We start from the raw sequence: 44062 nt of genomic DNA, 5'->3' as shown, positions 1-44062 counted from the left end.
GCCGCCGAAGCGATCCCCGCCGCCGCCGCCGTAGCCGCCGCCACCACCGCCGCCGAAGCGATCCCCGCCGCCGCCGCCGTAGCCGCCGCCACCACCGCCGCCGAAGCGATCCCCGCCGCCGTAGCCGCCGCCTCCGCCATGGGGCCGGTCACCCCGGTCCCCGAACGGGGGGCGGTCGGAGGGCCCGCGGTCGCCGCGGTCGCCAAACGGAGGTCGCTCGGGATGGCTCATGAGGGCGCGGACCTTATCCGACGGCGGTTTGGCCTGCAAGGTCCCGACGGTGCAGGGGATCAGGCCGCGCGCAGGAGCGGGAGCACCGCCGCGCCGAAGCGCGCGAGCGCCTCGCGCAGCTCTGGCTCGGGAAGGCCTCCCCGATCGAAGCGCACGAGCTGCACCTCGAGCCCGAGCCGCTCGCGGGCCGCCAGGATCGCCGCCGCGGCCTCGGCCGGGCTCCCGCCCGGGGCGGGGCCGGCGGCGCCGACCCGCGCCCGGTGCCCCGCGCGCGCGGCCCGGTCGCGATAGCGGCCGGCGAGCGGCTCCCAGTCGTCGGAAGGCTCGTGCAGCAGCAGCGGAAGCCCGAGCTCGCCCGCCAGGTCGGCCGCCTCCGCCGCAGCCCCGCCCCCGATCCAGAGCGGCGGGTGCGGCTGCTGCACCGGCCGCGGCTCCACGGTCACCCCTGCGAGCGCTGCGCGGAAGCGCCCCGACCAGGTGACCTCCGTCTCGCTCCACAGGCGGCGCAGCAGCGCGACCGACTCGCGGAGGCGCTCGCCGCTCTCGCCGTCGCTGCGCCCCGTGGCGATCCCGAGCTCGACGCGTCCGGCCGAGATCCCGTCGAGCGTCGCGAAGTCCTCGGCGACGCGGAGCGGGTCGAGGCCCTCGCCGAGGCAGAGCTCGGCGCCGAGGCGCAGCCGCGTCGTGCGCGCCGCGATCGCGGCCAGCACCACGGCCGGCGCCGACGCCGGGCCGTGCGGGCCGGCGAGCCAGAGCGAGTCGAAGCCGAGCTGCTCCGCGAGCGCCGCGCACCCGACGATCGCGCGCTGCCGCTCGCCCGCGCCCACGCGACCGCTGCCGCCAGGACCCGCAAGCGGATCGGCGGCCACGAGCATGCCGACCTCGAAGCCCACGACGGCTACGAGGCCGGCCCGCGAGGCGGCCGGCGCGCAGCGCGGCGGAGCCGAGCGGAGGTCATCGGCTAGTCGCGCTTCGGCCGGATCGCCTTCACGGTGTACATCCCGCCCCGGTACTCGAGGTCGAACTCGACGGTCTGCCCGGGCTCGATGCCCTCGAGGAGCTTCGGGTCGGCGACCGGGAAGCTCATCTTCATGGCCCCCATCAGGCCCGGGATCTCGCCGTGGTCGAGCGTGATCTCGCCGGCCGCCGCGTCGACGGCGACCACCGAGCCCTGGCCGGTGCCCGACTGGACGTCGGCGGCGCTGCAGGCGGCTGCCCCCAGCAGGCTCAGGACGAGCAGGACGGACGAGGCAACGGATCCGATCTTCATGCGGGTTCCCTCCGGGTGGCCTCTCGAGCCGGAAGCGAACGCCGCTTCCAGATCGCGAAGAGCGCAGGATAGACGAGCAGCTCGAGCGCGAACGAGGTGGTGAGGCCGCCTACCATGGGCGCCGCGATGCGCTTCATCACGTCCGCGCCCGTGCCGCTGCTCCAGAGCAGGGGCAGCAGGCCCGCCATCGTCGCGATCACGGTCATCGCCTTCGGGCGTAGCCGGCGCGCCGCCCCCTCGACGATCGACTCCTCGAGGTCGGCCATGTGGCGCATGCGCCCCGCCGCCTCGTGGTCGCGATGGGCGAGGGTCAGGTAGAGGAGCATCACGACGCCGGTCTCCGCGTCGAGGCCGGCCAGCGCGATGAGCCCCACCCAGACCGCGATCGAGAGGTTGTAGCCGAGCGCCCAGAGCAGCCAGATGGCGCCCACCAGCGAGAAGGGCACCGCCAGGAGCACCATGGCGGTCTCGACCGCCGAGCCCGTGTTCCCGTAGAGCAGCAGCGCGACCAGCAGGAGCGTGAGCGGCACCACGACGTAGAGCCGGTCGCGCGCGCGCTCCCAGGCCCGGAACTGGCCGGCCCACTCGAGGCGCACGCCGGGCGGGAGCTGCACCTGCTCGGCCACCGCACGCCGGGCGTCGGCAACGTAGTCCACGATCGGGCGCTCGCCGACGCTCACCTGCACGAGCCCTTCGAGCTGGCCCGCCTCGCTGCGCACCATGTCGGGGCCCGTGCGCACGGTGATGCCGGCGAGCTGGCCGAGCGGGACCTGCGCGCCGCCGGGGGTCGCGACCAGCACCCGCTCGAGCGCGGCCGGGTCCTCGCGGAAGGCGCGCGCGTAGCGCACCTGCACCGGGTAGCGCTCGCGACCCTCGATCGTGTAGGTGACGTTGGTGCCGCCGATCGCCACCTCGACGGCCTCGTTCACGTCACGCACGCGCAGCCCGACCCGCGCGATCGCGTCGCGGTCTGGCTCGACGTCGAGGTAGAAGCCGCCCGTGAGCCGCTCGGCGTAGGCGCTGCGCGTGCCCGGCACGCCGGCCAGGGCCTTCTCGACCGCGATGGAAGCCTCCTCGATCGTCGCGAGGTCCGGGCCGTAGACCTTGACCCCGAGCTGCGTGCGCACGCCGGTCGCGAGCATCTCGTTGCGGGTCTGGATCGGCATCCACCAGGTGTTGGGCATGCCGGGGTAGCGGAGCTTCGCGTCCATCTCCTGGACCAGCCGCTCGTAGGTCATGCCCGGCCGCCACTCCGACTCGGGCCGCAGCGTGACCACGGTCTCGACCATCGAGAGCGGGGCCGGGTCGGTCGGCGTGTCGGCGCGGCCGATCTTGCCGAAGACGCGCTCGACCTCGGGGAAGGTGCGCAGCTCGCGGTCCTGCATCTGGAGCACGCGCTGGGCCTCGGTGAGCGACATGCCCGGCGGCGCGGTCGGCATGTAGAGGATCGTGCCCTCGTTGAGCGGCGGCATGAACTCGGTGCCGAGCGCGAGGAAGACCGGCACGGTGGCGGCCACCAGCAGCGCCGCGCCCGCCACCACGAGCCCGCGCCGGCGCACGACCCAGCGCACCACCGGGACGTAGGCGTGCACCATCGCGCGGCTCAGCGGGTTCTCGTCCTCGCGGCGGATGCGGCCGCGGATCGCGAGCGCCGCGAGCGCCGGCGTGAGCGTCACCGAGAGCGCCGCGGCGAAGCCCATCGCATAGGTCTTGGTGAAGGCGAGCGGCTTGAAGAGCCGCCCGGCGGTGTCGGTGAGCGCGAAGATCGGCAGGAAGGAGACGGTGATCACGAGCAGCGCGAAGAAGACGCTCGGCCCCACCTCCTGCATCGCGCGCACGATCACCTCGCGGCGCGGCGGGCGGCTGGCTGCGGGCTCGTGCTCCCAGGCCTCGAGCCGCTTGTGCGCGTTCTCGACGAGGATGATCGAGGCGTCCACCATCGCCCCGATCGCCACCGCGATCCCGCCGAGCGACATGATGTTCGCGGTCATGCCCTGCTGCCGGATCGCCACGAAGGAGATCGCGACGCCGACCGGGATGGTCAGGATCGGCACCAGCGCGCTGCGCGCGTGGAGCAGGAACAGGAAGACCACCGCCGAGACGATCAGGAGCTCCTCGACGAGGGCCCGGCGCAGGGTGTCGACCGAGGCCAGGATCAGCTCGGAGCGGTCGTAGACGGGCACGACCTCGACGCCCTCGGGCAGGGTCTCGGCGAGCTCGGCGAGGCGCTCCTTCACGGCGGCGATCACCGCCAGCGCGTCGCCGCCGTAGCGCATCACGACGATCCCGCCGACGACCTCGCCCTCGCCGTCGAGGTCCGCGACGCCGCGGCGCATGTCGGGTCCGAGCGCCACCGTGGCGACGTCGTCCACCGTGATCGGCGTCCCCTCGCCCGCCCGCAGCACGGCGCGGCGCAGGTCGCCGGCGTCGCGCAGGTAGCCGCGCCCGCGCACCACGTACTCGTGGCCGGCCAGCTCGAGGACGCGCCCGCCCGCGTCCTCGTTCGAGGCCTGCACCGCCTCGACCACCTCGGCGAGCGTCACCCCGAGCGCCGCCAGCCGGTTCGGGTCGACGTCCACCTGGTACTGGCGCACCCAGCCGCCGAGCGAGGCCACCTCGGCGACGCCCGGGACGCTCGCCAGCGCGTAGCGGAGCGTCCAGTCCTGGAGCGAGCGCAGCGCCGCGAGATCGTGGCGGCCGCTGCGGTCCACGAGCGCGTACTCGAAGACCCAGCCGACCCCCGTGGCGTCGGGGCCGATCACGGGGGTCACGCCGTCGGGGAGGCGGTCCTCGACGCCGGCCATGTACTCGAGCACCCGGCTGCGCGCCCAGTAGAGGTCGGTGCCGTCGTCGAAGATCGCATGGACGAAGGAGAGGCCGAAGAAGGACTGCCCGCGCACCGCGCGCACGCCGGGGGCCGCCAGGAGCTGCGACGAGATCGGGTAGGTGAGCTGGTCCTCGACGAGCTGGGCGCTGCGGCCCGGCCACTCCGTGTAGACGATCACCTGCACGTCGGAGAGGTCCGGGATCGCGTCGAGGGGGATCTGGCGCAGCGACCAGATGCCAGAGGCGGCGCTGGCCGCGACGAGCAGGGCCGTGAGCCCCGGATGGCGGGCGCAGGCGGCGATCAGCCACGCGATCGGGCCGCGCGGCGCGGGGGCGGCGGGCGCGTCCATCACCACGCCTCCAGCGCCGCGCGCAGCCGGCTCTCGCCGGCGACCAGGAAGGTGCCCGCGGTGACGACGCGGGCGCCCTCTGCGAGCCCGGAGAGGATCTCGATGCGACCCTCGCTCGCGACCCCGATCTCCACCGGCTGCGGGCGCAGCCGCCCCTCGCCGAGGTCGAGGAACACGAAGCTGCGCTCGCCGGTGCGCAGCACCGCCGTGTCGGGCACGGTGAGGCGCGCGCCGAGGGGCCGCCGCAGGAACACGTCGGCGTACATCTCCGGCCGCAGCACCAGGTCCGGGTTGGCCAGCTCGACGCGCACCCGCGCCGTGCGCCGCTCCTCCTGGAGGCGCGGGTAGACGTAGGCGACGGTCGCCCCGAAGCGACGCCCGGGCGCGTAGGGCAGCTCGACCTCGGCGGGCTGGCCGGGCGCCACGAGCCCGAGCTCGGCCTCGTAGATCTCGGCGTCGATCCAGATCCGGTCGAGCGGCGCGATGCGGTAGACGCGCTGGCCCGCCTCGACGGGGCTCCCGGCCACGATCGCCTTCTCGACCACGTAGCCCGCGATCGGCGCGCGCACGGGCAGGTACTCCTGCGGCGTCCCGCGCCGGGCGATCGCCTCCACCTCCTCCGGGGCGAAGCCCCAGAGCTCGAGCCGGCGCGCCCCGGCGCGCGCCAGCGCGTCGGCGCGCGCGGGTGCGCTGCTCCCGTGTGCCGCGCGCTGGCTGCGCAGCGCGGCCAGGTACTCGCGCTGGGCGGCGTAGGCCTCGGGCGCGTAGAAGGTGAAGAGCACCTGGCCCCGCTCGACGCGGGCGCCGAGCGCGTCGGCCTCCACCTCGCCGACGAAGCCGCCGACCCGCACCGTGACGTCCCGCAGCGTCGTCTCGTCGAGCACGACGCGGCCGAAGGCGCGCACCGACACGCTGAGCTCCTCGCGGCGGGCGGGCTCGCTCGCGATGCCGAGCTGGCGGAGGCGGGATGCGTCGAAGCGGAACTCGCCGGGGGCGCCCTCGGACGCCCCGCTCGGCCGGGGTGCCGCGCCGTGGACGTGACCGGCGCCCGCCGCGGCCGCGCCGGGCGGTGCGGAGGAGCCGGGCGGTGCCGCCGGCGCCGCCCCGGTCGCGGCGAGCCGCACCCCGGGCGTGCCGACCGTCAGCGAGCCCTCCGCGGCGAGCGCGTCGCCGTCCGGGCGCGTCGCGCGCACCTCGACCAGCCAGGTGCCGCCCATCTCGAGCGCGAAGCGGGCGCGCCAGCGCCCCGGGCCGGTGTCCTCCACGCGCGCGGCGCCGCCCATCGCGGGCATCGCGCCCATCGCGTGCATGTGGACCTTCACCGACACCGTGGCGTCGTCGGCGGGGCGGCCCCCGGCGTCGCGCAGGACGAGCTCCATCTCGTTCTCCCCGACGCGCAGGGAGGCCGGCGTGACCGAGGCCTCGAGGCGCAGCCCCCCGCCTGCGACGACCGCGGGCTCCGAGCCCCGGCCGCCGCAGGCCGCGAGCAGGATCACGAAGCTGGTGACGAGCCGGCGTCGCGTGGCGTCACTCATGATGGCTGCCTCCCTCGTGCGGGGTCTCTCCTCCCGGCTCCTCGCCCGGAGTCCGGCCGAGCGCCGCGGCCAGCTCGGCCGCGCGGCGGCTCGTCTCGGCCAGCGCCTCGTCGCTCGCGAGCGTGCCCTTGCGCAGCGCGCGCTCCGCCTCGATCACGTCCGCGAAGTCGACGCGCCCCGCCTCGTAGCCGGCGCGCGCGGCGCCGAGCTGGTCGCGCGCGGCCGGGAGCATGCGGTCGCGCACGAGCTCGAGCAGGTGGCGGGCCTCGGCGAGCCGCTCTCGGGCGGTCGCGACCTCGGTCGCGATCTCGTCCTGCATCCGCTCCCGCTCGCTGCGGGCCGCGCCGAGCTCCGCCCGTGCCTGCTCGAGCGCCGCGCGCCGGCGGGCGAGCTGGAAGGGCAGGTTCAGCTCGAAGCCGACCATCGGCTGCATGTCACCGGCCTCCCAGAAGCGGTCGTAGACCGCCAGGACCCGGACGTCCGGGAAGTAGGCGAGCTGCGCGAGGTCTGCGCCGGCCTCGCGGGCGCGGACGCGGGCGTCCGCCGCCTGCAGCTCGGGGCGCTCGGCCGGCGCGGGCCCGGTCCCGGCGCCCGGGTCCGCCACGGTCACCGGCACGAGCTCGTCGGGCGGCGGCGGGAGCGGGCTCCCGCCCGGCGCGTGGAGCAGGAGCGCGAGCTGCTGCTCGGTGATCCGGCGCGCCGAGGCGAGCGACACCTCCTGGTGCAGGAGCTCGGTCTCCTCGACCTCGGCGCGCAGGGGATCCTGCTGCTCGGCGCTGCCGCTCTCGTAGCGCGCGGTCGCGACCTCGCGCAGCTCGTGCACGAGCGCGAGGTGCTCGCCGTTGATCCGCGCGGCCTGGGTGACCAGCCAGTAGTCGTCGTAGAGCGCGGAGGCCATCGCGGCCAGGCGCAGGCGCACGGCCTGGTAGTCGCGGGCGGCGGCCTCGGCCTCGGCGAGCGCGGCCGTGCCGCGCAGCGCGCGCTTGCCGGGGAAGGGGAAGGCCTGCGAGAGCTCGAAGCGCTGGCCGACCTGGGGCGCCTCGTCCGAGGTGAAGGTCCTGGGCCCGAGCCCGTAGGAGAACATCGGGTCCTCGAGCGCCGTCTCCTGCGGGTAGCGCGCGAGCGCGGCACGCCAGGCGTAGCGCGCGGCGGCGATCGTCGGGTTGCGGCGCAGCACCTCCTCCACGAGGGCACTGCGCTCGAGGACGGCGGCCCCCTCGAAGGGAGCCTCAGCCGGAGGCGGGACGGCCTCGAGCGCATCGAGCTCGCGGTCGAGCCGGTGGACGGCGGCGCCGCCGGCGCCGAAGCAGCCGGGCAGCGCCGCGAGCGCCAGGACGGCGCAGCGGAATGTCGAGAGCATCGGACTCCTCGCTCGTCGGGCGGCGCGAAGGGCCGGCGTGCCAGCGCCGGGGCGCACCGCGGGATCCGTCGATCCGGACGCGAGCGGGGATCAGAGGTGCAGGACGACCGAGAGCTCGAGTGGCGAGACGCGCGGCTTCGGATCACAGCCCGGGCAGGGCGGGCGCGCGGAGCCCGGGCCGGGGCCGCTGGCGAGCGCCGGCCCCGGGAGGAGGGCGCCGAGGTCGGAGGCGTGATGGCTCGTGGCCGGGACCGTGGTGGCGTCGCAGCAGGCCAGAGGGAGGAGCGACGGGCAGGAGGGCGGGGGCGCCTCGGCGCGATCCTGCGCGGCCCCGCAGCAGGCGTGATCGCGGGCCGCCGCCTGCGCCGCCGCCACGCCTCCGAGGAGGCTCGCGAGCCCGACCGCCAGCAGCCACGCCACCGCGATGCGGCGCAGGCGCTGGCCTCTCGGGTCGGCTCGGGTCATGGCGTCCCCATCATCGGCGGGCGGCCGTCCCTGGTCAAGCGGCTCGGATCCGCACCCGCTGCAGCCGCAACGCGTTTGCGATCACCGAGACCGAGGAGAGGCTCATCGCGGCGGCGGCCAGCATCGGGGAGAGCAGCAGGCCGGTGAAGGGGTAGAGGACGCCGGCGGCGATCGGGACGCCGAGCGCGTTGTAGGCGAAGGCGAAGAACAGGTTCTGGCGGACGTTCCGCATCGTCGCGCGGGAGAGCGCGCGGGCGCGGGCGATCCCGCGCAGGTCGCCCCTGACGAGCGTGACGCCGGCGCTCTCCATCGCGACGTCGGTGCCGGTCCCCATGGCGATCCCGACGTCGGCCTGGGCGAGCGCCGGGGCGTCGTTCACCCCGTCGCCCGCCATCGCGACGACCCGGCCCTGCGCCTGGAGGCGCTGGACCGCGGCCGCCTTCCGGTCGGGGAGCACGCCGGCCTCGACCTCGTCGAGGCCGAGCCGGCGGGCCACGGCCTCGGCGGTCGTGCGGTTGTCGCCCGTGAGCATCACGATCCGGAGGCCTTCGCGGTGGAGCTCCTCGATCGCCTCGGGCGTGGTCTGCTTGATCGGATCGGCGACCGAGACGAGGCCCGCGGCGCGGCCGTCGAGCGCGACGAACAGGACGGTCTGGCCCCCGGCGCGCAGCGCGTCCGCGCGGGCGGCGAGGCCGCGCAAGCCCTCTGGGTCATCGCCGCGCAAGCCCTCTGGATCCTCAGGCAGCGGGCCGACGCCGATCTCGGCGAGCAGCGCCGCGTTGCCGAGCGCGACGGGCCGGCCGCCGACGCGGCCCAGCACGCCCTTGCCCGTGCGCGACTCGAACGCGTCGGCGGCGGCCGGCCGCACGCCGCGGGCCTCGGCGCCCGCCAGGATCGCGGCGGCCAGCGGGTGCTCGCTGCCCCGCTCGAGCCCGGCCGCCGCGGCGAGCAACTCGGCCTCGCCCACGCTGCCGAGGGGCTCGACGGCCACGAGCTGCGGGCGCCCCGCGGTGAGCGTGCCGGTCTTGTCCACGACCAGCGTGTCCACCTCGCGCAGCCGCTCGATCGCCTCGGCGTTGCGGAAGAGCACGCCGGCCGTCGCGCCGCGGCCCGCCGCGACCATGATCGACATCGGCGTCGCGAGCCCGAGCGCGCACGGGCAGGCGATGATCAGTACGGCCACGGCGTTCACGAGCGCGTGCGCGAGGCGCGGCTCGGGGCCGAAGAGCGCCCACACCGCGAAGGTGACGGCGGCCACCGCCACCACCGCGGGCACGAACCACGCCGCCACCTGGTCGGCCAGGCCCTGGATCGGCGCGCGGCTGCGCTGCGCCTCGGCCACCATCTGGACGATCCGGGCCAGCAGCGTCTCCGCGCCGACGCGCTCGGCGCGCAGCACGAAGCTCCCGGTCTGGTTCACGGTGCCCCCCGAGACCGGCGCCCCCGGCGCCTTCTCGACCGGGATCGGCTCGCCCGTCAGCATCGACTCGTCGACCGCGCTGTGGCCCTCCTCGACGACCCCGTCCACCGGCACCTTCTCGCCGGGCCGCACGCGCAGGCGGTCGCCCGGGTGGACGGCGTCGAGCGGGACGTCCTCCTCGCTGCCGTCGGGCCGCAGGCGGCGGGCGGTCTTCGGCGCGAGCCCGAGCAGCGCCCGAATGGCGGCGCCCGTGCGGCTGCGCGCACGCAGCTCGAGCACCTGCCCGAGCAGGACCAGCGTCACGATCACCGCCGCCGCCTCGAAGTAGAGCGGCAGCCGGCCGTGGGCGTCGCGGAACGAGGCCGGGAACCAGCCCGGCGCCAGCAGGGCCGCCACGCTGGAGGCCCAGGCGGCGCCGGTCCCGAGCGCGATGAGCGTGAACATGTTGAGGCGCGTGCGCAGCGAGGCCCAGGCGCGCGCGAAGAAGGGCGCGCCGCCCCACAGCACGACGGGGGTCGCGAGGGCGAGCTGGAGCCAGGCGAGGGCGGGGCTGGCGAGCGCGTGCGAGAGGCCCGGGATCATCTCCCCCATCGCCAGCGCGAAGACCGGCAGGGTCAGGAGGGCGCTCACGCGCAGGCGCCGGCGCAGGTCGCGCAGCTCCTCGCTGTCTCCCTCGTCCTCGAGGCTCGGCGCGAGCGGCTCGAGCGCCATCCCGCACAGGGGGCAGTCCCCGGGCGCGTCGCGCACGACCTCGGGGTGCATCGGGCAGGTGAAGCGCCGGCCCGGCGCCGGCGCCGCGGCGGGCGGGGCCTCGCTGACCGGCGCGAGCCAGCGCTCGGGGTCGGCCACGAACTTCTCGCGGCAGCGCGGGTTGCAGAAGCGGTAGACCCGGCCCGCGTGCTCGGCGCCGAGCGGGGCGTCCGCCGCCACCTCCATGCCGCACACCGGGTCGCGCACGGCTAGCGTGCCTCCAGCGCCCCGAAGCGGGCGAAGACCTCGAGCAGCTCGTCCATCTTCTTCTTGCGCTCGCGCGCGCTGCCGCCGGCGAAGGCGCCGGCCACGCAGGTCTCGACGTGGCCCGCGAGCACCAGCTTGCCCACCCCGTCGAGCGCCGCGCGCACCGCCGCCACCTGGAGGAGCACGTCCACGCAGTAGCGGTCCTCGTCCACCATGCGCTGGATGCCGGCCACCTGGCCGGCGATCCGGCGCAGGCGCTGCTCGACCTGGGTGCGGAGCGCGGGCTTCACGGCTCTCCCTCCTCGGGAGGCCCGGACGATATACCCCTACCGGGTAGTGGTCAAGGCTGGACCAGGTAGAAGGCGTTCACCGGGTGGCCGAGGTCGAGGCTCGCGAGGCGCGTGAAGCCCGCCTCGCGCACGATCCGCTCGAGCAGGCCCGCGTGCAGGCCGAGCGTGCCGAGCCCGGCGCCGCCCGGCTCCGAGAGCGCCGAGGACATGCAGCTCAGCACCGAGGTGCCGTACATCATCGCCGCCATCGGGTTCTTCTCGACGTTGCGCTCGTAGCTCTCGTGGGCCTTGATGTCGGCGATCAGCCACAGGCCGTCGTCGGCGAGCGCGCGCCGGATGCGGCGGGCCATCCCGGCCGGGTCGGTCATGTCGTGCAGGCAGTCGAAGGTGGTGAGGAAGCGGAACGAGCCGTCCTCGGGCAGCGGGTCGACGAGGGCGTCGTGGAAGCGCGCGTTGGCGAGGCCGGCGGCGCGGCGGTTCGACTCGGCGCGCCCCAGCGCGTGCTGCGAGATGTCGTAGCCGTGGAACTCCGAGCGCGGGAAGGCCCGCGCCAGCTCGAGCACGGCGACGCCGGCGCCGCAGCCCACGTCGGCGGCGCGCGCGCCCTGCTCGAGGAGGGCCTGGGCGCCGGGGACGCGCGGCAGCGCGAAGGGCACGAGCAGCGCGCGGAACCAGGGGGCCAGGCCGCGCTCGATGCCGGCGGCGCCCTCGGGCCCGAAGGCGTCGTAGGGCAGGCCGACACCGGTGCGGAACGCCTCCGGAAGGCGCTCGGCCACCGCCATCAGCGCGGGGAGCTGCGCGAAGAAGCCGATCCCGCAGGCCGGGTGCGCCTCGTTCGCGAGCACCGCCTCGCCCTCCGCCGGGAGCTCGAAGCGGCCCTCGCCGTGGTAGCGGAGGAGGCCCGCCGCCCCCTGCTGCTGGAGCCACTCGCGCAGCCAGCGCTCGTGCAGCCCCGTGCGCGCGGCGAGCGCGGAAGCGTCGAGCGCGCCGGCGCCGGCGAGCGCGCGATACAGCCCGAGGTGGTCGCCGAGGTACACCATCGCGGAGGTCATGGCGCCCTCGAGGTGGCCGAAGAGGCGCTTCGCGTAGGCCTTGAGGGCGTCGGGGTCGAGCGGTCGCGGGGTGGTCATCGGGGGCCTCCGTCGGGAGCGGCATGATCGCCTCCCGGACGGGCCGCGCACAAGGGCGCGACGCGCGCCCGCGCCGGTAGACTGCCGCCCGTGCTCGAGCCCCGGATCGCCTCCGACTCCGAGTCGCCGCCGACCGAGACGCTCTCGGCGGCCGAGCAGCGGGTCGACCGCCTGCGCCGCTCGGCGGGGCTCTTCGCGGGCCCGCTGCTCTTCGCGGCGCTGCTGCTCTTCCCGCTGCCGCTGCCGGATCCGGCGGCCGGGCGGCTCGCCGCCGTGCTCGGCCTCGTGCTCGTCTGGTGGATGACCGAGGCGGTGCCGATCCCGGTCACCTCGCTGCTCGGGCCCGCGCTCGCGGTCGTGCTCGGGATCGGGAGCGCCGCCGAGACCTTCGCGCCCTTCGGCGACCCGATCGTGTTCCTCTTCCTCGGCAGCTTCCTGCTCGCCGAGGCGATGGCCGCGAGCGGCCTCGACCGCCGGATCGCGCTCGCCGTGCTCGCGCGCCCCGCCGTCGCCGCCTCGCCGACGCGCATCCTGGTCGCCTTCGGCGTGCTCACCGCGGGCATCTCGGGCTGGCTCAACAACACGGCCACGACGGCGATCGTGTTCCCGATCGCGCTCTCGGTGCTCGCCGCCCTGGCCCGCGCGAAGGGCCCCGGCACCGATCCGCGCCGGCTGCGCTGGGGCACCGCGCTGATGCTGACCGTCGGCTATGCCGCGTCGATCGGGGGCATGGCGACCCCCGTCGGAACGGCCCCCAACATGATCACGCTGGGCCAGCTCGAGGCGCTCGCGGGCGTGCGCATCCCGTTCTTCCACTTCCTGGTGGTCGGGACGCCGGTGGCGCTCGTGATGCTGGCCCTGCTCCTCGGCTGGCTGCGCTTCGCGCTGCCGCCCGACGTCCCGCCGCCCGCCCGCACCGCCCTCCTGGAAGGGGACGCCTCCCGGGCCGGCCCGCTCTCGCGCCGCGAGCGCAACGTGCTCGCGGTCTTCGCGCTCACGGTCGCGGCCTGGGTCGCGCCGGGGCTGCTCGCGGTCGTGCTCGGGCCCGAGGCGCCGCTCGTCGCGCGGCTCGACGCGCTCCTGCCCGAGCCCGTCGTGGCGGTGCTCGGCGCGGGGCTCCTCTTCGTGCTGCCGGTGGACTGGGCGGCCCGGCGCTTCACGCTCGAGTGGCACGAGGCGGCCCGCATCGACTGGGGCACGCTGCTCCTCTTCGGCGGCGGGCTCGCGCTCGGCGGTGCGATGTTCCGGACGGGGCTCGCGGAGGCCCTCGGCGCGGGACTCGTGGCGTGGACGGGCAGCCACTCGCTGCCGGCGCTCACCTTCCTCTTCGCGTGGGTGGCGCTGCTCCTGACCGAGACCACGTCGAACACCGCGACCGCGACCATGCTCGCCCCGCTCGTGATCGCCTCGGCGCAGGCCGCCGGCGTGTCGCCGGTGCCGCCCGCGCTCGCCGTCGCGCTGATGTCGAGCATGGGCTTCATGCTGCCCGTCTCGACGCCGCCCAACGCGATCGTCTACGGCTCGGGCTGCATCCCGATCCTCGCGATGGCGCGCAACGGCCTCGTGCTCGACCTCGCGAGCGCGCTGCTCGTGCCGGCGATGGTGCTGGCCTCGTGCCGGCTGCTCGGCTTCGATTGAGGGCCCGCCGCGCGCCGCTCGCCGCGCGCCCGCCCGCCGCTCGCCGCGCGCCCGCCCGCCGCGCGCCGCCCGCCGCGCGCTAGAGGAAGCGCCCGCGAAGCTCCGGGGTCGGCACGAGGCACTCCGCGCGCCGGCCGAACCAGCGATCGCGGTGGCGCGCGACCCGGTCGTATAGGGCGTCGCGAAGCGGCCGCGGGATCCGCAGCAGGGCCGGCGCGAGCCAGCGCCAGGGCGCGCGCAGGCCGGCGGCGAGGCGCAGCACCGCCGTGCTGCGCTGGTGGGCGCCGTCGCCGTCCACGAGCACGAGGGTGTCGAGCGCGCCGGGATCGAGCCCGTGGCGCGCGAGCAGCGCGCGCCCGAGCGGGGACTCGAGCGGCGCGAAGCGCAGGCGCGCGGCGGGGTCGCGCGCGATCGCGAAGCGCACGGCGCCCGTGCACAGGTTGCAGACGCCGTCGAAGAGCACGATCGGGTGCTCGCGCAGGTCGGCGGGGAGGGCGGCCGGCGGCGCGCCCATCGCCTCAGCAGGCCTCGGGCTTGAGGGCCGAGCGCTCGCGCAGCCGCTCGATCGCCTCGCGGGTCTCGGCACGCTCGTCCGCCAGGTAGCGCGCGACGGCGTCGCGCAGGCGCCCGTCGGCGAGCCAGTGGGCGCTGCGCGTCGGCTGCGCGTCGAAGCCGCGCACCTGCTTGTAGGGGCCGCCGGCGCCGGGCTCGAAGCGCGCGAGGCCCTCGCGCAGGCAGTGCTCGATGCCCGCGTAGTAGCAGACCGCGAAGTGCAGGTGCTTCACGTAGTCGTCGGCGCCCCAGTAGCGGCCGTAGAGCGCATCGCCCTTCTGCACGTTGAAGGCGCCCGCCACCGGCACGCCGTCGCGCAGCGCCATCACGAAGCACAGCCGCTCGCGGAAGCGCTCGCGCACGAGCTCGAAGAAGCGCGGGTTCAGGTAGCGGCGCCCCCACGGGTTGGTGTCGACCGTGGCCCGGTAGAAGCGCCACATCGGGGCGAACCAGGCGTCGGGGATGGCGGCGCCGCTGCGGGTCTCGATCGTGAGCCCCGCCTCGGCGACGGCGCGCAGCTCGCGCCGGACCTCCTTGCGGCGCTTGTGGCGCAGCCCGCCGAGGTAGTCCTCGAAGCAGCTCCAGTCGCGGCGCAGCCAGTGGTACTGGAGGCCCAGGCGGGGCAGCCAGCCGGCGGCGACGAGGGCCGCGAGCTCGTCCTCGCGGCAGAAGTTCACGTGGGCGCCCGAGAGGCCGTTGCTCTCGCCGAGCTCGCGCAGCGCCGCGGCGAGCCGCGCCAGCCACGCGCCGCGATCGGCGCCCGCCGCGACGAGCAGGCGCGCGCCGCTGACCGGCGTGAACGGGACGCCCACCAGCAGCTTCGGGTAGTAGCGGATGCCCGCGCGCTCGGCGGCATCGGCCCAGCCGTGGTCGAAGACGAACTCGCCCTCGCTGTGCGCCTTCAGGTAGAGCGGGCAGGCCGCGACGAGCCGCCCGCCCGCGCGTGCCACGAGCGGGCGCGGCAGCCAGCCGGCCTCCGCCCCGACGGCGCCCGACTCCTCGAGCGAGGCCAGCCACTCCCATTCGAGGAACGGCGAATCCCCGCCGACCAGCGCGTTCCACTCCTCGCGCGCGATCGCGCGCACACCCTCGGCCAGCTCGATCTCCGCCACGCGCGGAGGCTAGCAACGCGCGGAGTAGCAAGGACGCGAAGCCACGCGCAGGGTCGGCGCCATGCAAGCGGAGCAGCCGGCCTTGCGGCTGCGGAGCGCGCAGCGAGCCGAAGGCGAGCGAAGCCATCAGGACGCCTGCGAGGCTTGGCAAGTTCATCGGATCGACGGCCTCGAAGGCCGTCGATCCGATCCCCCCGCGAACCCTTGCCTTCCCGACCAGGCCGCGCCCGCGCCCCCCGTGCCCCGCTATCCTGCTCCCATGCCCGAAGCCCCGAAGGGCCCCGCAGGGCCGGCCGACACCCCGCTCCGCGAGCGCGAGGTGGCGACGCGCACGCGGCCGAAGCTCGAGCGGCCCGCGCGCTTCAAGGTGCTGCTCTTCAACGACGACTACACGCCGATGGAGTTCGTCGTGAACCTGCTCGAGCAGGTGTTCCGCAAGAGCCCGGCGGAGGCGACCCAGCTCATGCTGACGATCCACCGCTCCGGGATGGGCGTCGCGGGGGTCTACGTGCTCGAGGTGGCCGAGACCAAGGTGGCGATGGTGCACCAGCTCGCCGAGGAGCGCGGCTTCCCGCTGCGCGCCGGGGTCGAGAAGGAGTAGCGGACCGGTGAGCGCGATGGGACGCGAGCTCCAGCTCACGCTGCAGGCGGCCTACCGCGAGGCGCTCGCGCGCCGCCACGCGGACCTCACGGTCGAGCACCTGCTCTACGCCCTGCTGCACGACACGCGCGGGGTCGAGGTGCTGCGCCACTGCGGCGCCGACGTGCCGGCCCTGAAGCGCGCCCTCCAGCGCTTCTTCGACGAGGAGCTCGAGACCCTGCCCGAGGGCGAGGAGGGCACGCGCCAGACGCTCGCCTTCCACCGCGTCCTGCAGCACGCGCTGCACCACGCCGAGAGCGCCGAGAAGGACGAGATCGAGGCCGGCGACCTGCTGGCGGCGATCTTCCAGGAGCCCGATTCCCATGCGGTGGCCCTGCTGCGCCAGCAGTCGGTCTCGCGGATCGACGTGCTCCGCTACATCTCGCACGGGATCTCGAAGCTCGGCGCCGGCGGCGGGCCCGGCTATCCGCGCGCGGAGGCGCCGGAGGGCGGGGGCGCCGCGACACCGGCGGGCCGGCCCGGCGGCAGCGGCGACGAGCTCGAGATGCCGGACGACCCGCTCGCGGCCTTCGCGACGAACCTCTCGGAGCGCGCGGCGGCGGGGCGGCTCGACCCGCTCGTGGGCCGCGAGGCGGAGCTCGAGCGCGCGATCCACGTGCTCGCGCGGCGCCGCAAGAACAACCCGATCTTCGTCGGCGAGACCGGCGTCGGGAAGACCGCGATCGCGGAGGGCCTGGCCCAGCGCATCCAGGAAGGCCAGGTGCCCGAGGACCTGCGCGGCGCCGAGGTCTTCTCGCTCGACCTCGGCGCGCTGCTCGCCGGGACGCGCTATCGCGGCGACTTCGAGGCTCGCTTCAAGGCGCTCGTGCACGCGCTCCAGCAGCGCCCGAAGCCGATCCTCTTCATCGACGAGATCCACACGATCCTCGGCGCGGGCGCCGCGTCGGGCGGGACCGTCGACGCCTCGAACCTGCTCAAGCCCCTGCTCGCGGCCGGCGAGCTGCGCTGCATGGGCTCCACCACCTACCGCGAGTACCGCCACTTCGACCGCGACCGCGCGCTCGCCCGGCGCTTCCAGCGCATCGACGTGACGGAGCCCTCGATCCCCGACGCGATCCGGATCCTCCAGGGCCTCGCGCCGCGCTACGAGGAGCACCACGGGGTGCGCTACACGGCCGGCGCCCTGCGCGCCGCCGTCGAGCTCTCGGCCCGGCATCTGAACGACCACTTCCTGCCCGACAAGGCCATCGACGTGATGGACGAGGCGGGCGCGGCGGTGCGGCTGCGCAAGCGGCCGAAGGCCGCGCGCAGCGAGCCGAAGGCGAGCGAAGTCCATCAGGACCCCGTCGCCAGGCGCACGGTCGGCGTGCGCGACGTCGAGCAGGTGATCGCGCGGATCGCCCGCATCCCGCTGGCGCGCGCGGCCGCGAGCGACCGGGCGCGGCTCGCGAATCTCGAGGCGGACCTGCGCAAGGTCGTCTTCGCCCAGGACGAGGCGGTGGCGACGGTGGCGCGCGCCGTGCGCCGCGCGCACGCGGGCCTCTCGGGCCGGACCCGCCCGATCGGCTCGTTCCTGTTCATGGGCCCGACCGGGGTCGGCAAGACGGAGCTCGCCAAGCAGCTCGCGCACACGCTCGGGGTGCCCTTCCTGCGCTTCGACATGAGCGAGTACATGGAGAAGCACGCCGTCGCGCGCCTGATCGGCGCGCCGCCCGGCTACGTCGGCTACGACGAGGGCGGCCAGCTCGTCGAGCGGATCCGCAAGCACCCCTACGCCGTGCTGCTCCTCGACGAGATCGAGAAGGCCCACCCGGACCTCTTCGACATCCTGCTCCAGGTGATGGACCACGCGACGCTCACCGACAACCACGGCCGCGAGGCCGACTTCCGCCACGTGACGCTGATCATGACCTCGAACGTGGGCGCCCGGGAGATCCAGGCGCGCGCGATCGGCTTCGGCGGCGAGAAGCGCGGCGACGGGCGCAAGGACCTCGAGCGCCTGTTCAGCCCCGAGTTCCGCAACCGCCTCGACGAGGTCGTGAGCTTCCGCGCGCTCGACCCGGCGGTGATGGTGCGCGTCGTCGACAAGTTCGTGGCCGAGCTCTCGGCGCAGCTCCTCGAGAAGAGGGTGCGCATCGAGCTCGGCGCCGACGCGCGCGCCTGGCTCGCGGAGAAGGGCTACGACCCCGACTTCGGGGCGCGCCCGATGGCGCGCGTCGTCGAGCGCGAGCTCAAGGACCCGATCGCCGAGGCGGTGCTCTTCGGGCCGCTCGCGCGCGGCGGCACGGCGCGCGTGTCGCTCGGCCCCGGCGGCGCGCTCGCCTTCGCCTTCGAGGGCCGGGGTGCGGCGCCGGCCGGCGGCGCCGACACCGACCCCGACGAGGACGAGGCGCCGGGCCCGGCGTGATCGGGCCGCCGGGCGCGGGGGCCGGGCCGCCCGCCGGCCGTGGGGCTATGCTCGCGCGCCCCTGCGGGCGAGGAGGTGTCCATGGCGGGAAGCTCCGGCGGCGGCTCGGTGGTGGCGGCGCTGGTGCTCGGCGCCGCGATCGTCGTCGGCAGCCTGGTCGTGAAGAACGGGATCGACGGGCAGACGGCCGTGTTGCTCGGCGTCCAGGACAGCCTGGCCGAGATCGAGGGCGCCCTGGCGGGCGGGCCGCTGCGGGCCGACCGCGCCGAAGCGCGCCGCGGGCCGGACCCGAGCAAGAAGGTCGAGATCGCGATCGACGGCGCCCCGGTGCGGGGCCCCGCCGAGGCCGAGGTGACGATCGTCGAGTACAGCGACTTCCAGTGTCCGTTCTGCGCGCGCGTCGTCCCGACCCTCGACCAGCTCCGCGAGACCTACGGCGACCGGGTGAAGCTGGTCTACAAGCACCTGCCGCTGCGCATCCATCCCGAGGCGCCCGGCGCCGCCGCAGCGGCCGAGGCCGCCGGCCTGCAGGGCAAGTTCTGGGAGATGCACGACAAGATCTTCGCGAACCAGCGGGAGCTGTCCGACGCGAAGTACGTCGAGTGGGCGCGCGCGCTCGGGCTCGACCTCGCGCGCTTCGAGAAGGACCGCCGCTCGGAGGCCGTGCGCGCCCGCATCGCGAAGGACGAGGCGGAGGCGAACCGCCTCGGCGTGTCGGGGACGCCCGCCTTCTTCATCAACGGCCGCTTCCTGTCGGGAGCGCAGCCGATCGACGCCTTCCAGCGGGTGATCGACGACGAGCTGAAGGGCTAGCGGGCGTGGCGCGGGCGAGGACAGGGCCGATCGGCGCCCTGCTCGCGGCCGGGCTCGTGATCGCCGGGGCCGCGGCGGCCGAGCCCGAGCTCCCGCTGGCGATCCTCCAGGAGAACCAGGGCCTCTCGGCCGTCACCACCGACGTGGCCGTGAGCCCCGACGGCCGCCACGTCTACGCGTCGGGCGCGGACTTCCTGGTCGTCCTGCGCCGCCTGCCGGACGGCAAGCTCGCGTTCGTGGAGGAGCACCTCCTCGGCCGCGAGGGCATCCGTGTCGTCGTGCCGCCCGACGGCCGGGGCGTGCTGGCGCTCGCCTCCGAGGCGGGCGAGGCCGGTGTCGTGTCGTTCCGGCGCAACGAGGCCGACGGCACGCTCACCTGGGTCGAGGTGGAGGTGGCGGAGCTCGGGGGGTCCGTCTCCGATCTGGCGACGAGCCGGGACGGCCAGCGCGTCTACGTGACGAGCCCCGGCTACGACGCGCTGGTCGTCTACGCGCGGGACGCCGAGACCGGCGCGCTCGCCTTCGCCCAGCGGATCGAGAACACCGACCCGGGCGTCTCGGGCCTCGGGATCCCCAGGCTCCTCGCCGTGAGCCCGGACGATCGGCACGTGTACGTATCGGGGCGCCGGCAGGCGCAGGACGAGCCTCCGGTCTTCCTCGACACGATCGTCCTGCTCCGCCGCGAGCCGGACGGTTCCCTCTCCTTCGTCGAGTCGCTCGACGTGGATGCCTTCCTCTCGGACCTGGCGGCGGACATGGATCTCACCCCCGACGGCGCCGAGCTGCTGGTGCTCGACGGCGGCGCGTTCCCGGGCGCGGGCGCTGCCCTGCGCCGCTACACGCGCGACCCCGGAGACGGGCGGCTCTCCTTCCTCGCGTCCCGGCCGATCGAGGAGCCCGGCTTCTTCGCGGGCACCCTCGCGTGGTTCGCGCAGCGCCCGGACGGGAGGCGGGTCTTCTTCGCCGGCATCTCGAGCGGCCCGCCCGGGCTTCCGGTGATGGCGTGGTCCCGCGACGAGGCGGGTGGGATGGCGCCGATCGCGCGGGTCGAGACCGGCCGCATCATCGCAAGCGGCGTCAGCAGCCCCGACGGGCGCTACCTCTACACCAGCACCGCGCTCGGCGTGCGGGTGCTGGTGCCGGAGCCGGGTGCTGCGCCGGGAGCGCTGGCCGCACTCGCCGCGCTCGGGCTCAGGCGGCGGGCGTCGCGGCGCCGCCCGCCGCGCGCTCGCGCCAGCGCCCGCGCGTGAAGGCGAGGCCCACCCAGGTGGCGCGCGCCACGTGATCGAAGACCAGCGCGAGCCACATCCAGAGCACCGGCAGGTCCAAGCGCACGAAGGCGTAGGCGAGCGGCACGCGCAGCGCCCAGTTGCCGATCGCCGCGGCGAGCAGGGGCGTCACGGTGTCGCCGGCGCCGCGCAGCGCGCCCGAGAGCGTGAAGTGCATCGCGAGCAGCGGCTGCGAGAGCGCGAGCGTCAGCATGAAGGGCCCGAGGGCGGCGAGGACCCCCGCGTCGTCGGTGAAGAAGCGCGCGATCGGGCCGCGTGCCAGCGCGAAGACGGCGCCGAGCCCGATCGAGACCACGAGCGCGAAGCGCACCGCCCGCCAGCCCGCGCGCGTGGCGGCCTGCGGGTCGCGCGAGCCGAGCGCGTGGCCCACCAGGGTGGCGGCGGCCGCCGAGAAGCCGACCCCGGGGATCCACGAGAACGACATCATGCGCACGCCGACCGTGTAGGCCGCGAGCGCCGACGGGCCGTAGTGGCCGAGCATCGCGAAGTAGTCCATCAGCGCGAGGTTCAGGACCACCCGCTCGAGGACCGCGGGCGCGGCGAGCCGCGTCACCTCGCCGAGGTCGGCGCGCGCGCGCGCGAGGTCGCGGACGCCGAAGCCGAGCGCGGGGCGGAGCTCGCGGCGCCGGCTCCCGGCGGCGAGCAGCGTGATCGCCACCACCTGCCCCACGACCGTCGCCACCCCGGCCCCCGCGAGGCCCCACTCCGGGAAGCCGGCCAGGCCGAAGATCAGGAGCGCGTTGAGCCCCGTCTTCACCACCGTCACGACGAGCGCGATCCCGAGCGGGGTGCGCGTGTCGCGCGCCGCCCGGAAGCCCGACTCGAGGGTGATCGAGACGGCGAAGAGCAGCGTCGAGAGCATCATCGGGCGCAGGTAGGGGAGGGCGGTCTCGATCACCTCGGGGCTCGCGTCGAGCAGGCCGAGGACCGCGCGCGGCACCGCGAGCACGATCCCCGCGATCGTCGCCGAGACGCCGAGCGCCACCGCGAGGCAGCCGACGAGGGCGGCGCGCGCGCGCGCCGGGTCGCCCGCGCCGAGCGCGCGCGCGATCAGCGCGACCCCCGCCACCCCCACCGCCATCAGCACCGCGTGCGAGAGCCAGAAGAACTGGGTCACGTAGCCGACGGCGGCGAGCGCGTTCGGCCCGAGCCGGCCGAGCATCGCGATGTCGATCAGGCTGACGGCGCTGGCCAGCACCTGCGACACGATCACGGGCCAGGCGAGGGTCCAGATCTCGCGGTCGGTCCCGCGCGTGTCGGACAGGCGCAGCGCCACGGCGTGCGCCGCGACCGCGGCCGAGGGCAGGGCGGGCGCCGCCTCGGGATCCTCGGGCCCGGAGACCTCCGCCTCCTCGCGCGCCCGCGCGCGGCCGGGCCTCGGGTCAGGCTCCGCCAGCGCGCAGCTCCGCGGGAAGCTGGAACACGACGCCCTCGTCCACCTGCGGCAGCGACGCGATCTCGGTGTCGGGCCCGGCGAGCGCGCGCAGCCGCGCCACCACCTCCTGCACGAGCACCTCGGGCGCCGAGGCGCCCGCCGTCACCGCCACGCAGCGCACGCCGGCGAGCCAGGCCGGGTCGATGTCGCGCGCCGACTGCACGAGGTAGCCGCGCGCTCCCGAGCGGTTCGCGATCTCGACCAGCCGGTTGCTGTTCGAGGACTCGGGCGCCCCCACCACCAGCACGAGCTCCGCCTCGCCGGTCAGCTGCTTCACCGCGTTCTGGCGGTTCTGGGTCGCGTAGCAGATGTCGTCCTTGCGCGGCAGGCGGATCGCCGGGAAGCGCGCCGCGAGCGCCGCCAGGATCTCGCGCGTGTCGTCGACCGAGAGCGTGGTCTGGGTGAGGCAGGCGAGGCGCGTCGGGTCGCCGACCTGGAGCCGCGCCACGTCGTCCACGCTCTCGACGAGGTGCATGCGCTCGGGCGCCTGCCCCATCGTGCCCTCGACCTCGACGTGCCCGGCGTGTCCCACGAGCACGATCTCGAAGCCCTCGCGCGCGAAGCGCTGCGCCTCGACGTGGACCTTGGTGACGAGGGGGCAGGTGGCGTCGATCACGCGCAGCCCGCGCGCCGCGGCCGCCGCGCGCACCGCCGGCGAGACCCCGTGCGCGCTGAAGACCAGCAGCGCCCCGGCCGGCGCCTCGGCCGGGTCCTCGACGAAGACGGCGCCCTTGGCGCGCAGCGTCTCGACCACGTGGCGGTTGTGGACGATCTCGTGGCGCACGTAGACGGGCGGCCCGAAGCGCTCGAGACACTGCTCGACGATCTCGATGGCGCGGTCGACCCCGGCGCAGAAGCCGCGCGGACTGGCGAGCAGGACTTTCACGGTGCGGGCAAGCTAGCGGAGGCGCGGGGATCCGCGCCCGCCCGCCGCCGCGCGCTCGCGCGCGGGGCTCGCGTGATCCCCATGGGGCGGAGAGGTCCCGTCGGCGCGACGACGGCGCGGCTCGGGCACGGCGCGACCCCGACTCGGTTAGACTCGCGCGCTCCGTCCCGGAGGTGCCATGGCCGATCCCGAGACCTTCCGCACCGAGCTCCGTGCGTGGCTCGAGCAGCACGCGCCGGCGTCGCTGGCGGGAAGCGGCGGTGGCGAGCTCGAGGGGATCTGGGGCGGGCGCAAGGCCGTCTGGTCGAACCCCGACGCGAAGCGCTGGCTCGACGCCTGCGCCGAGCGCGGCTTCACCGCGCCCGAGTGGCCGCGCCCGTACGGCGGGGGCGGGCTCTCGCGCGAGGAGGCGAAGGTGCTGCGCCAGGAGCTCGCGCAGCGGCGCATGCCCCCGCCCCTGATCGGCTTCGGCCTCACGATGATCGGGCCCGTGCTGCTCCAGTTCGGGACCGAGGCCCAGAAGCGCGAGCACCTGCCGAAGATCTGTCGCGGCGAGATCCGCTGGTGCCAGGGCTACTCGGAGCCGGGCGCGGGCAGCGACCTCGCGGGCCTCCAGACCCGCGCGGTGCTCGTGACGGGGGGGCCGGAGGGCGACCACTACCTCGTGAACGGCCAGAAGGTCTGGACCTCCTACGCGGACCAGGCCGACTGGATGTTCTGCCTCGTGCGCACCGACCCCGAGGCCCGCAAGCAGGAGGGCATCACCTTCCTCCTCTTCGACATGGAGAGCCCCGGCGTCAGCGTGAAGCCGATCGCGCTCATCTCGGGCTCCTCGCCCTTCTGCGAGACCTTCCTGAGCGACGTGCGCGTGCCGGTCGCGAACGTGGTCGGCAAGGTGAACGGCGGCTGGACGGTGGCGAAGGCGCTGCTCGCCCACGAGCGCACGATGATCGCCGACGCCTTCGGCGGCGCCTCGGGCGGCGGCCGCACGCGCGGACTCGCGGCGCGCGCGCGCGAGGCCGTTGGCGTCGCGGCCGACGGCGCGCTCGCCGACGCTTCGCTGCGCCATCGCATCGCCCAGGCCGAGATGGACACGCGCGCCTTCGTGCTCACCACCCAGCGCGCGCGCGACGCCGCGCGGGCAGGCCACGCGCCCGGCCCCGAGAGCTCGATGTTCAAGATCTACGGCACCGAGCTGAACCAGCGCCGCATGGAGCTCCAGGTCTCGATCGCGGGGCCGCAGGCGCTCGGCTGGGAGGGCCCGGGCTTCGACGAGGCCGAGCTCGACCTGACCCGCCAGTGGCTGCGCTCGCGCGGCAATACGATCGAGGGCGGCACCAGCGAGATCCAGCTCAACATCATCGCCAAGCGCGTGCTGGGCCTGCCGGACTAGCCGGCCCGGGCCGGACCAGGAGACCGCGATGTCGCTCGTGCCGACGGAGGACCAGGAGCTCCTCGCGAAGACCGCCGCCGACTTCGTGCGCGAGCACTCGCCGGTCGCGCGCGTGCGCGCGCTGCGCGACGCGCGCGACGCCACCGGCTTCTCGCGGCCGCTCTGGAAGCAGATGGCGGAGCTCGGCTGGGTCGGGATCCCCTTCCCGGAGGCGCTCGGCGGCGCGGGGCTCGGCCTTGCGGATCTCGCCGTCGTGCTCGAGGAGCTCGGCCGGCGCCTCGCGCCCGAGCCCTTCCTCGCGACCGTCCTGCTCGGAGGCCAGGCGCTGCTCCTCGGCGGCTCCGAGGCGCAGCAGCAGGCGTGGCTGCCGGGGGTCACGGCCGGCACGAAGCTCCTGACCCTCGCCTGGCAGGAGGCGCGCAGCCGCTTCGACCCCTTCCGGATCGAGACGAGCGCGCAGGCTGCGGGCGCGGGCTTCGTGCTCTCGGGCGCGAAGATCGCCGTGCCCGACGCGGCGGTGGCGGACGCGATCGTGGTGGCGGCGCGCACGAGCGGCGCCTCCGGCGACGAGGCCGGGATCACGCTCTTCCTCGTGCCGCGCGCGAGCGCCGGCCTGTCGCTCACGCCCCAGACCCGCATCGACCACCGGAGCGCGGCGCTCCTCGGGCTCGACGGCGTCCGGCTCGGGCGCGAGGCGGTCGTGGGCGCGGTGGACGGCGGCGGGGCGCTCCTGGCCCGTGTGCTCGACCGCGCCACCGCCGGCCTGTGCGCCGAGATGCTCGGCGCCATGAGCCAGGTCTTCGCGGACACGGTCCAGTACCTGAAGACGCGCGTGCAGTTCGGGGTGCCGATCGGCTCGTTCCAGGCGCTCAAGCACCGCGCGGCGCGCGTCTTCATGGAGATCGAGCTGGCCCGCTCGGCCACGCTCGCGGCGGTGCGCGCCGCCGACGCGGGCGACGCCGAGCTCCCGCGGCTCGTCTCGCTCGCGAAGGCGCGCTGCTCGGACGCCTTCCTGCTCGCCGCCAACGAGGCGGTCCAGCTCTTCGGCGGCGTCGGCATGACCGACGAGTACGACCTCGGCTTCTACCTGAAGCGCGCGCGGGTCGCGGAGATGACCTTCGGCGACGCCGCCTGGCACCGCGAGCGCTGGGCGCGCCTGGGCGGCTATTGAGCCTCACGCGCACCGAGCGGATGCTGCGCGCCTGCCGCGGCGAGCCGGTCGACCGGCCGCCGGTCTGGCTCATGCGCCAGGCCGGGCGCTACCTGCCCGAGTACCGAGCCGCGCGCGGCGCGGGCAGCTTCCTCGACGCCTGCCGCGACGTGGAGCTCGCCGTCGAGCTCTCGCTCCAGCCCCTGCGCCTCGTCGGCAGCGAGGCCGTGATCCTCTTCAGCGACATCTTCGTGCCGATCCTGGCGCTCGGCGTCGGGGTGGACTTCCGCCCCGGGCCGGTCGTCGAGCGGCCGATCCGCACCCGCGACGACGTCGCGCGCCTCGCCGCCCCCGACCTCGCGGGCTCGATCCCCTACGTCTTCGAGATCCTGCGCCGGCTGCGCGCGGCGCTCGAGCCCGAGCAGGTGCCGCTGCTCGGCTTCGCGGGGGCGCCGTTCACGCTGGCGGCCTACCTCGTGGAGGGGCAGGGCTCGCGCCACTTCGCCGGGCTCAAGCGCCTGCTCTACGCCGAGCCCGCCGTGCTGCGCGCGCTCCTCGAGCGGCTCACGGACCTGACCGTCGCCTACCTGAACGCGCAGATCGCGGCCGGCGCCCAGGTGGTCCAGCTCTTCGACACCTGGGCCGGGATCCTGCCCCGCACCGAGTACCGGGCCTGGGTGCTCCCCACGCACCAGGCCATCGCCGAGCGCGTGGAGCGCACCCGCGCGCCGCTCATCCTCTACGTGAACGACGGCGCGCACGTCCTCGACGAGATGGTGGAATCGGGCGCCGACGTGCTCTCGCTCGACTGGCGCGTGGAGCTCGCCGAGGCGGCCCGCCGCGCCGGCCGGCGCGCGAGCCTCCAGGGCAACCTCGACCCCTGCGCGCTCGCGGCGCCGCCCGAGGCGATCGCCGAGATGGTGCGCGGGCTCGCGCGGGCGGCGGCGCCGGCGCGCGGGCACGTGCTGAACCTCGGCCACGGCTGCCTGCCCGAGACGCCCGTCGCGGGCGTGCGCGCCTTCACCGGCGCCGCGCGCGCGCTCGCGCCGGCGGGCGGCTGATGGCGGCCGACGCCGACGTCGCCGTGATCGGCGCCGGCGCGGCGGGCCTCGCCGCGGCGACCGCGCTGCGCGCGGCCGGGCGCGAGGTCCTGGTGCTCGAGGCGGCGGCGCGCGCGGGCGGCGCCGCCTGGACCGAGGCGCGCGAGGGCTACCTCGTCGAGCGCGGCCCGAACGCCCTGCGGCTCGGGCCGGGCGCGCTCGCCTTCGTGCGCGCGGCGGGCCTCGAGGCGCAGCTCGTCGCGGCGTCGCCCGCGGGCCGCGAGCGCTTCCTCCTGCGCGCGGGGCGCCTCGTGCCGGTGCCGATGGGCCCGCTCGCGCTCGCGCGCTCGCCGCTCCTCTCGGCGCGCGCCAAGGCGCGCCTGCTGGCCGAGCCCTTCGTGCGCCGCGGCGACGGGCAGGGCGAGTCGGTGGCCGGGTTCTGCGCGCGCCGGCTCGGGCGCGAGGCCGTCGAGGCCCTCGTCGGGCCCTTCCTCACCGGTGTGTACGCGGGCGACGAGCACGCGCTCGGCGCCGCGGCCGTCTTCCCGAGCCTCGTCGAGGCGGAGCGGAGCCACGGCTCGATCGCGCGCGGGCTCCTGGCCGGAGCGCTCGCGCGCGGGCGCCCGCGCGGGCGGGCCGGCTCGTGGTCGGCGGCCGGGGGGCTCGGCGGCCTCGCGGAGGCGCTCGCGGGGTCCCTCGGGAGCGCGCTCCGGCGCCGTGCCCGGGCTTCGCGCATCGGCTTCGAGGCGGGGCGCTATCGCATCGAGATCGAAGCGGAATCGGGTCCTGCTGCCGTGACTTCGCGGAGCCTCCTCCTGGCCCTGCCCGGGGCGGCCTGCGCGGCGCTCCTCGAGGCGCTCGATCCGGAGGCCGCGAAGGCGGTGGCGGCCATCGCCTACGCCCCGGTCGCGAGCGTCTCCTTCGGGATCGCCCCCGGCGCGCTGCGCGAGCGGCCGCGCGGCTTCGGCTTCCTCGTGCCGCGCGGCGAGGCCGACGCGCTGCTCGGCTGCCTGTTCATGAGCGAGCTCTTCCCGGGCCGCGCGCCCGCGGGCCGCGCGCTCCTCACGCTCCTCGCGGGCGGCACGCGCCGCCCCGAGCTCCTCGATCTCCCCGACGACCGGCTCGCCGCCGCACTCCTCCGCGACCTCGACCGCGCCCTCGGCCTGCTCGGCGAGCCGACGCCGCTCGGCGTCGCGCGCTGGCCGCGCGCGGTGCCCCAGCCCGGCCGCGAGCACCCGCGCACGGTCGCGGCGGTGCGCGCGCGCCTGGCCCGCTTCCCGCGCCTGGCCCTGGCCGGCGCCTGCTTCGACGGCGTCGCCTTCGGGGACGCGCTCGCTTCGGGCGCCGCCGCGGCGGCGCGCCTGCTCGTGGAGGAGAGCCCGTGATCGAGAAGCCCGACTGCATCTTCTGCCAGATCGCCGCCGGCCGGGCGCCGGCCGCGCGGATCACCGAGAGCGCGCACGCGCTGGCCTTCATGGACCTCTTCCCCGCCGCGGAGGGCCACGTCCTGGTGATCCCGAAGACCCACTACGAGAACGTCTTCGACTCCGACGAGGAGACGCTCGCCGACGTGCACCTCCTGGCCCGCCGCGTGGCGCTCGCGATGCGCCGCGCCCTCGCGCCCGAGGGCATGATGATGTTCCAGCTCAACGGCGCCGCCGCCGGCCAGACCGTCTTCCACTACCACGCGCATCTCCTGCCGCGCCGCGCCGGTAGCGAGCTGCGCATCCACGGCCGCGCCAAGGCGGAGCTCGCACCCCTCACCGACCTGGCCGCCCGCATCACCGCTGCGCTCGAGTAGCCAATTCTCGGCGGTGTCTTCCTTCGGCCAGGAATTGCGGAACGGACGCGGATTTTCTCGTTGACTTTCGCGGTGTTCCATCGAGAATGGCAGCGGAACCGTCATGCGTCGCATCGTCCTCCTGTGCATGCTCATTCTTCTGTGTGTCGGCCCGAGCTGCGTCGAAGGCCCGGCGTGGCTCGTGAAACGCGAGCATGGCGGCATCGTCTATTTCGCCTACGGCGACGGCACGATCCGGCGCTACGACCTGGACGCGCGGGGCTGGCTTCCGCCCTTGCAGCTCTCCGACGTCCCCACGGCCTTCACCGTCGACGACGACGGCCTCTTCGTCGCCTTCGACCGGCGCGTCTCACGCCTCGACTTCGAGGCCACGACCGAGCTCCCGCTCGAGAACACGACCCAGACGATCCACGACCTTGCGACCGACGGAAACCTGCTCTTCCTCGCCGTCGGGGAGGCGCTGATCAGCGTCGACAAGTCGAGCGGCAACCGGCTCGACAGCAGGGATTCGTGGTATGGCGTGGGCCGCCTCGCGGTGAGTCGAGAAGCCAATCGGATCTTTGCGCGCAGCCAGGGTACGAGCCCCTCCGACATCCTCTCGTTCGCATACGGGGACGACGGTTCGCTCGGAGAGCAGCACGACAGCCCGTACCACGGCGACTACCCGCACGCGAGCGACGTTTGGGTGCTGGCAGGCGGCGGGCGCGTCTTGGACGATTCCGGCATCGTCTACCACGCGAGCGACCTCGCCTACGCGGCGAGCCTCGGTGGGGCTTTCGACGACGTCGACTTCCTGGTCGATCTCCCGATCGTGCTCCGTGGCGGCACGCTCTACGGCTATTCGAATGCCCTGCTCGAGGCAGGCCGGCTCGCCCTGGACACGGTGCCGCGGAGCATCGCGGTGTACGGGGACTCGGTGTTCGCCTTCACGCCCGAGGCGGCCGGGATCGGCGTCGAGGTCGTGTCCGTGGCGGAGATCGCACCGCTCGAGCCGGGCGAGCCGGTCGACCCGACGGGGCTTCCCTACGTGCCCGACCAGCTGCTGCTCGGCGACGACGGGATCGTCTACCTGCTGAGTCGCCAGCACCTGAGCATCTTTCGCTGGTCGCTGGCGGAGCAGCGCTACCTCGAGAGCATCCCGCTCGTCGAGGCGCCGCGATCGATGGCCTACTCGGGCGAGAACGACGCCCTCTATCTCGCCCAAGCGACGGGGCGGATCACGAGGATCGGGCTCGCTCCGCTCGGCCCCGAGCGATCGTTCGTGACGGTCTCGCGGCAACCGTGCGGCCTCGTGGCGGCGGGCGCGTTCCTCGTCGTGTGCGATCCCGGCGGGTTCCCGGGCTCGCTCTACAGCTATGGACCCGACGGCCAGCGGATCGCCCAGAAGGACGTCTGGGACCTCGCCGCCGGCGAGCTCGTCTGGAACGCCGTGAACCAGCGCGTGTACTTCCTGGACGTGTACGGCGACTTCGCTTGGCAGCAGATCGAGTCCACCGGCGCCTTTGGCGATCGGAAGGAAGTGTACTTCTCCTCCCAGGCTCCGCGCGCCCCGATCCGTGTCGCGCCGGATGGATCCGCCGTCGTGCTCGGTACGGGCTGGGTGATGGATCCCATCGACCTCGCCCAGGAGGACACGCTCTCGAGCGATCTGCTGGACGCCGCCTGGTTGAACGGCCAGCTCTTCACCCTGCACGCGTTCGAGGAGCTGACGCGCGTCCAGGGCTGGGACGCGAGCTACAACCTCGCGGGAGACGTCCTCGCGCTGGGTGCACCGCTGCGGGTGTTCGCCCTCGATGACGAGCTGCTGATCGTCACGATGCTGGACGGGGCGCCGCGCTTCTGGGTCAAGGGCCCGGGCGACGACGACCTCGACGAGGACGGGGTCCCCGACGACGACGACAACTGCCCGAGCGCCGCCAACCCCGACCAGGCCGACGTGAGCGGGGACGGGATCGGCGACGCGTGCCAGCCCTCGGATGCCGACCGCGATGGCTGGCCGAACCTTCTGGACAACTGCCCGACCGATCCGAATCCGGACCAGGCAGACACGGACGGCGACGGCACCGGCGATGCCTGTGAGCCGCCGGACGCGGATGGCGACGGCGTGGGGGATGCCGACGACAACTGCGTCGAGGTTCCGAATCCGGACCAGGCGGACACCGACCGCGACGGCGTGGGGGACGCCTGCGAGCCGGACTGGGACGGCGACGGGGTGCCCAACGACCACGACAACTGCCTGCTGGTTTCCAACGCCGACCAGGCCGACGAGGACGGCGACGGGCTCGGCGATGCCTGCACACCGCCGGATCGCGACCTCGACGGCGTCCCGAACGGCGAGGACAACTGCCCGTTCGCCTACAACCCGAGCCAGGTCGACTCGAACGCCGACGGCACCGGCGACGAGTGCGAGGGCGACACGGACGGGGACTGGGTGATCGACGACCTCGACAACTGTCCCTCGCAATGGAACCCGGACCAGATGGATCTGGACGATGACGGCATCGGCGACGCCTGCGAGCCGCCCGACACCGATCGCGACGGCGTCGTCGACCAGGACGACAACTGCCCGCTGCGCTTCAACCCGAGTCAGGCCGACGCCGACGGCGATGGCACCGGCGACGCCTGCGAGCACGACTGGGACGGCGATGGCGTGATCGACGATCTCGACAACTGCTCCTTCAGCCCGAATCGCGACCAGTCCGACCTGAACGGGGATGGCGTGGGCGACGCCTGCCAGCCGGCGGACCCCGATCACGATGGCTGGCCGGGGGAGGAGGACAACTGCCCGCTTCGCGCCAACCCGTTCCAGGAGGACGGGGACGGCGACGGGCGCGGGGACGCGTGTGATGGCTGCCCCGCCGCCGCCGATCCCGACCCGGCCGACACCGACGGCGACGGGGTCGGCGACGCCTGCGACAACTGCCGCGAGGTCGCGAATCCCGACCAGGCGGATCGCGACGCTGGAGCCGACGACGACGGCTCACTCGAAGGGACGCAGCAGTACGGCGACGTCTGCGATGCGGACTTCGACAACGACGGGGTGGTGGGCACATCCGACTTTCACGGCTGGTTCCGGCCGTGCATGACGGCCGGACCGGCGGCCGACGGGTGCTCGCTCGCGGACGCGAACGAGGATGGCGTGGTCGACGCCGTCGACTTCTTCCTGGGCTTCCGGCCGCGCCTCGGCCAGGCGCCCGGCCCGGGAGCGGCGCCGTGAGCGTCCGGGCGCGAGCGCGACGCCTTCTCGGGGCGGTGGCCGTCGCATGCCTGGCGTCGTTCGCGACGCCGGCGCAGGCGGGGATCGTGATCATCGGGCTCCCGTTTGTCGGGCCCTCGCTCACGCTGCGTCCCGCCGGCTCCTTCGTGGTCGGCGCGCCGAGCGTGCTCGCGACGGCGCCGCAGGGGGTCGTCGAGCTGGAGGTCGTGCTCGACACCTTGGGCGCCAGCCTCGAGGGCTACGTGTACGGGGTCGACTGGACGGGCGGCGAGATCACCGAGCTCACGCTCGTTCGCGTCGAGAGCGCGACGCCGCCGCTCGTGCCGGATCTCTTCGGCCCGTACACGGTGGCGGGGAAGGGCGCGATGGGAGGTCACCTGGGCGGCACCGAGCTGCGCAACGTCAACGCCGCCAGCCTCACGCCCGGCCCGGGCCTCGCGGGCGGCGTGTACGTGCTCGACCGCCTCTCCTTCGAGGTCGGGACGCTGCCCGAGGAAGGCATCGAGGTCGTGCTGGTCCTCGGCGAGGGGGATGTCTTCGGGCTCGCGGGCGCCGTCGATCAACCGTCGAGGACGTACGGCGTGACGCTGGTGCCCGAGCCCGCGAGCGCCCTGCGCCACGGAGCCGCGCTCCTGGCCCTCGTCATGCTCGGCCGCCGGCGCCTGCGCCGCCCTCAGCCTTCGCGGGTCGACTGCTCGTAGATGCGGTAGGGCGCCTCGTGCATGCCGAGCGCGCGGTAGGTGGCCTGCGCGCCCCGGTTCTCGGTCTCGACGTAGAGGCGCAGGCCGCACACGTCGGGCTGGCGGGCGGCCTGCGCGCGGACGTGCTCGTGGAGCCGGCGATAGTGGCCACAGCCGCGCTCGGCGGGCGTCACGTACACGCTCTGGATCCACCACCAGAAGCCGTTGCGCCAGTCGCTCCACTCGAGGGTGAGCATCAGCGAGGCCACCACGGCGCCCGCGCGCTCGACCACGAAGGTGCGGCCGCGCGCCGGGTCCGCGAGCAGCGCCGCGACGCCCGCGCGCAGGGTCGGGCCGTCGAGCTCCCGGCCCTCGGTCTCGCGCGCCATGGCCGCGGCGAAGCCCACCAGGACCTCGAGGTCGCCGGCGGCCGCCTCCCGCACCCGCGCCGTTCCGCTGTCGGCCTCGTTCATGCGAGCTCTCCTGCGTCGTGGGTGATCCGTCCGGCGCACACCGTGCGCAGGACGCGCAGCCCGGCGATCCGCTCGGGCGCCACCGCGAGGGGGCTCCCGGACAGCACCACCAGGTCGGCGCGCTTGCCGGGCGCGAGCGTGCCCTTCTCGTGCTCCTCGAACTGGAGGCGCGCGGCCTGGCGCGTGAAGAGGTCGAGCGCCTGGGCGGGGGTGAGCGCCTGCTGCGTCTCGAAGCCCTCGCGGGTGACGCAGCACTGGATCGCGTGCAGCACCTCGGGCGACTCGACCGGCGCGTCCGAGGCGCCGGCCACCGGGACGCCGGCCTCGACCAGCGCCCGCAGCGGGTAGACCTGGCGCGCGCGCGCGGGCCCGAGCCGGCGGTGGAGCCAGGTCTTCTCGGAGTGCACGAAGAGGGGCTGGGTCGAGATGCACAGGCCGAGCCGCACGAGGCGCGGGATCAGCTCGGGCGGCACCAGCGAGGCGTGCTCGATGCGATGGCGATGGTCGGGCCGCGGCCGCTCGGCGAGGAGCCGCTCGTAGGCCCCGACGCAGCGCTCGACGGCGGCGTCGCCGATCGCGTGGACGCAGATCTGGAGCCCCGCCTCGTGGGCGGCGCGCATGCGCGCGAAGAGCTCCTCCTCGGCGAGCGTCGCCATCCCGCGCTCGCCCGGGCGGTCGGCGAAGGGCTCGCGCATGGCGGCCGTGCAGCTCCCGAGCGTGCCGTCGGCGAAGAGCTTGTAGCCGCCCACCCGGCGGCCGGCGGGCGGGTCGTGGAGCGGGGTCGCCCGTGCGGCGATGGCGGCCGCGGGCGTGCGCCCGATCAGGAGCGCGTAGGTCGAGAAGGGCGTGAGGTCGAGGAGCAGGCCCATCGCGAGCCCCTCGAGGCGGCCCGCAGCGCCGCCCGGCCCCCTCGTCGTCGGTCTGGAGCACGACGCCGGCCGAGGTGATCCCGCAGGCCGCGAGCCGGCCGAAGGAGCCCTGCGCGCCGGCGCGCAGGCGCTCGGGCGCCGGGGCCGGGAGCGCGCCGAGCAGGAGCTGCGCCGCGCTCTCGCGGCACGGGCCCGCGGGCACGCCACGCTCGTCGCGCTCGATGCGGCCGCCCGGCGGATCGGGCGTTCCGGCGCCGATGCCCGCCGCCGCGAGCGCCTGCCGGTTGCCCGAGGCGCTGTGGCCGTCGTGGGCGAGCACCAGCGCGGGGCGCCCGGGGCAGGCGCGGTCGAGCTCGCCGGCGCTCGGGAGCCGGCGCTCGGCGAGCGCCTCGACGTCGAGCCGCAGGCCGGCGGCCCACTCGCCCGGCGCGGCGCCGTCCGCGCGCGCGCGCAGCGCCGCCTCGACGTCGGCCAGGCTCCGCGCACCCGAGAGGTCGGCGTTCAGGTCGAACCAGAGGAGCGCGATCGGGTGCAGGTGCGTGTCGAGGAAGCCCGGGAGGAGCGCGCGGCCGGCGAGATCGACGGCCGACCAGTCGGCGGCGCCCGCCCGGCGCAGGGCGTCGCGGCAGCTCCGTTCGTCGCCGACCGCGAGGATCCGGCCGCCCAGCGTGGCGAGCGCCTCGGCCTCGGGCCGGGCGGGCTCGAGCGTGACGACGCGGCCGCGCGCGTAGAGGACGGCAGGGGCCCCCTCGGCGCTCATCGTGCGAGCACCACCGGGGCGGCGAGCGCGTAGCGGTCGAGCGCGTCCAGGTCGAGGGTCACGCCGAGGCCCGGGCCCTCGGGCACGCGCACGCGCCCGCCCGCGTAGTCGAGCGGAGCGACGATCAGGTCGTCCTCGAGCATCACGTGGCCGAAGAGCTCCATCGCGTGCCCGAGCACGCCGGTGCGCGCGGCGCCGAGGTGCACCTGGGCGGCCGAGGCGATCCCGAGCGGCTGGTTGTGCAGGACCGTGCCGAGCCCGCGGGCAGCATAGTGGTCGATGGCGCGCAGCGCGTGCGTGATCCCGCCGGGCCGCTCGCTGTTGACGCCGAGCACGCCGACCGCCCCGAGCTCGAGCAGCGCGATCGCGTCGACCAGCGAGAAGCAGCTCTCGTGCGCGAGGAGCGGCACCGCGACCGCGCGCTGGACGTGCGCCATGCCGGGCCAGTCGTCGGCGCGCACGGGCTGCTCGGCGCAGTCGATCCCGAAGGGCGCGATCGCGGCGATCGCGCGCACCGCCTCCCCGGGCGTGTAGGCCTGGTTGTAGTCGACGCGCAGGCGCGCCTCGTCGCCGAGCGCCTCGCGCACGGCGGCCACGATCCGGCGGTCGGCCTCGACGCCGCGGCCGAGCTTCAGGCGGAAGCTCCGCGTGCCGCCGCGCTGGAAGCGGAGGGCGAGGTCGGCCATCGCGCGGGGGTCCACGAGCGGGATCAGCGCGGCGAGCGGCAGCGGCTCCGGAGCGGGGCGCGGCGGCGGCTCGCCCTCGCCCTCGCCCGCACGCGCCGCGAGCAGCTCCCAGAGCGGCCGCCCCGCGATGCGCCCCATGAGGTCGTGGCAGGCGAGGTCGAGGAGCCCCTTCGCCACCTCGCTGCGCGCGACGTTGGCGTCCAGGCGCGTGCGCAGCGCCGCAGCGGCGAAGGGATCCGCGCCGAGCACGTAGCGGGCGAGACCGTGCTCGATCGCGTCGATCACCTGGGCCGGGGAGACGCCCGTCTCCGGCAGCCACACGAAGGCCTCCCCGATGCCGCTCGAGCCGTCCTCGGCGGTGAGCCGCGCCAGCACGAAGTCGCCGCCGCTCCAGGGCTCCTCGGCCGGGATCGCCATCCCGAGCCCACCCTCGCTCCGGGCCATCGTCTCGCGCACGGCCGCGCGGAAGGGAACGTGGAGCGCCCACAGCTCGAGGCGCTCGACGGTGGGACGCGGGGGCCGGGTCATGGCGCGGCAGGGTAGCGGGCGCGTCGCCCTGGATTCATTCCGTGCCGCCCGGTGGCGCGCGCCCCGGCGCCGGGCGCGTGCTGACCGCGAGGCGGCTCGCGGTCAGCGATAGGCGTTGCCGCGGTGCGGCGAGCCGCGCAACCCTCCGCACCGGTGGGTGAAGAGGTGCCGACGTCCCTGAAGACGAGGTCCGCGAGCTCCGTTCCCGTGCTCGCCGCGATCCGCGAGCCCGCGGACGTGCGCCGGCTTCCGCGCGCGGTGCTGCCGCGCCTCGTCGAGGAGCTGCGCGAGGCGCTGATCGAGCTCGGCGCGACCCAGGGCGGGCACTTCGCGGGCAGCCTCGGGGTGGTCGAGCTGAGCGTGGCGCTGCACGCGGTCTTCGACACGCCGCGCGACCGGCTCGTGTGGGACGTGGGCCACCAGGCCTACGGCCACAAGGCCCTGACCGGGCGTCTCGGCGCGCTGCCGCGCATCCGGCGCGCCGACGGCCCGAGCGGCTTCCTGCGCCGCAGCGAGAGCCCCTTCGACGCCTTCGGCGCCGGCCACGCCGGCACCTCGCTGTCGGCCGCGCTCGGCATCGCCGAGGCGCTGCGCCGGCGCGGCGAGCCGGCCTGCGCGGTGGCCGTGATCGGCGACGGCGGCGCTACGGCCGGGATGGCCTTCGAGGCGCTCAACCACGCCGGCGAGCTGGCCCGGCAGGGCGCCGCCCCCGCCCTGCGCGTGGTCTTCAACGACAACGGCATGTCGATCGCGCCGAACGTGGGCGGGCTCTCGCGCAGCGGCGACGTGCGCGGCTACGTCGAGGCGCTGGGGCTCGCGTACCGGGGACCCGTCGATGGCCACGAGCTGGAGGCACTCCTCGACGCGCTGGCGGCGCTGCGGGCCGCATCCGGGCCGGCCGTGCTGCACGTGCGCACCCGCAAGGGCCGCGGCTTCGCGCCGGCCGAGGCGGATCCCTTCGCGTGGCACGCCACCGCCCCCTTCGAGCGCGCGAGCGGGGCGCGGCGCGCGGCCGCGGCCGCGCCTCCCACCTGGACCGCGTGCTTCGCCGACGCGCTCGCCCGGGTGGCGGCGCGCGACCCGCGCGTGGTCGCGATCACCGCGGCCATGCCCGACGGCACCGGCCTCGACCGCTTCGCCCGCCGCTTCCCGGACCGGGTCTACGACGTCGGCATCGCCGAGCAGCACGCCGTCACCTTCGCGGCCGGGCTCGCGGCCGAGGGCCTGCGCCCGGTGTGCGCGATCTACTCGAGCTTCCTCCAGCGCGCCTTCGACCAGGTCGCGCATGACGTGGCGCTCCAGGAGCTGCCCGTCACCTTCGCGCTCGACCGCGCGGGCCTGGTGGGCGCCGACGGCCCGACCCATCACGGGGTCCTCGACCTCGCCTACCTGCGCGCGATCCCGGGCCTGGTGGTGGCGGCCCCGCGCGACGAGAACCAGCTCCAGCACCTGCTCGCGACCGCGATCGACTCGGGCCGGCCCTTCGCGCTGCGCTTCCCGCGCGGCGCGGCCTGCGGCGTCGCGCTCGACCCGGACCCGAAGCCGCTCCCGATCGGCTGCGGCGAGCTCCTGCGCGACGGGGCCGACGTCGCGCTCGTGGCGCTCGGGCGCACCGTCCCCCCCGCCCTCGCGGCCGCGGAGGCCCTGGCGGCGCAGGGCATCTCGGCGGCGGTGGCCGACGCGCGCTTCGTGAAGCCGCTCGACGAGGCCCTCCTCGCCGACCTGGCCGAGCGCGTCGGCGTCGTCGTCACGATCGAGGACCACGTGCTCGCGGGCGGCTTCGGGAGCGCCGTGCTCGAGCTCCTCGCCGCGCGCGCGCCCGCTACCCGCGTGCGGAGGCTCGGCATCGACGACCGGGTGGTGGAGCACGGCGAGCAGGACGAGCAGTGGCGCGAGGTCGGGATCGACGCGGACGCGATCGCGGCGGCCGCGCGCGCCGCGCTCTCCGAGAGCGCGCGCCCCGCGCGGCGCAGGGCCCGGCGGTGAGCGAGCCGCTCGCCCCCGCGCTGCGCGACGCCTACGCGCACTGCGCGCGGGTCCTGCGCGAGAGCGGCTCGAGCTTCGCAGCGGCGTTCTGGATGCTGCCGGCCCCGCAGCGCCGCGCCCTCCACGCCGTCTACGCCTTCTGCCGGCTCGCCGACGACGTCGCCGACGACCCGGCCGTGCGCGGCGACCGCCAGCGCCTGCTCGAGCGCTGGCGCGCCGAGCTGGCCGCGGCCTACCGCGGCGACGCCACGCACCCGGTCGGGATCGCGCTCGGCGACGCCGTGCGCCGCTTCCGCCTCCCGCAGGAGGTCTTCGCCGACCTCCTGTGCGGCGTCGAGTCGGACCTGCGCGGCGAGCCGATCGCGACCTGGGCGGACCTCGAGCGCTACTGCTACCGGGTGGCCTCGACGGTGGGGCTCCTGCTCGTGCGGATCCTCGGCGCCCGCAACCCGGACTCGCTCGAGTACGCGCGCCAGATGGGGATCGCCGTGCAGCTCACGAACGTGCTGCGCGACGTCGGCGAGGACGCGGCCGCCGGCCGGATCTACCTGGCGCGCGAGGACCTCGAGCGCCTGCACGTGCCGCCCGAGAGCCTGCGCGCGGGCAAGCTCGACGAGGAGACCCGGCTCCTCCTGGCGCTCTACGCCGAGCGCGCGCGGATCCGCTACGAGGCCGCCGCGCGCCTGCTGCCCGCCGAGGACCGCCGCGCCCTGCGCCCGGCCCAAGCGATGGGCGGCATCTACCGGGCGCTCCTCGACGAGCTCCACGCCCGGGGCTTCCCCTGCCTCGGCCCCCCCCTGCGCCTGTCGAAGCCGCGCCGGCTCGCGATCGCGGCGCGCGCGTGGCTCGGGATCGGAGCCCGCGCATGAGTGGGAACGAGGTGAGCCGGCGCAAGCTCGAGCACCTCGAGCTCTGCATCGAGGCCGACGTCGAGGCCCGGCGCGGGACGCTCCTCGACGAGGTCGAGCTCCTGCACGAGGCGCTGCCGGAGCTCGCCTGGACGGAGGTGGACTCCTCCGTCGAGCTCTTCGGGCGCCAGCTCCTCGCGCCCTTCGTGATCAGCGGCATGACCGGCGGCGCGCCGGAGACGCGCGCCGTGAACCTGGCGCTCGCGGCGGCGGCGCAGAAGCACGGCTTCGGGATCGGCGTCGGCTCGCAGCGGGCCATGCTGCTCGATCCCGCGCTCGCGGCGAGCTACCGGATGCGCGAGGTCGCGCCCGACGCGCTGCTGCTCGCGAACCTGGGCGCCGTGCAGGCGCGCGAGGCCGGGCCCGAGCGCGTGGCGGAGCTCGCCCGCGCGATCGGCGCCGACGCGATCTGCATCCACCTGAACGTGGCCCAGGAGCTGGTGCAGGACGAGGGCGACCGCGACTTCCGCGGCCTCTACGCGGTGCTCGCCGAGCTGGTGCAGGAGCTGCCCCTGCCGGTGATCGTGAAGGAGACCGGCTGCGGCCTGGCGCCGCGCACGCTCGCGCGCCTGCGCGCAGCCGGGGTGGGCTGGGTGGACGTCGCGGGCGCCGGCGGCACGAGCTGGACGCGGGTCGAGTCGCTGCGGGGCTCGCCGCGCCAGCGCGCGCTCGGCGAGCTCCTGCGCGACTGGGGCGTGCCCACGGCGGCGGCGCTCGTCTACGCGGAGCGCGCGGGCCTCGCCGCGATCGCGTCGGGCGGCGTGCGCGACGCCCTCGACGCGGCGCGCGCGCTCGCGCTCGGCGCGCGCGCGGTCGGCCTCGCGCTGCCCTTCCTGCGGGCGTGGGCGGCGGGCGGCGAGGCGGCGGTCTTCGAGGCGGCCGCGCAGCTCGCCGAGGGGCTGCGCGCCGTGATGGCCCTGACCGGGGCGCGGCGGGTCGGCGAGCTGCGGAGCGGGCCGCGCGTGCTGGGTCCCGGGCTCGCGCGCTGGCTCGCGCTCGCTGACCGATCGGGGGCTTCCGGTCAGCGATGCCAGGGTGTCGGAAGCCCTGAAATTTGAAACCGTTTCCGGCGGCGGAGGGGAGCCGCGTGATGCAGCCGCAGGGGCAGCCGCCGGGCTCGGGCGGGGGGGCGCCGGGCACGAGCGGTCCGGAGGCCGAGGCGAACGCCGGCGGAGGCGCCCGCGGGCGCGCCGGGCGTTCCGGCCGGCGCGCGCCCGACGCCAAGGCGCGCACCCAGGGGCGCATCCTCGCGGCGGCCGCGGCGCTCTTCGCGGCGCGCGGCTACGAGGGCGCCAGCATCTCGGCGATCGCGGCGCGCGCGGGCGTCTCGCGCTCGGCCGTGTTCTGGCACTTCGGCGACAAGGAGACGCTCTTCCGCGAGACCTTCCGGCGCATGCTGGTGCCGTTCGCGGAGGAAGTGGCGCGCACGCTCACGCACGCGGACCCCGCCACCCGGCTCGTCGAGCTGATCTCGGTCTACGAGCGCTTCGTCGAGGAGCAGATCCCGGCGATCCAGGCCTTCGTGCGCTGGGTGATCGAGTCGCCGGCGCTGCGCGGCTCGATCCGCGAGCCGCTCTTCGCGCTCCACGACCACTTCGTGCGCGACGTGCGCGACGCGCTCGCCCAGGCGCTCGGCGACCGCGAGCCCGCCGAGGCGCTCGCGATGGGCCTGATCTCGATGCTGCACGGCAACCTGCTGCTCGCGATGGTCGACGGCGATCCGCATCGCGCGCGCCTGCGCCGGGCGGGCCTGCGCCGGATGGTCGAGCGCGCGCTCGGCGCGGCGGCGCCGGCGCGGCGGGTGCCGTGACCACCCCGCTCTTCGCGCCCGACGCACTCCTCGCCCGCTCGGCCCACGAGAACTTCCCCGTGGCCCCGCGCTGGCTGCCGCGCGCGCTGCGCGAGGACCTGCTCGCGATCTACGGCTTCGCGCGCCTCGCCGACGACACCGGCGACGAGGCTCCCGCGAGCGCCGGCGAGCGCCTGGCGCTGCTCGACGAGCTCGAAGCCGACCTTCTGCGCGCGCCGGCGGGCGCGGCGCGCCATCCGCTCGTGCGGAGGCTCGGGCCGGCGCTCGCCGCCGGGCGCCTGCCCGCCGCGCCCTTCCGGCGCCTGCTCGAGGCCAATCGCCGCGACCAGCGCGTCGCGCGCTACGGGAGCTGGGCCGAGCTCGCCGGCTACTGCACGCTGTCCGCCACCCCGGTCGGTGAGCTCGTGCTGCACGCGCTTGGCGCGGCGACACCGGATCGGATCGCCCTCTCCGGCGACGTCTGCACGGCGCTCCAGCTCCTCGAGCACTGCCAGGACGTGGTCGAGGACCACGGGCGCGGGCGCGTCTACCTGCCGGCCGAGGATCTCGCCCGCTTCGGGGTGGGCGAGGCCGACCTCGTCCGGCGCCCGGCGCCGCCGGCCCTGCGCGCCGCCGTCGCCTTCGAGGTCGAGCGGGCGCGCGCGCTCCTGCGGGCGGCCGGGCCGCTCGTCGCCTCGCTGCGCGGCAGCGGGCGCTGGCTCGTCGCGGGCTTCGCGGCGGGCGGGCGGGCGACGGCCGACGCGCTCGCCCGCGCGGGCTTCGACCCGAGCGCGGGCGCCCCGCGCCCGCGCCGGCGCGATCTCGCCCGCCATGCGCTGGCCCTCGTCGCACGCAGGCGCCGCCGGTGACGGGCCACGTCCTCGTCGTGGGCGGCGGGCTCGCGGGCCTGAGCGCGGCGCTCGACTGCGTCGACGCGGGCGCGCGCGTGACCCTTCTCGAAGGGCGCCCGCGGCTCGGCGGCGCCACCTGGTCGGCCCGGCGCGGCGAGCTCGAGGTGGACAACGGGCAGCACGTCTTCCTGCGCTGCTGCACGGCGTACCGCGGCTTCCTCGCGCGGCTCGGCGTCGAGCACCTGGTCGCGCTCCAGCCGCGCCTCGCCGTCCCGGTGGCGGCGCCCGGGCGCGGGACGGCCTGGATCCGGAGCGCGCGGCTGCCGTGCCCCGCGCACCTCGCCCCGAGCCTGCTGCGCTTCCACCACCTCGCGTTCCCCGACCGGCTGCGCGCGGCCCGCACCGCGCGCCGGATCGGCGCGCTCGACCTCGCCGACCCGGCTCTCGACCGCGTGCGCTTCGGCGACTGGCTGCGCGCGGCGGGCGAGCCGCAGGCCTCCGTCGACCGCTTCTGGGATCTCCTCGTGCGGCCGACCCTGAACCTCCCGGCCCGCGAGGCCTCGCTCGCGCTCGCGACCAAGGTGATCCAGACCGGCTTCCTCGAGCGCGCCGACGGCGCCGACGTGGGCTGGGCGCTGGCGCCCCTGCGCGCCGTCCACGCCGACCCCGCCGAGCGCGCGCTGCGCGCCGCCGGCGCGAGCGTGCTCGTGCGCGCACCGGTCGACGCGATCGACGCCGGCGCCGGGCGCCGACCCGCGGTGGTGTCGCACGGTACCCGCCTCGAGGGGGACGCGGTGGTGCTGGCGGTGCCGCACGAGGAGGCGGCCGCGCTCCTCCCGCCGGGCGCGAAGGCGGACCCGGAGGCCTGGCGCGGGCTCGGGCGCGGGCCGATCGTGAACCTGCACGTGGTCTTCGACCGGCCCGTGCTGCGCGAGCCGCTGCTGGCCGCGATCGACTCGCCGCTCCAGTGGATCTTCGACCGCACGGCGTCCTCCGGGCTCGCGCGCGGCCAGTACCTCGCCGTCTCGCTGTCCTCGGCCGAGGCCTATCTGGGCCTCTCGCAGGCCGCGCTGCGCAGCCGCTTCCTGCCGGCCTTCGAGGCGCTCCTGCCGGAGGCGCGCGGCGCGCGCGTCCTGCGCTTCTTCGTGACCGCCGAACGTGTCGCCACCTTCCGGCAGGCGCCGGGCACGCGCGCCCGGAGGCCCGCGCCCGACGTGGGCCTGCCGCGCGTCTTCGTGGCCGGCGCGTGGACCGACACCGGCTGGCCGGCCACGATGGAAGGCGCGGTGCGCAGCGGCCACGCCGCCGCGCGCGCCGCGCTGGCCGCGCTCGGCGCGGCCCCCGCCGCGCTGCCGGCCGTCGCGGCCGCCTGATCGTCCTGCACCGGATCCGTCCCAGGAGGAGCTCCCGATGACCGCTTCGCTCGCCACCCCGCTCACGACGCCCGCCGAGCGCGCGCTCGCGCGCGGCCGCGACCGCCTGCTCGCGCTCCAGAACGAGGCCGGCTGGTGGAAGGCCGAGCTCGAGACGAACGTCACGATCGAGGCCGAGGACCTGCTCCTGCGCCAGTTCGTGGGCCGCCGCGACGAGGCGATCCTGCGCGACACCGCCGCGTGGATCCGCCGGAAGCAGGACGCCGACGGCGGCTGGGCGACCTTCCACGGCGGCCCGCCCGACCTCTCGGCCACGATCGAGGCCTACGCCGCCCTGCGGCTCGCGGGCGATCCCGCCGACGCCGCCCACATGCAGCGCGCCGCCGCCCTCGCCCGCGAGCTCGGCGGGATCGAGCGCTCGCGCGTCTTCACCCGGATCTGGCTCGCGCTCTTCGGCGAGTGGCCCTGGGAGCGGCTCCCGGCGCTTCCGCCCGAGGTGATCCTGCTCCCCTCGTGGTTCCCGCTCAACGTCTACGACTTCGCGAGCTGGGCGCGCCAGACGATCGTGCCGCTGTGCGTGGTGGCCTCGTTCCGCCCGCAGCGCGCGCTCGGCTTCGGGCTCGCGGAGCTGCGCACGGGCGACTGGCAGCCCGAGCGGCTGTCGCTGCGGAGCTGGGGCGGGCGCTTCCAGGCGCTCGACCGCGCGCTCCATCGCTACGAGAAGCGCCCGCTCGGCCCGCTGCGCCGCCACGCCCTCGCGCTCTGCGCCGAGTGGATCCTGCGCCGCCAGGAGGCCGACGGCTGCTGGGGCGGGATCCAGCCACCCTGGGTCTACTCGATCCTGGCGCTCCACCTGCTCGGCTACCCGCTCGACCATCCCGCGCTCGCGAAGGGCTGGGAGGCGCTCGAGGGCTTCGCGCTGCGCGAGCCGGGCCTGCGCCGCTTCGAGGCCTGCCAGTCGCCGGTCTGGGACACCGCGCTCGCGATGGTGGCGCTGCGCGACGCCGGGGTGGCACCCGAGCACCCCGCGATGCGGCGGGGCGCCGAGTACCTGCTCGGCCAGGAGATCCGCGTGCCCGGCGACTGGGCCGTGCGCCGGCCCGGGCTCGCGCCCGGCGGCTGGGCCTTCGAGTTCGAGAACGACAACTATCCCGACATCGACGACACCGCCGAGGTGATCCTCGCCCTGCGCGCGGGCGGCGGCGGGCGCGCGCGCACCGAGGGCGCCGTCCGGCGCGCGCTCGAGTGGACGCTCGGGATGCAGTGCAAGGACGGGGGCTGGGCCGCCTTCGACGCCGACAACACCCAGCCCCTGTGCGGCGAGCTGCCCTTCTGCGACTTCGGCGAGGTGATCGACCCGCCGAGCGCCGACGTGACCGCGCACGTGATCGAGATGCTGGCCGAGGAGGGCCGCGCCGACGACCCGCGCTGCCGCGCGGGCCGCGACTGGCTCCTGCGCGCGCAGGAGCCCGACGGCTCCTGGTTCGGGCGCTGGGGCGCGAACTACGTCTACGGCACCGGCGCGGCGGTGCCCGCGCTGATCCGCACCGGCATCGCCCCCGACGATCCCGTGATCCGGCGCGCGGTGCGCTGGCTCGCCTCGCGCCAGAACCCGGACGGCGGCTGGGGCGAGGACCTGCGCTCCTACGTCGACCCCGCCTGGCGCGGGCGCGGGCGGAGCACGGCCTCGCAGACGGCCTGGGCGCTCCTCGCGCTGCTCGCCGCGGGCGAGCGTGGCGAGGCCGCGGCGCGCGGCGTCGAGTGGCTGGCCTCGACCCAGCTCGAGAACGGCGACTGGGACGAGCCCGAGTTCACCGGCACCGGCTTCCCCGGCGACTTCTACCTCCGCTACCACCTCTATCGCCTCCACTTCCCCGTGATGGCCCTCGGCCGCTGGGTGCGAGGCGGCATCTGAGGGGACAGACCCGGCGATCCGGCGATTCCAAGGCGGAGATGACCAGCAGCTCACTGCGAATCGCCGGATCGCCGGG

At 75.9% G+C, this 44062-nt stretch carries 37 protein-coding genes; 20 read left to right on the top strand and 17 right to left on the bottom strand.

The window, feature by feature from the left end; all coding sequences use genetic code 11:
- The 10 genes from OZ948_17390 to OZ948_17345 form a co-directional block, all read right to left on the bottom strand.
- A partial coding sequence (locus tag OZ948_17390; protein ID MEB2346502.1) for a hypothetical protein occupies positions 1-231 on the bottom strand: 231 nt, incomplete at its 3' end.
- Positions 232-290: 59 nt separating this feature from the next.
- Positions 291-1124, bottom strand: coding sequence for an LLM class flavin-dependent oxidoreductase (locus OZ948_17385; protein MEB2346501.1), 834 nt, complete (start codon positions 1122-1124; stop codon positions 291-293).
- A gap of 68 nt (positions 1125-1192) precedes the next feature.
- Entirely contained in the window at positions 1193-1501 is a 309-nt protein-coding gene (locus OZ948_17380) for a copper-binding protein (protein ID MEB2346500.1), read from the bottom strand.
- A complete protein-coding gene (locus tag OZ948_17375; protein MEB2346499.1) occupies positions 1498-4677 on the bottom strand; it encodes a CusA/CzcA family heavy metal efflux RND transporter in 3180 nt (1059 codons plus the stop codon). The genes OZ948_17380 and OZ948_17375 overlap by 4 nt, the downstream gene beginning before the upstream one ends.
- Positions 4677-6212 (bottom strand): efflux RND transporter periplasmic adaptor subunit, encoded by a 1536-nt coding sequence (locus tag OZ948_17370; GenBank protein MEB2346498.1) that lies wholly within the window; start codon positions 6210-6212, stop codon positions 4677-4679. The genes OZ948_17375 and OZ948_17370 overlap by 1 nt, the downstream gene beginning before the upstream one ends.
- Positions 6205-7572 (bottom strand): TolC family protein, encoded by a 1368-nt coding sequence (locus OZ948_17365; protein MEB2346497.1) that lies wholly within the window; start codon positions 7570-7572, stop codon positions 6205-6207. Before OZ948_17365 ends, OZ948_17370 begins: the two co-directional genes overlap by 8 nt.
- A 90-nt stretch (positions 7573-7662) precedes the next feature.
- Entirely contained in the window at positions 7663-8037 is a 375-nt protein-coding gene (locus tag OZ948_17360) for a hypothetical protein (GenBank protein ID MEB2346496.1), read from the bottom strand.
- Between the two features lie 34 nt (positions 8038-8071).
- Complete coding sequence (locus OZ948_17355) at positions 8072-10414, bottom strand: heavy metal translocating P-type ATPase (protein MEB2346495.1); 2343 nt, start codon at positions 10412-10414, stop codon at positions 8072-8074.
- A gap of 2 nt (positions 10415-10416) precedes the next feature.
- Complete coding sequence (locus tag OZ948_17350) at positions 10417-10704, bottom strand: metal-sensitive transcriptional regulator (protein ID MEB2346494.1); 288 nt, start codon at positions 10702-10704, stop codon at positions 10417-10419.
- 50 nt (positions 10705-10754) lie between these two features.
- Positions 10755-11834, bottom strand: a complete 1080-nt coding sequence (locus OZ948_17345) for a methyltransferase domain-containing protein (protein MEB2346493.1) — start codon at positions 11832-11834, stop codon at positions 10755-10757.
- 90 nt (positions 11835-11924) lie between these two features.
- Between OZ948_17345 and OZ948_17340 the strand changes: the two genes are divergently transcribed.
- Positions 11925-13472 (top strand): SLC13 family permease, encoded by a 1548-nt coding sequence (locus OZ948_17340; protein ID MEB2346492.1) that lies wholly within the window; start codon positions 11925-11927, stop codon positions 13470-13472.
- 79 nt (positions 13473-13551) lie between these two features.
- On the opposite strand, the gene OZ948_17335 is transcribed toward OZ948_17340, so the two are convergent.
- Together OZ948_17335 and OZ948_17330 are read right to left on the bottom strand one after the other, a co-directional pair.
- Positions 13552-13986 carry a DCC1-like thiol-disulfide oxidoreductase family protein gene (locus OZ948_17335; protein ID MEB2346491.1) on the bottom strand — a complete coding sequence of 145 codons (435 nt, stop codon included), beginning with the start codon at positions 13984-13986 and terminating at the stop codon, positions 13552-13554.
- Between the two features lie 4 nt (positions 13987-13990).
- Positions 13991-15136 carry a GNAT family N-acetyltransferase gene (locus OZ948_17330; GenBank protein ID MEB2346490.1) on the bottom strand — a complete coding sequence of 382 codons (1146 nt, stop codon included), beginning with the start codon at positions 15134-15136 and terminating at the stop codon, positions 13991-13993.
- 259 nt (positions 15137-15395) lie between these two features.
- Between OZ948_17330 and OZ948_17325 the strand changes: the two genes are divergently transcribed.
- From OZ948_17325 to OZ948_17310, 4 genes are all read left to right on the top strand, one after another.
- A complete protein-coding gene (locus OZ948_17325; protein ID MEB2346489.1) occupies positions 15396-15737 on the top strand; it encodes an ATP-dependent Clp protease adaptor ClpS in 342 nt (113 codons plus the stop codon).
- 16 nt (positions 15738-15753) lie between these two features.
- A complete protein-coding gene (clpA, locus tag OZ948_17320) occupies positions 15754-18144 on the top strand; it encodes an ATP-dependent Clp protease ATP-binding subunit ClpA (protein ID MEB2346488.1) in 2391 nt (796 codons plus the stop codon).
- Positions 18145-18225: 81 nt separating this feature from the next.
- Entirely contained in the window at positions 18226-18957 is a 732-nt protein-coding gene (locus OZ948_17315) for a DsbA family protein (GenBank protein MEB2346487.1), read from the top strand.
- Between the two features lie 5 nt (positions 18958-18962).
- A complete protein-coding gene (locus tag OZ948_17310; GenBank protein MEB2346486.1) occupies positions 18963-20207 on the top strand; it encodes a beta-propeller fold lactonase family protein in 1245 nt (414 codons plus the stop codon).
- Here OZ948_17310 and OZ948_17305 read toward each other — a convergent pair.
- Entirely contained in the window at positions 20149-21522 is a 1374-nt protein-coding gene (locus OZ948_17305; protein MEB2346485.1) for an MATE family efflux transporter, read from the bottom strand. The genes OZ948_17310 and OZ948_17305 overlap by 59 nt on opposite strands.
- Positions 21523-21628: 106 nt before the next feature.
- Positions 21629-22567 (bottom strand): 4-hydroxy-3-methylbut-2-enyl diphosphate reductase, encoded by a 939-nt coding sequence (gene ispH, locus OZ948_17300; protein ID MEB2346484.1) that lies wholly within the window; start codon positions 22565-22567, stop codon positions 21629-21631.
- A 178-nt stretch (positions 22568-22745) separates the two neighbouring features.
- Here ispH and OZ948_17295 point away from each other — a divergent pair, with 178 nt between their 5' ends.
- The 7 genes from OZ948_17295 (at position 22746) to OZ948_17265 (ending at position 31869) form a co-directional block, all read left to right on the top strand.
- Positions 22746-23960, top strand: a complete 1215-nt coding sequence (locus OZ948_17295) for an acyl-CoA dehydrogenase family protein (protein ID MEB2346483.1) — start codon at positions 22746-22748, stop codon at positions 23958-23960.
- A gap of 28 nt (positions 23961-23988) precedes the next feature.
- On the top strand, positions 23989-25131 hold the full coding sequence (locus tag OZ948_17290; GenBank protein ID MEB2346482.1) for an acyl-CoA dehydrogenase: 1143 nt from the start codon (positions 23989-23991) through the stop codon (positions 25129-25131).
- Positions 25128-26171, top strand: a complete 1044-nt coding sequence (hemE, locus tag OZ948_17285) for a uroporphyrinogen decarboxylase (protein MEB2346481.1) — start codon at positions 25128-25130, stop codon at positions 26169-26171. The genes OZ948_17290 and hemE overlap by 4 nt, the downstream gene beginning before the upstream one ends.
- Positions 26171-27535: a protoporphyrinogen oxidase gene (hemG, locus tag OZ948_17280; protein MEB2346480.1), complete on the top strand. Its 1365-nt coding sequence runs from the start codon at positions 26171-26173 to the stop codon at positions 27533-27535. The genes hemE and hemG overlap by 1 nt, the downstream gene beginning before the upstream one ends.
- On the top strand, positions 27532-27951 hold the full coding sequence (locus OZ948_17275) for an HIT family protein (protein ID MEB2346479.1): 420 nt from the start codon (positions 27532-27534) through the stop codon (positions 27949-27951). The genes hemG and OZ948_17275 overlap by 4 nt, the downstream gene beginning before the upstream one ends.
- A gap of 103 nt (positions 27952-28054) precedes the next feature.
- On the top strand, positions 28055-31168 hold the full coding sequence (locus OZ948_17270) for a thrombospondin type 3 repeat-containing protein (protein MEB2346478.1): 3114 nt from the start codon (positions 28055-28057) through the stop codon (positions 31166-31168).
- Between the two features lie 35 nt (positions 31169-31203).
- Positions 31204-31869 (top strand): hypothetical protein, encoded by a 666-nt coding sequence (locus tag OZ948_17265; protein ID MEB2346477.1) that lies wholly within the window; start codon positions 31204-31206, stop codon positions 31867-31869.
- Here OZ948_17265 and OZ948_17260 read toward each other — a convergent pair.
- Together OZ948_17260 and OZ948_17255 are read right to left on the bottom strand one after the other, a co-directional pair.
- Positions 31842-32321 (bottom strand): GNAT family N-acetyltransferase, encoded by a 480-nt coding sequence (locus tag OZ948_17260; GenBank protein MEB2346476.1) that lies wholly within the window; start codon positions 32319-32321, stop codon positions 31842-31844. The two genes, OZ948_17265 and OZ948_17260, sit on opposite strands and share 28 nt — an antisense overlap.
- On the bottom strand, positions 32318-33190 hold the full coding sequence (locus tag OZ948_17255; protein MEB2346475.1) for an amidohydrolase family protein: 873 nt from the start codon (positions 33188-33190) through the stop codon (positions 32318-32320). The genes OZ948_17260 and OZ948_17255 overlap by 4 nt, the downstream gene beginning before the upstream one ends.
- Between OZ948_17255 and OZ948_17250 the strand changes: the two genes are divergently transcribed.
- Positions 33168-33983 (top strand): hypothetical protein, encoded by an 816-nt coding sequence (locus OZ948_17250; GenBank protein MEB2346474.1) that lies wholly within the window; start codon positions 33168-33170, stop codon positions 33981-33983. The two genes, OZ948_17255 and OZ948_17250, sit on opposite strands and share 23 nt — an antisense overlap.
- On the opposite strand, the gene OZ948_17245 is transcribed toward OZ948_17250, so the two are convergent.
- Positions 33947-35164, bottom strand: coding sequence for a hypothetical protein (locus tag OZ948_17245; GenBank protein ID MEB2346473.1), 1218 nt, complete (start codon positions 35162-35164; stop codon positions 33947-33949). The genes OZ948_17250 and OZ948_17245 overlap by 37 nt on opposite strands.
- 207 nt (positions 35165-35371) lie before the next feature.
- On the opposite strand from OZ948_17245, the gene dxs reads away from it, so the two are divergent.
- The 7 genes from dxs to shc are packed head-to-tail and all read left to right on the top strand — an operon-like array spanning position 35372 to position 43986.
- Complete coding sequence (gene dxs, locus OZ948_17240) at positions 35372-37150, top strand: 1-deoxy-D-xylulose-5-phosphate synthase (GenBank protein MEB2346472.1); 1779 nt, start codon at positions 35372-35374, stop codon at positions 37148-37150.
- Entirely contained in the window at positions 37147-38019 is an 873-nt protein-coding gene (hpnD, locus tag OZ948_17235) for a presqualene diphosphate synthase HpnD (protein MEB2346471.1), read from the top strand. Before dxs ends, hpnD begins: the two co-directional genes overlap by 4 nt.
- Positions 38016-39116: a type 2 isopentenyl-diphosphate Delta-isomerase gene (gene fni / locus OZ948_17230; GenBank protein ID MEB2346470.1), complete on the top strand. Its 1101-nt coding sequence runs from the start codon at positions 38016-38018 to the stop codon at positions 39114-39116. Before hpnD ends, fni begins: the two co-directional genes overlap by 4 nt.
- 32 nt (positions 39117-39148) lie before the next feature.
- Entirely contained in the window at positions 39149-39868 is a 720-nt protein-coding gene (locus OZ948_17225; protein MEB2346469.1) for a TetR/AcrR family transcriptional regulator, read from the top strand.
- Positions 39865-40716 (top strand): squalene synthase HpnC, encoded by an 852-nt coding sequence (gene hpnC / locus OZ948_17220; GenBank protein MEB2346468.1) that lies wholly within the window; start codon positions 39865-39867, stop codon positions 40714-40716. Before OZ948_17225 ends, hpnC begins: the two co-directional genes overlap by 4 nt.
- Entirely contained in the window at positions 40713-42071 is a 1359-nt protein-coding gene (gene hpnE / locus OZ948_17215; protein MEB2346467.1) for a hydroxysqualene dehydroxylase HpnE, read from the top strand. Before hpnC ends, hpnE begins: the two co-directional genes overlap by 4 nt.
- Before the next feature lie 37 nt (positions 42072-42108).
- A complete protein-coding gene (gene shc / locus OZ948_17210) occupies positions 42109-43986 on the top strand; it encodes a squalene--hopene cyclase (protein ID MEB2346466.1) in 1878 nt (625 codons plus the stop codon).
- Positions 43987-44062 lie beyond the last annotated feature (76 nt).

Source organism: Deltaproteobacteria bacterium (assembly GCA_035063765.1).
GTDB lineage: Bacteria > Myxococcota_A > UBA9160 > UBA9160 > PR03 > CAADGG01.
The sequence above is the reverse complement of the archived record's forward strand: the minus strand, read 5'-3'. Positions and strand labels throughout refer to the sequence as shown.

What these genes read in the sequence shown, in the direction of transcription:
- OZ948_17380 (MEB2346500.1), bottom strand. Translation starts at nt 1,501, where the DNA reads ATGAAGATCGGATCCGTTGCCTCGTCCGTCCTGCTCGTCCTGAGCCTG.
- OZ948_17375 (MEB2346499.1), bottom strand. Translation starts at nt 4,677, where the DNA reads ATGGACGCGCCCGCCGCCCCCGCGCCGCGCGGCCCGATCGCGTGGCTG.
- OZ948_17370 (MEB2346498.1), bottom strand. Translation starts at nt 6,212, where the DNA reads ATGAGTGACGCCACGCGACGCCGGCTCGTCACCAGCTTCGTGATCCTG.
- OZ948_17365 (MEB2346497.1), bottom strand. Translation starts at nt 7,572, where the DNA reads ATGCTCTCGACATTCCGCTGCGCCGTCCTGGCGCTCGCGGCGCTGCCC.
- OZ948_17360 (MEB2346496.1), bottom strand. Translation starts at nt 8,037, where the DNA reads ATGACCCGAGCCGACCCGAGAGGCCAGCGCCTGCGCCGCATCGCGGTG.
- OZ948_17345 (MEB2346493.1), bottom strand. Translation starts at nt 11,834, where the DNA reads ATGACCACCCCGCGACCGCTCGACCCCGACGCCCTCAAGGCCTACGCG.
- OZ948_17335 (MEB2346491.1), bottom strand. Translation starts at nt 13,986, where the DNA reads ATGGGCGCGCCGCCGGCCGCCCTCCCCGCCGACCTGCGCGAGCACCCG.
- OZ948_17325 (MEB2346489.1), top strand. Translation starts at nt 15,396, where the DNA reads ATGCCCGAAGCCCCGAAGGGCCCCGCAGGGCCGGCCGACACCCCGCTC.
- clpA (MEB2346488.1), top strand. Translation starts at nt 15,754, where the DNA reads ATGGGACGCGAGCTCCAGCTCACGCTGCAGGCGGCCTACCGCGAGGCG.
- OZ948_17315 (MEB2346487.1), top strand. Translation starts at nt 18,226, where the DNA reads ATGGCGGGAAGCTCCGGCGGCGGCTCGGTGGTGGCGGCGCTGGTGCTC.
- OZ948_17295 (MEB2346483.1), top strand. Translation starts at nt 22,746, where the DNA reads ATGGCCGATCCCGAGACCTTCCGCACCGAGCTCCGTGCGTGGCTCGAG.
- OZ948_17290 (MEB2346482.1), top strand. Translation starts at nt 23,989, where the DNA reads ATGTCGCTCGTGCCGACGGAGGACCAGGAGCTCCTCGCGAAGACCGCC.
- hemG (MEB2346480.1), top strand. Translation starts at nt 26,171, where the DNA reads ATGGCGGCCGACGCCGACGTCGCCGTGATCGGCGCCGGCGCGGCGGGC.
- OZ948_17270 (MEB2346478.1), top strand. Translation starts at nt 28,055, where the DNA reads ATGCGTCGCATCGTCCTCCTGTGCATGCTCATTCTTCTGTGTGTCGGC.
- OZ948_17260 (MEB2346476.1), bottom strand. Translation starts at nt 32,321, where the DNA reads ATGAACGAGGCCGACAGCGGAACGGCGCGGGTGCGGGAGGCGGCCGCC.
- OZ948_17255 (MEB2346475.1), bottom strand. Translation starts at nt 33,190, where the DNA reads ATGGGCCTGCTCCTCGACCTCACGCCCTTCTCGACCTACGCGCTCCTG.
- OZ948_17245 (MEB2346473.1), bottom strand. Translation starts at nt 35,164, where the DNA reads ATGACCCGGCCCCCGCGTCCCACCGTCGAGCGCCTCGAGCTGTGGGCG.
- fni (MEB2346470.1), top strand. Translation starts at nt 38,016, where the DNA reads ATGAGTGGGAACGAGGTGAGCCGGCGCAAGCTCGAGCACCTCGAGCTC.
- OZ948_17225 (MEB2346469.1), top strand. Translation starts at nt 39,149, where the DNA reads ATGCAGCCGCAGGGGCAGCCGCCGGGCTCGGGCGGGGGGGCGCCGGGC.
- shc (MEB2346466.1), top strand. Translation starts at nt 42,109, where the DNA reads ATGACCGCTTCGCTCGCCACCCCGCTCACGACGCCCGCCGAGCGCGCG.